Here is a 54,975-nt window from a genome sequence, read left to right on the forward strand (position 1 = left end):
CGAGAAGGGTGTCGGCTACGCGCTGCACACCCTCGGTGCCATTCCCAACGTCTACAACTACATCGACGCCGCCCACCACGGCTGGCTGGGCTGGGACACCAACATGGGTCCGGCCGCCACGGAGTTCAAGAAGGCCGCCACGTCCGAGGGCGCCACGGTCAACGACGTGTCCGGCTTCATCGTGAACACGGCCAACTACTCGGCCCTCAAGGAGCCGAACTTCAAGATCACCGACTCGGTGAACGGCACCACGGTCCGCCAGTCCAAGTGGATCGACTGGAACTACTACACCGATGAACTGTCGTTCGCCCAGGCGCTGCGCACGCTGCTGGTGAGCCAGGGCTTCAACTCCAACATCGGCATGCTGATCGACACCGCCCGCAACGGCTGGGGCGGCACCGCCCGGCCCACCGGTCCGGGCCCGCTGACGAGCGTCGACACCTACGTCAACGGCGGCCGCGTCGACCGGCGCATCCACGCCGGCAACTGGTGCAACCAGAGCGGCGCCGGCATCGGCGAGCGTCCCACCGCGGCCCCCGAGGCCGGCATCGACGCGTACGTGTGGGCCAAGCCCCCGGGCGAGTCGGACGGCAACAGCGCCCCCGTCGAGAACGACGAGGGCAAGGGTTTCGACCGGATGTGCGACCCGACCTACACCGGTAACGGCCGCAACGGCAACAGCCTGACGGGCGCCCTGCCGAACTCCCCGCTCGCGGGTCACTGGTTCTCCGCGCAGTTCCAGGAGCTCGTGCGCAACGCCTACCCGCCGATCACCGGCGGCGGTGGCGGCGACACCCAGGCGCCCACCGCGCCGACCGGTGTGACCGCGACCGCGAAGACCAGCAGCAGCGTCTCGCTGTCCTGGACGGCCTCCACCGACAACACCGCGGTGACCGGCTACAACGTGTTCCGCGGCGGCGTGCAGGTGGGTACCTCCACCAGCACCTCGTACACCGACTCGGGTCTGACCGCCTCGACCGCCTACAGCTACACGGTCAAGGCGAAGGACGCGGCCGGCAACATCTCGGCGGCCTCCACCGCGCTGTCCGTCACCACGTCCGCCGGCGGCGGTGGCGGCGACACCCAGGCGCCCACCGCGCCGACCGGTGTGACCGCGACGGCCAAGACCAGCAGCAGCGTCTCGCTGTCCTGGACCGCGTCGACCGACAACACCGCGGTGACCGGCTACAACGTGTTCCGCGGCGGCGTGCAGGTGGGTACCTCCACCAGCACCTCGTACACCGACTCGGGTCTGACCGCCTCGACCGCCTACAGCTACACGGTCAAGGCGAAGGACGCGGCCGGCAACATCTCGGCGGCCTCCAGCGCGCTGTCCGTCACCACGTCCGCCGGCGGCGGCACGGGAACGGGCGCGCTCAAGGCCCAGTACAAGAACACGGACTCGTCCGCGACCGACAACCAGATCCGCATGGGTCTGCAGCTGGTCAACACCGGCACCACCGCGGTGGACCTGTCCACGGTGAAGCTGCGCTACTGGTTCACCCCGGAGGCCGGTTCCTCCACCTTCGGCACCTCGTGCGACTGGGCGGTCGTCGGTTGCGGCACCCTGACGCACAGTGTGAAGACCGCCGGTTCGGCGGCCGGTGCCAGCCACTACCTGGAGGTCTCCTTCGGCAGCGGCACCCTGGCGGCGGGCGCGTCGACGGGTGAGATCCAGATGCGGGTGAACAAGAGCGACTGGTCCAACTTCAACGAGGCGGACGACTACAGCCGTTCGACCTCGACGAGCTACGCCGACGCGCCGAAGGTCGGCGTGTACGTGACCGGCACGCTCGCCTGGGGCACCGCGCCCTGACCCCGCCGTCCGGACCCCTTCCCCGTGCTGACACGGTGACGGGGTCCGGACCCCGGGTTTCCCCTACGGACCTGCCCCCTGCCGGAAAGCCGGCAGGGGGCGGTGTCATGTCGCCGTCTCGTACGACCTCAGGGGGCGGTGTCGAGTCACCGTCTCGTTCGGCCCCTCATCCCCCGCCCGGTCGCGGACGGTTACACAAGGCGCCGGACGGCTCTAGGCTGTCCTCATCGAGACATCCGCTGACCTGGGAAAACGCAGTCCCGGAGCCGATCCGGCAGAGCTTGGAGCCGCCCGTGTTCTATTACGTGCTCAAGTACGTCGTCCTGGGGCCGCTGCTGCGGCTGTTCTTCCGTCCCGTCATCAAGGGCATGGAGCACATCCCGGCGGACGGCGCGGCGATCATCGCCGGCAACCACCTGTCCTTCTCCGACCACTTCCTGATGCCCGCGATCATCAAGCGGCGGATCACCTTCCTCGCGAAGGCCGAGTACTTCACCGGCCCCGGTGTGAAAGGCCGTCTGACCGCGGCGTTCTTCCACAGCATCGGCCAGATCCCCGTCGACCGCTCGGGCAAGGAGGCCGGTCAGGCGGCGATCCGCGAGGGGCTCGGGGTGCTGAGCAAGGGCGAGCTGCTGGGCATCTACCCGGAGGGCACCCGTTCGCACGACGGCCGGCTCTACAAGGGCAAGGTCGGAGTGGCGGTGATGGCCATCCGGGGGCAGGTGCCGGTGGTGCCGTGCGCGATGGTCGGCACGTTCGAGATCCAGCCGCCCGGCAAGGTCGTCCCCCGCATCAAGCAGGTCACCATCCGCTTCGGCGAGCCGATGGACTTCTCCCGCTATGCCGGCCTGGAGAACGAGAAGGCGGCGGTCCGGGCGGTCACCGACGAGATCATGTACGCGATCCTCGGCCTTTCCGGTCAGGAGTACGTCGACGAGTACGCGGCCAAGGTGAAGGCGGCCGAACAAGCGGAGAGCCCGGGGAAGTTCCCGAAACGGCAACGCTGACGGCGGATCCGCGCTCGGTGAACCACCCTGGTCCCGGCGCCGTGCGGACCCTAGCCTGCGGTGCATGAGCAAGGGACACGCATGGGTGCTGGGAGCGACGGGACAGATCGGACGGGCCGCGGTGCGCTCGCTCGTGGAGGACGGCTGGGAGGTCACCGCGGCCTCGCGCGGCGGTGACCGCGACGGGAGCTGGGACGAGGGCGTGCGCACGGCGGCACTGGACCGCGACGAGGACGGTGCGCTCGCGGCGGCGCTCGGTGACGGCTGCGACGTGCTGGTGGACATGGTGGCGTACGGGGAGCCGCACGCCCGGCAGCTGACGGCGCTCGCGGACCGGATCGGCTCCGCGGTGGTCGTCTCCAGCGGGGCGGTGTACGAGGACGACCGCGGCCGCGGTTTCGACACGCAGGGCGACCCGGACGGTGCGCCTCGCTATCCGGTGCCGCTTGCGGAATCGCAGGCCACGGTCGCGCCGGGCGGGGCCACGTACGCCACGCGGAAGATCCGGCTGGAGCGCGACCTGCTGGCGGCGGGTGACGCGCTGCCGGTCACGCTGCTGCGGGCGGGCGCGGTCCACGGCCCGTACTGCCGCTCACCCCGCGAGCTCTACTTCGTGAAGCGGGCCCTGGACGGCCGGGCGCGGCGGGTGCTGGCCTACGGGGGGACCTCTCGCTTCCATCCGGTCCACGCGGCCAATGTCGCGGAACTGATCCGGCTCGCCGCTCGGAAGCCGGGCTCGCGGGTGCTCAACGCCGCCGATCCGCAGGCACCGACGGTCGCGGAGATCGGCGAGGCGGTGGACGCGGTCCTGGGTCACAGCGCGCGGACCGTGCTGATGCCGGGGGACGCCACGCCGGAGGGTGTGGGTGAGACGCCCTGGAGCAGCCCGCATCCCATCGTCTACGACATGAGCGCCGCGGAGCGGGAGCTCGGGTACCGGGCGGTGACGGGCTATACGCAGTCGCTGCCGGAGACGGTCGAGTGGATCGTCGGGCAGCTGGCGGGGCGGGAGTGGACGGACGCCTATCCGGCGATGCTGAGGTCCTACGGCACCCGGCTCTTCGACTACGCGGCGGAGGACGCCTGGCTGGAGCGGTACGACCGGGAGGCGTGAGCCGGCCGTGGTAACGGGGACGGGCCGCCGGTGACGTACCGGCGGCCCGTCCCGTCATTCGCCTGCTTCGGACACGGCCTACGGCTTCGGCGTGGCGTGCGGGGTGCACGTCACGTCGTGCCGGTCGGTCTTCCCGGTGAGCAGGTAGCTGTCCACCCGCTCGTTGACGCAGGGGTTGACCAGACCGGTGACGCCGTGCGAACCGGCGCCCTCCTCGGTGATGAGGCGTGAGCCGCTGAACCGCTTGTGCAGCTCGACGGCGCCGTCGTACGGAGTGGCGGCGTCACGCGTGGACTGCACGATCAGCACCGGGGGCAGGCCCTTGCCGGTGCGGACGTTCAGCGGGGTCTGCTGCTTGGCTCCCCAGGTCGCACAGGGCAGGTTCATCCAGGCGTTGGCCCAGGTCATGAACGGGTAGTCCTTGTGCAGCCGGGTGTTGTCCCGGTCCCACGTGCGCCAGTTGGTGGGCCACTTGGCGTCCGCGCACTCGACCGCGGTGTACACGGCGTTGCTGTTCTCGGACCGGATGTTGCCCGCCGTGTCGGACAGGTCGGGCGCGGCGGCGTCGATCAGTGCCTGGGTGTCACCGGCCCGGTAGGCGCTCCAGGTCCGGGCGGTGGACGCCCAGGCGGAGTCGTAGTACGGGGCGCTCTGGAAGAAGCCGATGAGTTCGGCGGGGCCGACGACGCCACCGATCGGGCTCTTCTTCGCGGCCGCGCGGAGCTTCAGCCACTCCTCCTCGACCTGCTGCGGCGTGTTGCCGATGTGGAAGACGGCGTCGTTGGCGGCGACCCAGGTCTTCCAGTCGTTCCAGCGCATCTGGAAGGCGATGTCCTGGTTGAGGTTGGCCTGGTACCAGATGTTGTCCTTGGCCGGGTTGACGACGCTGTCGACGACCATGCGGCGGACGTGGGACGGGAAGAGGGTGCCGTAGACCGCGCCCAGGTAGGTGCCGTAGGAGACGCCCAGGTAGTTGAGCTTCTTCTCACCGAGCGCGGCGCGGATGACGTCCAGGTCGCGTGCGGTGTTGGGGGTGGTCATGTGCGGCAGCATGTCGCCGCTGCGCTCGGCGCAGCCGTCCGCGTACTCGGCCGCGAGCTTGCGCTGGGCGAGCTTGTCGGCCTCGGAGTCGGGCACCGGGTCGGCCTTGGGCGCCTTGACGAACTCCTGCGGGTCGATGCAGGAGATCGGCGCCGAGTGGCCGACGCCGCGGGGGTCGAAGCCGACGAAGTCGTAGGCCTTCGCCGCGTTGACCCAGAGCGGGTTCTTGGTGACGATCCGCTTGGGGAACGCCATGCCCGAGCCGCCGGGGCCGCCCGGGTTGTAGATCAGGGCGCCCTGGCGCTCGCTGCTGGTGCCGGTGCTGACGTGGCGGTCGACGGCTATCTTGATCTGCTTGCCGTCGGGCCGTGCGTAGTCGAGCGGGACGGTGACCCATCCGCACTGGATCGGCGCGGATATGGCCCAGTCGGCCGGACAGTCCGCCCAGTCGATGCCGGCCCTGGCCGCGCGTGCCGCGGCGAGCTGGACGCCGCGTGCCTCGGAGCCGTTGTGGTGGCGGCCGTCGGCGGTGGCAGCCGGTGCGGCTATCGCGCCCGCTATGAGCGTGCCCGCGATCAGAGCGCCGGCCGAGCCGAACGCTGCTGTGCGTCTCAAGTGGAACCTCCCCCATGGTGAAGCGCCTTTGGGTGCGGCGCTGTTCAGTAGGAACCTCCCGCGGATCCTGTCGTCTGCGGGCGTCCTGGCAACAGGGCGTCCACGTACTTCTTTACCGAATCGATAACCGGACACCGGAGTCCTGCCAGCGGTGTTCAGCCGCTCGCGTGGTCCGCCAGTTCGTCCGCCGCCCGGTCCAGCACCGTGCGCAGCTGCCTCGCGTCGGGGGCGAGCGCGGTGACCAGGACGGCGGGGCCCACGAGCCGGGTGAGTACGGCGGTGGGGCCGAGTAGCCGGGTGCCCGGGCCCTTGTCGTCGAAGGCCGGATCCACGACGAGCAGTTGGCCGACGGCCCGGTGACCGCCGAGCACGGCCGGGCCGTCCCAGCCGCCGCCTGCGCCCGGCCCGTATGCCATCTGCTGATCGAGGAGCGGGCGTCCGGCGCGGTGGACGGTGAGCCGGCTCAGGAGGGTGCCGGTGCTCTCGCCGTGCCGGCCGAGGATCTGTTCCTCGCGCAGCATCAGCCGTGCGGTGGGGGCGAGTTCGGCCACGGTGGTCATGTGGAGTTCACTGCCGTGTGCCGAGACGAGCTGCTCGGGAAGCCAGTCGAGCCCGGCGCCCTCCTCCACCTTCAGCATGATGTCGTAGCGGGCCGGCACCGCCGCGGGACCGGTCCCGGGCAGGGCGATGGTCGCCGCCGCCGCGCCGACGCCGAGCCGGGTGCCCTGCCCGGCCCGCACCTCGATGGCGAGCCGGTCGCCGCCGAGCGGGGCGCTCATCGCGCCCACGACCGTGACGCGCGCGGCCCCGGGAAGGGTGGCTCGCGTCCGGCGCAGGGCGAGTGGTCCGTCGCTCTCCAGGACGGGGAGCGTGGTGGCGCCGCGCCTGTCGCGTACGGCGGTGATCCGGGCGGTGGCGCGGACGCTCACGCGTTCCAGGAGGCGAGTCGCCCCCGCACCCAGTCGGCGACCGGGCCGACGCCTTCGCCGGAGGTGAGCGAGGTGAAGGCGACGGGCAGTTCGCCGCGCTGCTGTGCGGCGTCGCGGGCCATCCGGCCGAGGTCTGAGCCGACGTACGGCGCCAGGTCGGTCTTGTTGATCACCAGCAGGTCCGACGTGGTGACGCCCGGGCCTCCCTTACGGGGGATGTCGTCGCCGCCCGCGACGTCGATGATGAAGATCTGGGCGTCCACGAGCCCCTTGGAGAAGGTGGCCGTGAGGTTGTCGCCGCCGGATTCCACGAGGATGAGGTCGAGCGGTCCCACACTGTCCTCCAGGTCCTCGACGGCTTCGAGGTTGGCGGAGATGTCGTCACGGATGGCGGTGTGCGGGCAGGCGCCCGTCTCGACGGCCTGGATCCGCTCGGGCGGCAGCACCGCGTTGCGCAGCAGGAACGCCGCGTCCTCGCGGGTGTAGATGTCGTTGGTGACGACGGCGAGGGACAGCTGGTCGCGCAGGGCCCGGCAGAGCGCGGCCACCGTCGCGGTCTTCCCGGATCCGACCGGTCCGCCGAGACCGATGCGCAGGGCCCGCCGGGTGCCGTCGGGGCGTGCGGCGTCGGCGCCGACGGCTGCCGGGCCGTCGTGAACGTGGTCGAGGTGCATGGTGCGGCTCCTGTGCTGTGCGGGCGGGGCGGTCCCCGGGGTCAAGGGGTGCGGCGGGTCATGAGGCGAAGAGCCGGACCGGTCGTCCGGCATGGGCCTCGGCGGCGATGTCGAGCAACGGGGACGATCCGGCGGGCAGTTCGCCGAGCGGACCGCGCGCGGCAGCGGCGGCCCGTTCGGCGACGCGGTCGAGTTCGGGGGCGAGCCGGGCGAGTACGGCGGTGGCGTCGAAGGGGTTGAGGGAGAGCAGCCTGACGACGGCGGTGGCCGGTCCGCCGACCGCCTCGTAGGCCGCGCAGTGTGCGGCGTCCTCGGGCCCGAGCCCCGCCGCGCGCGCGGTCAGGCCGAGGACGACCGGCTGGTGGGCGCCGCGCGGCCTGGCCAGCGCGAGGGCGTCGAGCTCCTCGCTCGGCCAGGTCGCGCGGGCCGCTCTCATCAGCTGCCGGCCCAGCTTGCGGGCGACCGCCCGCAGGGCCGGTGAGGGCGTACGGGCGTCGGCGGCCTCGTCCAGGGCCAGCGGGTCGTGCCCGTGGGCGGCCGCCGCGGCGAGCGCCGCGGCGGTGAGCCCGGCGGTGTGGAGGCGGCCCCGGCAGAACGCGGCGAGGTCGTCGGCGTTGCGGATACGCCCTGCCACGACGGCCGCCTCGGCGCCGCCGGAGTGGGCATGGCCCCCGGCGGGAAAGCGGCCGTCGGCCAGGACCAGCAGAGCGGCGCGGCTCATCGGCATCCGTTCTCAGAAGAGGAAATAGCGCTGGGCCATGGGGAGTTCGGTGGCGGGCGCCGGCTCCACCGGGTCGCCGTCGATCGTCACGGCGAAGCTGTCGGGGTCGACGTCGACCCGGGGCAGCGCGTCGTTCTCCCGCATGTCGGCCTTGGTCACGCCCCGGGTGCTGGTGATCGGCACGAACCGCTTCCCCAGTCCCAGCCGCTCGGGCAGCCCGTCCTCGATCGCCGCGGCCGACACGAAGTTGAACGAGTTGGCGGCCGGGGCCCTGCCGGTCGCCCCGAACATCGGGCGGGGCAGCACCGGCTGAGGGGTGGGGATGGAGGCGTTGGCGTCGCCCATCTGCGCGTACGCGATCTGGCCGCCCTTGACGACCAGGTGCGGCTTGACCCCGAAGAAGGCGGGCTCCCACAGCACCAGGTCGGCGAGTTTGCCGGTCTCCACGGAGCCGATCTCCCCGTCGAGGCCCTGGGCGACGGCCGGGTTGATGGTGTATTTGGCGACATAGCGACGGACCCGGTGGTTGTCGGCGCGCCCGTCGCCGGGCAGTGTGCCGCGCCGCTGCTTCATCACATGGGCGGTCTGCCAGGTGCGCAGGACGACCTCGCCGATGCGCCCCATGGCCTGCGAGTCGGAGGAGATGATCGAGATGGCGCCGAGGTCGTGCAGGATGTCCTCGGCCGCGATGGTCGAGGGCCGGATCCGTGACTCGGCGAAGGCCAGGTCCTCCGGCACGGCGGGGTTCAGGTGGTGGCACACCATCAGCATGTCGAGGTGTTCCTCGATGGTGTTGACGGTGTGCGGCCGGGTCGGATTGGTCGAGCTGGGCAGGACGTACGGCTGGGAGACGACGCTGATGATGTCGGGAGCGTGCCCGCCGCCCGCGCCCTCGGTGTGGTAGGCGTGAATGGTCCGCCCGGCGATGGCGGCCAGGGTGTCGGCGACGAATCCGGCCTCGTTGAGCGTGTCGGTGTGGATGGCGAGCTGGGCCCCGGTCTCCTCGCAGACGCCCAGGCAGGCGTCGATGACGGCGGGTGTCGCGCCCCAGTCCTCGTGGATCTTGAACCCGAGTGCTCCGCCGCGCAGTTGGGAGTGCATGGCGTCACGGGACATCGTGTTGCCCTTGCCGAGCAGGCCGATGTTGACGGGGTACGCCTCCAGCGCCTCGAACATCCGGGCCAGGTGCCAGGGGCCGGGGGTGATGGTGGTGGCCTTGGTGCCCTCGGCGGGACCGGTGCCGCCGCCGACCAGGGTGGTGATGCCGCTGGAGAGCGCCTGGTCGATGAGGGTCGGCGAGATGAAGTGCACATGTGCGTCGATGGCGCCCGCGGTCAGGAACTTCCCGTTCCCCGCGATGATCTCGGTCTCGGGGCCGATCACCAGGTCCGGATGGACGCCGTCCATCGTGTCCGGGTTGCCGGCCTTGCCGATTCCGGTGATCCGGCCGTCGCGGATGCCGATGTCCGCCTTGACGATGCCCCAGTGGTCGATGACGACGGCCCCCGTGATCACGGTGTCCGGAGCTCCTTCGGCGCGGGTGGTGCGCGCCTGGCCCATGGACTCACGGATCACCTTGCCGCCGCCGAACACCGCCTCGTCGCCCGCGCGTCCGGGGCCGCCGCAGCGGTCCTCCTCGATCTCGACGAGCAGCGCGGTGTCGGCGAGACGGATCCGGTCGCCGGTGGTGGGGCCGAACAGGTCGGCGTACACGGCGCGGTGGAGCTCAGCCATCGAGGGGACCTCCGGTCTCTGCGCGCAGGCCGGGGACGATCCGCCGGCCGGCCAGCGGGACGAGTTCGACGTCGACGGGGATGCCGGGCTCGAACCGGACGGCGGTCCCTGCGGCGATGTTCAGCCGCAGCCCGCGGGCGGCTCCGCGGTCGAACACGAGGCCGGGGTTGGCCTCGGCGAAGTGGTAGTGCGACCCGACCTGGACCGGCCGGTCGGCCGCGTTGAGGACGGTGAGGCCCGTGACGGGCCGGCCCGCGTTGAGCGACACGGGCCCGTCCGCGTACAGAATCTCTCCCGGGATCATCAGCGGCCCCCGTCAGACGATCGGTTCGTGGACGGTGACGAGCTTGGTGCCGTCGGGGAAGGTCGCCTCGACCTGCACGTCGTGGATCATCTCGGCGATGCCGTCCATGACGTCGTCGCGGGTGAGCACCGTGCGTCCGGACGCCATGAGCTCGGAGACCGTACGCCCGTCGCGCGCCCCCTCCAGCAGGTGGGAGGTGATGAGGGCGACGGCCTCGGGGTGGTTGAGCCGCAGGCCTCGCGCGCGGCGTTTCTCGGCCACGTCCGCGGCCACATGGATGAGCAGGCGTTCCTGCTCGTGCGGGGTCAGTTGCACGTGTCCACCTCATAGTCGTCCGCCCGGTACCGGCCCCGGGTGCAGCGAGACACTAGCCCCCTTCAACAGCTTGTTGAAGGATGAACCGGTGCCGCGCGGCGAGGTATTGCACGTTAGAGCCGAAGTTTTTCCGGCGCGTTAACTGACCTTTTGCGGATTCATGGTCATCAGCCCGCGCAGGCCGTTCTCGAGAAGGTCCGGCCCGCGCCTCCGAGATCCACCGTTACGCCTCCGAGGCCGCCGCCCGCACCGCGATCAAGGGCCGGTCCGTATACGGAGCGGTTCTCGCCTTCCGAAGAGCCCCGCACTGCTGACCGCGTCCGCCGAGGCGGGGGCGCACGGCCTTTGTGCGTGCGGTCAGTCGCCCGGGCCCTGCACGCCCCGGTGTTCGGCGGCGATCCCGAAGCGGCGCCGTTCGCCGGGAGCGGACGCCGAGGAGCCGATCGAGGAGACCGAGCTGATCACCTGCTCCCGCTCCGCCGCCTCCTCGCTCTCAAGTCGCTGCAGGTCAGCGGCCGATACGAGCGCCACGAGCGGCTTGCCGTGCCGCGTCACGACCACTCTCTCGCCGCCGTAGACGACTCGGTTGATCAGTTCGGCGAGCTCAGCCCGGGCTTGCGTCACCGGAATCTCGTAGGCCATGCTCCCATCATAACCTTCCGTACGTCCTGTACATTTTTTACAGAGCGTGCCGCGGGCGCCTTCGCGGCCCCGCCGCACCCCGGAGGAGAGGCCCGCCATGCACCGCCCCGCTGCCCGCTACGTACTGCCCGAGTTCACCGAGCGCACGTCCCAGGGGACCCGCACGCTCGACCCCTACTCCAAGCTCCTGGCCGAACGCGTCGTGTTCCTCGGCACGCCCGTGGACGACACGGCGGCCACCGACCTGGTGGCCCAGTTCATGTACCTGGAACACGACGCGCCCGACCGGCCGATCCAGCTCTACATCAACTCCCCGGGTGGGTCGTTCGGGGCCATGACGGCCATCTACGACACGATGGCGTACCTCACCTGCGAGGTGGAGACCTTCTGCCTCGGCCAGGCAGGCGCCGGCGCGGCCGTGCTCCTGGCAGCCGGCGCGCCCGGCCGACGGCACGCCCTGCCGGGCGCCCGCGTAGTCGTGCAGCAGCCCGAACTCGCCGAGCCCGTACAGGGGCAGCCGTCCGACCTGGAGATCGAGGCCCGGGAACTGGACCGGATGCGCGAGACGCTGACCGGCATGCTGGTCCGTCACACCGGCCGCACCGCCGCGCAGATCACCGCGGACACCGAGCGCGATCTCATCCTCGACGCCGAGGACGCCAAGGACTACGGGTTGATCGACCACATCGTGCAGAACCGCGGACTGTCCGTCCCGCCGCACCCGGCGCGGTGAATCCGCGATGGAGCCACCGGAGTTCGCGCCACTGCCCGCCCTGACCCGCGCGGAGGGCGAGTTCATCGACCGCTATCTGCAAGTCCTCGACCAGGTGGGCCGGATCAATCCGGCCCACGGATGCGACACGTACAGCGCCCTGCGCGCCGCCCAGGCGCTGGCCTCGCACGCGGCCGCCCTGCGGGACGCGCTCGCACTGATGCACGAGCGGGGCGAATCCCGGATCCACGCGGCCACATTGACCAGGGCGCTGCGTGTTCTCGACGGCGAGCGGCGCTCGCGGCGGGTCGCCCTGCCGCCCGACCCGCCGAGTTGACCGGTCTGTCGGCGGCACGCCCGACGTTGATCAGCCCGTCGGCCGACACGCCCGACGCGGCGACCGAATTCTCTCCCTCGTTCGGCGTAGGCGCTACTTCGCACGAGGGACAGCTCGATTTGCGCTTTCGAGCCGGACCGTGGGTGAGATCTGCCGTTACGTCGCTGGTACGGCATCGGTCGACGCATGGCGACAGCGCCCCGGAGGGCATCTCGCCACCCGAACAGGTCATTCGTGACGAGGGTCACATATCGCCGTTTCACCTCGGAAATCCGGCACGCGGTGAGTCAAGATCCCTGGGACGACAAGCCCCCGCCACCGCGGCGGGGCGGTCCGGGCGGACGCCGAGTCCTGCCGCCGTCCGGATGCCTGGTCGACAGGAGTGGATCGGCAGGAGTGGAGGACCCAGCACAACGGGCCGACCGGATTTCCGGCCGACCCTCGGGGTGAAGCCGCGTATGCGGCCGGGCCACTTCGCCGGCCCGAACCCGACAGGTCATCCTTCACAGGCGGCTGACGAAGGGTTGCGCATGACTGCGCAGGTTCATGTCCCGTCTCTGCTTGCCCGGGCCACTACGGCCTCGGCCATGACTCTCGCCGCCGTCGGCGGCACGCTGTTCGTTCCCGGCGCCGCGACCGACGCCCAGGCCGCGACGCATTCGATGAAGGCGCTCAACATCGCCGCGTCGAAGAAGGGGGCGCCCTACCGGTGGGGCGCCACCGGACCGAGCCGCTTCGACTGTTCCGGGCTGACGCTGTACTCGTTCAAGAAGGCGGGCAAGAAACTCCCGCGCACGGCCCAGCAGCAGTACAACAAGACCCGCCACATCTCGCCCTCCCAACGACAGCGCGGCGATCTGGTCTTCTTCCGTTCCGGCCGCAGCATCTACCACGTGGGCATCTACGCGGGCAGCGGCAAGATCTGGCACTCGCCCAAGACCGGGGCCGTGGTCCGCCTGGAGAAGATCTGGACGAGGAGCGTCTCCTACGGACGGGTCCGTTGAAGCCACTCCCCCGTACCCGAGCGCGCGCCCGCGTCAGTGCAGCAGCGGGCCCGTCACCAGGACGAGTCCCAGTGCGGTGAGTGCCGCGCCGCTGCCGCCCTCGATCGCCCGGGCGGTACGCGGCCGGCGCAGCCACCGGCCGAGGCGGTCCACCAGGAGCGCCACGGCCGGGAACCAGATCAGCGCCATCAGCACGACGATCGCGGCGAGGAGCAGCGTCCTGGGCAGGGGGGCGGCCCCGGCCGGGACGAACTGCGGCAGCAGGCTGAGGAAGAGTACGGGCGCCTTGGGGTTCAGCGCGTTGGTCAGGAACCCCTGGCGCAGTGCGCGCCCGGTTCCCCTCGCGGCCCGCTCATCGTGCCCGTTGTCCTGCCCGGCCTCCGCCCCCTGCGCGCCGCGCCGCCGGGCCGCGTACAGGGCGCTGAGGCCCAGGTAGAGCACGTACGCACCGCCCAGGACCTGGACGGTGCGGAACAGCGCGGGCACCGCCACGAGCACGGCGGCCAGGCCCGCCACGGCGAGCGCGGTGTGGACGAGAAGACCCCCGGCGACCCCGAGGGCCGTCGCCACCCCCGCCGCGCGCGAGGCGAGGGCGTTGCGTACGACGACGGTGAAGTCCGCGCCCGGCAGGGCGACCATGGCAGCGGCGACTCCGACGAAGGCGGTCAGTTGGGTGTCCATGGGCTCCACTCTGGACCTGGAGAGCCTTTAGCATGTACTTGCAATCTCTAGGGCCTGCCAAAAGGAACGCTTAATGTACGACCCCACACGGCTGGCGGCGCTGGTGGCGGTCGCCGAGGCCGGTTCGATCACCAGGGCCGCCGTCCGCCTGGGCTACACCGCCCCGGCGCTCTCCCAGCAGCTCGCCAAACTGGAGCGGGAGGCGGGGGCGCCGCTGCTGGTACGGCATCACCGGGGCGCCCGGTTGACAGCGGCGGGCGAACTTCTCGCGGGGCGCGCACGGCGGGTCCTCGACGAGATGGAGCAGGCCCGCCACGAACTGGCGGGCCTGGCCGGACTCTCCGGCGGACGCCTGAGGGTCGGCACCTTCACCACCGCAGGCATCCATCTGCTGCCCCCGGTGTTGAGCGCGTTCCGCCGGGCGCACCCGGACGTCGAACTGGTCGTCACCGACTACGAGCCGCCGGGCGGGGTGGCCGCGGTCGCGGCCGGCGAGGTGGATCTGGCCCTGAGCCACGCCTATGAGCCCGCCCCCGCGTCGCCGCCGCCCCCGGGTGTCGTCTCCGAGCCGCTTTTGGTCGAGGAACTCGTGCTGATCACGGCCGCCGGGCAGGTTCTGGCCGACGGCAGCGGGCGGCTCCCGGTGACGGAGCTCGCGGGCCGGCCCCTGATCAGCAGCGCGCCCACGCATCCGCCGCGTCGCGGGGTGGAGAGCGCACTCGCCGAGGCGGGGGCGCTGCCCGCGGTGGTCTGCGAGTCCCCCGGCTATGCGCTGGTGTGCGCTCTGGTGAGTGCGGGCATCGGAATGGCGGTGGTTCCCGAGATGGTGGCCGCGATGTCGCCGACGCCGCTGTCCGTCCGCCGGCTGGATCCGGCCTCGTTCCGCCGGACGATCTCGGTGGTGCACCGCGGAGACCGTACGAGCGCCGCGGCGGCGACCTTGCGGGCTCTGCTGCGCAGCGGATTCGGGCGGGCCGCGGCGTCACAGTGACGGCGAGTGCGGCGCTCGCCGGGCAGGGGCGGAGGCGCGTCAGTGCTCGACGGGTACGGATACGGGCACGTGCCAGGGCAGCGCGATCCAGACGGTCTTTCCGCCGTCCGGGGTGGGGGTGACGGTCAGCCGGCCCCCGTACTCCTTGGCCAGCGAGCGGATGATCACCATGCCGCGGCCGTTGTCCTGCTGCACGGCCGCCGGGAGCCGCTGGGGCCGACGGGGGTGACTGTCCGTCACTCCGAGGCGCAGTTGCTCCTCACGCTCCAGGCGGAGATCCACGGTGAAGGTGGGCGACTGTCCGAAGGTGTGCTGGACCGCGTTGGTCGCGAGCTCCGAGACGATGAGCCGGACGGTCTCGCCCGTGTCCGTACCCGCGGGCAGTCCCCATTCGGCCAGTACCTGTGCCACATACCTCCGGGCCGCGGAGACCGAGACCGGCTCGCTCGGCAGAGTGACGCTTGCTTCTTGATGGTCTGCCATGGCGAGCCGTCCCTTTCCCACCCGGAAGCGACCCCGCGATCGATGGTCCGGGTTGTGCTTCGCGCCAGATTGCCACTGATGCTGCCTTCTGTAACGACGATCCACCAAGATATGCATATATCTGTCGCTCAAAGCGGTGAACTCTGCCCCGGATGCCCCGTAAGGGCGGCACACTGTCCGCTCGGCGGGAGTGGGAGGGAGGCGCCCCATGCGGCACGGCCCCGCGGTGCGACGCCGCAAGCTCGGGGAGGAGCTGCGGAGTCTGCGTCACGCGTCGGGACTCACGAGCCGGGACGCGGCTCGTCTGCTCGGCTGGCACCAGTCGAAGGTCAGCCGGATCGAGACCGGCGTGAGCGGAGTCCGGCCCCGCGATGTGGCCCGGCTGCTCGACGTGTACGGCACGGACGACCCGACGCTGCGCGAGGTCCTGGAGGCGCTCGCGGGTTCGGCGGGCGGTGGGGGCGCGGGGTGGTGGCACGCGTACCGCGGTCTCATCCCGCCGCAGTACCGCGACTTCATCAGCCTGGAGTCACAGGCGCGCACCGCCCGCACCCTGGAGACGTCGGTGGTGCCGGGTCTCCTGCAGACCGCCGACTACGCCCGCGCGGTGACCCGGGCCTCACTCGACGGACTGCCCGTCGGACAGCTGGACTCGCTGGTGGAAGTGCGGCTGGCGCGGCAGGGAGTCCTGCGGAGCGACCCTCCGCTGAGGCTGAGCGCGGTGGTGGACGAGGCGGTACTGCGACGCGGGGTCGGCGGCCGCCGGGTGATGCGGGAGCAGTTGCGGCACCTCAGCCGGGTGGCCCAACTCCCGCACGTGTGCTTCCAATTGCTGCCCTTCTCGGTGGGCGGCTATGTGGGCCTCACCGGACCTTTCGTTATCTTTTCCTTTCCGAACACCTCTGATCTGGATGTGGTCGTTCTCGACCATTTGACGAGTAGCCTCTACCTGGAGCGGAAAGAAGACCTTGAGGCGTACAGCTCGGCCTTCCGCACCTTGCAGGCACACGCGCTGTCGCCGGAGCACTCGTTGGACCTGATCGCCGCAATGAGCGACGGTCGGTGACCCTGACTGCCCGAGGGGGGCGTCATGCCGGATGGCCTCGCACAGCACGCGTTACGTTGGCGGCGCAGCAGCCGCAGCACGGGAATGAACAACTGCGTGGAGACCGCGCGCTTCGGCGGCCGGAGACTGGCCGTGCGTGACTCCAAGGACGTATCCAGGCCGCCTCTGCAGTTCTCCGGCGCGGCCTGGACGTCCTTCGTCACCGCCCTGAACGGCGGTTCGGTCCGCTGAGCCGACGGCCCGGCGTTCCGGCGTTCCGGCATGGCGGTTCCCCGGCGGGTCAGCCGGCCGGCGCGGTCCGCCGTACGATCCCCACCGCGTGCGCGATCTGCTCGTCCGTCAGGTCGGCGCGCGCCGTCAGCCGCAACCGGGAGATGCCGTCCGGTACGGACGGTGGCCGGAAACATCCGACCGCCATGCCGGCCGCACGGCAGTCGGCCGCCCAGCGCACGGCGGCCTCGGCCGAGGGCGCGCGCACCGAGACCACCGCCGCGTCGGGACGGACCGCGGTCAAACCGGCCGCGGTCAGCTGCCCGTACAGCGCGGTCGCGACCGTACGGGCCCTGGCGGCGCGTGCCGGTTCACGCCGCAGGAGCCGCAGGCTGCCCAGGGCGGCGCCCACGGCGGCCGGGGCGAGCCCGGTGTCGAAGATGAACGTCCGGGCGGTGTTGACCAGGTGGTCGATGACCCTGGCCGGACCGAGGACCGCCCCGCCCTGGCTGCCCAGGGACTTGGAAAGGGTGAGTGTGGCGACGACGCCTTCGGCGCCGGCCAGGCCGGCCGCGGCGAGCGCGCCCCGGCCGCCGTCCCCGAGCACTCCGAGGCCGTGCGCGTCGTCGACGAGCAGGGCGGCGTCCTCCGCGCGGCAGGCGTCGGCCAGTTCGGCCAGAGGCGCGGCGTCGCCGTCGACCGAGAAGACCGAATCGGTGACCGCCAGCGACCGGCCCCGGTGCGCGCTCAGGGTCTTGCGCACCGCCTCCGGATCGGCGTGCGGCACGACCGCGGTCTCGGCCCGCGACAGCCGGCAGCCGTCGACGATCGAGGCGTGATTGCCCGCGTCCGACACGATCAGCGCGCCCCGGCCGGTCAGGGCGGTGAGCGCCGCGAGATTGGCGGCGTAGCCGGAGGAAAGCACCAGGGCCGCCTCGAAACCGCAGAAATCGGCCAGTTCTCGTTCGAGCTCGGCGTGCAGCGCGGTGGACCCCGTGACCAGCCGGGAGCCGGTGGCGCCGCCGCCCCAGCGGCGCGCCGCTTCGGCCGCCGCGGCGGTCACCTCCGGGTGCCGGGTCAGGCCGAGGTAGTCGTTGCTCGCGAGGTCCAGCAGTTCCGGTTCGGCGGGCCGCGGCCGGAGCGTCCGGACGAGTCCGGCGTCCGCGCGGCGGCGCGCCTCCTCGTCGATCCAATCGAACGGGGCGAAGGACATGGGCGGGTCCCTTTTGTAGGCAGCTCACAGACCCTAACCGGGGGCGCGGCCGGGCAGGGTGTGGCCATGCACACACCCTCTGCGGGCTCTGTTGTCCGGTTCCTCCTTGGCTCGGAGCGGTGCCGTGCGTCAGGATCATCGCCATGGACCTCCTGAACACGCTGGTGGACAAGGGGCTGCGGCGCGAGCTGCCGACCCGTGAAGAAGCGCTCGCCGTACTGGCGACCCCCGACGACGAACTGCTCGACGTGGTGGCCGCGGCCGGAAAGGTGCGCCGTCAGTGGTTCGGACGGCGGGTGAAACTGAACTATCTGGTCAACCTGAAGTCCGGGCTCTGCCCCGAGGACTGCTCGTACTGCTCCCAGCGGCTGGGATCCAAGGCCGAGATCCTGAAGTACACGTGGCTGAAGCCCGACGAGGCGTCGAAGGCGGCGGCCGCCGGAGTGGCCGGGGGCGCCAAGCGCGTCTGTCTGGTCGCCAGCGGCCGGGGCCCGACCGACCGGGACGTCGACCGGGTGTCGCAGACCATCGAGGCGATCAAGGAACAGAACGAGGGCGTCGAGGTGTGCGCCTGCCTCGGTCTGCTCTCCGAAGGCCAGGCCGACCGGCTGCGGTCGGCGGGCGCCGACGCGTACAACCACAACCTCAACACGTCCGAGGGGACGTACGGGGACATCACGACCACCCACACCTACGCCGACCGGGTGGAGACGGTGCACCAGGCGCAGGCTGCCGGGCTCTCCGCCTGTTCGGGGCTGATCGCCGGGATGGGCGAGAGCGACTCGGACCTGGTCGACGTGGTCTTCGCCCTGCGCGAGCTCGACCCGGACTCGGTGCCCGTCAACTTCCTGATTCCCTTCGAGGGCACGCCGCTGGCCAAGGAGTGGAATCTGACGCCGCAGCGCTGTCTGCGCATTCTGGCGATGGTCCGGTTCGTCTGCCCGGACGTGGAGGTACGGCTGGCGGGCGGGCGCGAGGTGCATCTGCGTACGATGCAGCCGCTGGCCCTGCATCTCGTCAACTCGATCTTCCTGGGCGACTATCTGACCAGTGAGGGCCAGGCGGGACAGGCCGACCTCGACATGATCGCGGACGCCGGCTTCGAGGTGGAGGGCGCGGGCACGACGACGCTGCCCGGCCACCGGGTGGACGCGGGCGCCGGCTGCGGATCGCATGCGGGCGGGTGCGCGCCCTGCGGCGACGGCCCGGAAGCGGAGACCGCTCCGGCGGAGGCCGCTTCGACGAAGGCCGCCTCCACGGAAACGGCTGCAGCCCAGGCCGCGCGTACGGACCTGGTGACGGTCCGGCGTCGCGGCGCGGGTACGGATCTCGCCCCCAATGCCTGAGCCGCTCACCCCCGCCGGGCTGCGGGCCCTGGACCGGGCCCATGTCTGGCATCCGTACGGTCCCATGCCGGGCCGGCAGGAGCCGCTGGTCGTGGAGTCCGCGTCCGGCGTACGGCTCCGGCTGGCCGAACCCGCACAGGGGCAGCACGAGTTGGTCGACGGGATGTCGTCCTGGTGGTCGGCCGTGCACGGCTACAACCACCCGGTACTGAACGAGGCGGCACACGACCAGCTGGGCCGGATGAGTCATGTGATGTTCGGCGGGCTCACGCACGAGCCCGCCGTGCGGCTGGCGGCCAGGCTGGTCGAGATCACCCCGGAGCCGTTGCAGCACGTCTTCCTCGCCGACTCGGGCTCCGTGTCGGTCGAGGTCGCCGTGAAGATGTGCCTCCAGTACTGGCGCTCGGCCGGACGGCCCGCCAAACAGCGCCTGCTGACCTGGCGCGGCGGGTACCACGGGGACACCTGGCAGCCGATGTCGGTGTGCGACCCCGAGGGCGGCATGCACGAGCTGTGGTCGGGGGCGCTGCCCCGCCAGGTCTTCGCGGACGAACCACCGGCCGGCTTCGACGCGGAGCCGGACGACGCGTACGCGACGCATCTGCGGGAACTCATCGCCCGGCACGCCGACGAGCTCGCCGCGGTGATCGTGGAGCCCGTGGTGCAGGGAGCGGGCGGCATGCGTTTCCACTCCCCCGCGTATCTGCGGGTGCTGCGGGAGGCCTGCGACGAGCACGGCGTGCTATTGGTGTTCGACGAGATCGCTACGGGCTTCGGCCGTACGGGCAAGCTGTTCGCGGCCGAGCACGCCGGCGTCTCACCCGATGTGATGTGCGTGGGCAAGGCACTGACCGGCGGCTATCTGACGATGGCGGCGACCTTGTGCACGACCGCGGTGGCCGACGGCATCTCGCGCGGCGAGGTGCCGGTGCTCGCCCACGGGCCGACGTTCATGGGCAATCCGCTGGCTTCCGCGGTGGCCTGCGCCTCGATCGATCTGCTGCTCGGCCAGGACTGGGCGCAGGAGGTCAAGCGGATCGGGGCCGGTCTGCGGGACGGCCTCGCTCCGGCCGCCGAGCTGCCCGGGGTCCGTGACGTGCGGGTTCTGGGCGCGATCGGTGTCGTCCAGCTCGATCACGAGGTCGACATGGAGTCCGCGACGCGGGCGGCTGTACGCGAGGGTGTGTGGCTGCGGCCGTTCCGCGACCTCGTCTACACCATGCCGCCGTACGTCACCGGGGACCAGGACGTGGCGCGGATCTGCCGCGCCGTGTGCGCTGCGGCGCGGGAGGGCTGAGATGAGCATTCTGGTCGTGACCGGGACGGGCACGGAGATCGGCAAGACGATCGTGACCGCGGCCGTCGCGGCGGCCGCCGCGGGCCGTCGGGTGGCGGTGCTCAAGCCGGCCCAGACGGGGTTGGAGCCGGGTGAGCCGGGCGACGCCGTCGAGGTGGTGCGGCTGGCGGGCCGCCATGTGACGGCGGTGGAACTGGCCCGGTTCCCCGAACCGTTGGCGCCCGCGACCGCCGCCCGGCGGGCCGGAATGACACCTGTCCGCCCCTACGAGATCGCCGAGGCCGCCGAGAAGCTGGCGACCGAGCATGATCTGGTCCTCGTCGAGGGCGCGGGCGGCCTGCTCGTACGGTTCGACGACGACGGCGCGACCCTGGCGGACGCGGCCCGGCTGCTGGCCGCGCCGGTCCTGGTGGTGGCGCCTGCGGGGCTCGGCACGCTCAACTCCACGGCGCTGACCTCGGAGGCGCTCGGTGCCCGCGGGCTGGACTGCCTCGGGGTGGTGGTCGGGAGCATGCCCGCCGAGCCGGACCTGGCGGAGCGCTGCAATCTGGCGGACCTTCCGGTGGCGGCGGGCGCCCCGCTGCTGGGTGTGGTCCCGGCGGGCGCGGGTGCTCTCGATCCTGCGGACTTCCGCGCCCGGGCCGGGGGTTGGCTGGCCGAGCGGCTGGGCGGGAGCCGGCCGGCGGGCTGAACGGTGCAGGACACAGGACGGGGTGCGGCGGAGGGGGCAGAATCGAGATAGCCGAACCTTTCAGCCCTTCCGGCCGAGCGGGTCCGCGAGGCGTACGCCCTCGCCCCCGCCCGGCGGGCGGGCGCCCGTCGAGGAGGTCCGTCATGTGGTTGCGAAGCACGAAGATCCAGCAGGACGCGGTGCATCATCCCGTCTTCGCCCGTTTCTACGCCCGCATGAGCGTGGCGGCGGAGTCCGCGGCGGGCATGGCCGGGGTGCGGGCCGAGCTGCTGTCGGGACTGTCGGGCCGGGTCATCGAGATCGGGGCGGGCAACGGGCTGAACTTCGCTCATTACCCGCCCGCGGTGTCCGAGGTGGTGGCGATCGAACCCGAGCGCGCGTTGCGGCAGTTGGCGGTGCGCTCCGGGCTGCGCGCCGGTATCCCGGTGGACGTCGTGCCGGGTACGGCGGAGGCGCTGCCGGTGAAGAGCGAGGCGTTCGACGGAGCCGTCGTCTCGCTCGTGCTGTGCACCGTACGTGATGTCCAGCAGTCGCTCGCGGAGATCCGGCGCGTCCTGCGGCCGGGTGGCGAGCTGCGCTTCTTCGAACATGTGCGGGCCGACGGCCGGGCCATGGCAGCGACCCAGCGCGCCATGGACCGGACCTTCTGGCCGCTGGTGGCCGGCGGCTGCCGCACCTCGCGCGATGCGCTCGCCGCCATCGAGGCGGCCGGGTTCGTGGTGGAGGCGTACCGGAAGGTCAGGATGCCGGAGGGCGGGATCACCCTCCCCACGTCCTCGTGCGTCCTTGGTACGGCTCGACGGCCGGCCTTGGTGGACCGGGGGCCGCGGGGGCTGCGGTGACCGGCCCGCGGGGCTCGGGCGCGGACCCGCGATCACCGGTACCGGTGCACCCGCACCGGGTCATCGCGCGGGCCCGGCCCTGCCGGTGTCACAGGCTCCACTGGCGCAGTTCGTCGGCGATGGCGCGGACGTCCGCCTTGCCCTCCTTGACCAGCAGGGCCAGGTCGCGGACCTGTTCGGGAGAGGTGATCACCTTCAGCCCCGAGGCGACGAGGTAGCTGTAGGCGACGGCCGAGGCGAACATCGCGTTGGAGCGTTCCAGCGCCGGCACGTGCAGCAGCAGTTGCAGCAGAGCCGCCGCTCTGGAGTGCGGGTCGCTGTAGACCGGGCTGCCGAAGATCTCGGCCTCGTGCCGTGCGACCGCGGCGACCAGCGCGCCCCAGTCGGTGACCTGAGGGTCACCGGGTGTCTTGTGCTCGGCGACCATGAGCAGCCAGGAAAGGTGGATCCGGAGGTTCAACGGGTGCCTTCGCGCTCCGGGCCGAACTCCTCGGCGAACACCGTCTCGTACTGCTTCATGAAGTCGGCGGCGGCCTCGACGAAGGTGTGGCCGACCTCGCCCGCGTCCTGTTTGACGAGTTCCTCTATGTAGCGGTTCACGCTCATCCCCCTCTGGAGCGCGCGCTGCCGCGCGGCCTCGGCGGTTGACTCGTCCACTCGAACGTTCAGCTGCGTCTTGGGCACCCCCTCACGCTAGCGCGGGATCGCTAGCACCGGCAAGGGGAACAGGACCGGCCGCACCAGGGCGACCTGCCGGAACCGGTCCGCCTGGTCGCCGCCGGCCCCGGTGCACCCCCGCGCACCGCTGCCACCTGGCATATCACCGCCGTCTGCCGGCCCGGGCACGCCACCGCCGGCACCCGTACCGTCGAAGGATGAGCGACAGATACCGCACCCGGCCGCCCCCTTCTCCGAACAAGTGGTCATAATTCCTGGTCAGGCAGCCGAAGTCAGCGCAGTCGGCCACGTCCTGGCGGCGAATGCCTGCCAACCGACCAGATCTCGCGACGACTCATGGAGTGCACATTGAGTACGACGTTCCGTTCCCGTATCACCGCCCGGCTCGGGCGCACCTACCTGGCCAGGATCCAACGGCACGGAATCGGCTCCTCCACGATCAAACTGCTGCCGGAGGAACTGCTCATGCTCCTGCGCCGCGACGGTCTCGATCCCGTGAGCCGCGTGGCCACGACCCGGGCGAGCGCCCCGGTGTCCAGGGTGTCGCTGCCGTTCGGCATGGACGCCTGGGTGGTCACCGGGTACGAGGAGTCGAAGGCCGTGCTCGGTTCCGCCGAGGGGTTCAGTACGGACTTCGCCCACCTCGCCGGCAACGCCGGGATCGCGGCCGAGCAGAGCCCCGGCGGGCTCGGGTTCAGCGATCCGCCGGTGCACACGCGGCTGCGGCGCATCCTGACGCCGGAATTCACCATGCGCCGCCTGCGACGTCTGGCCCCCCGCATCGAGTCCATCGTCGAGGAACGCCTGGACGCGATGGGCGGCGCCCGCGGGCCGGTCGACCTGGTGCACGAGTTCGCGCTGCCCGTCCCCTCGCTCACCATCTGCGAACTGCTGGGCGTGCCGTACGAGGACCGGCACGACTTCCAGCAACTGGCCATGGACCGCTTCGACCTCTTCGGCGGGACGACCGCGCCCTTCGGCGCCATGTCCGCGTCGCTGGACTACTTCCGGGACGTGGTCAGGGCACAGCGCCAAAAGCCCGGGGACGGGCTGCTCGGCATGATCGTGCGGGAGCACGGAGACAGCGTCGACGACGAGGAGCTCGCGGGGCTCGCCGACGGAGTACTCACCGGCGGATTCGAAACGACGGCCAGCACGATCGCGCTGGGCTCGCTGGTCCTGTTGCAGAACGAGGACGTCCTCGACCGGCTGCGTGCGGACGACTCGATGACCGCGCCGTTCGTCGAGGAGGTGCTGAGGTACCTCTCGGCGGTCCAGATGGCCTTCCCCAGGTTCGCCCGTGAGGACATCGAGATAGCCGGGGTGGTCATTCCGCGCGGTGACATGGTCCTCTGCTCCCTGAGCGGCGCCAACCGCGATCCGTCGTACGTCACGGACGACGGCGGCTTCGATCCGCACCGCGCGACCGCCTCGGGTCATCTGGCCTTCGGCCACGGCATCCACCGCTGCATCGGGGCCGAGCTCGCACGCATGGAGCTGCGCGTGGCCTACCCGGCGCTGGCCAGGCGGTTTCCCGGCATGCGGCTCGCCGTCCCGCGTCAGGAGCTCAGCTTCCGGAAGCTGTCGATCGTCTACGGCATCGAGTCCCTGCCGGTGCACCTGCGCTGAGGGGTGCGGCGGGGGTGCACGGCTTCACGGCTGGGGGCGTGCGGCTGGGGTCGAGGCGGGCGACTGGGGGCGCGTCCGCGCACCTCCGTGTGGATCCGAAATCTGTTCGCCCGTCGGATCGGTGTTCTGCTTGGGTTGCCCCATGAGTGACCTTCACATTCGCTGCGCCGGCCCCGGCGACATCGACGACATCCTGCGGTTCTGGCCCGAGGCCGCAGAGGGCACGAGCATCAGCGACGACCGCGACGGAGTGTCGCGGCTGATCGTCCGGGATCCGGAAGCCCTGCTCCTCGCGGAGCGGGATGGCCTGCTCGTGGGAACGGTCATCGCCGGCTTCGACGGATGGCGCTGCCATGTCTACCGCCTGGCCGTGCATCCCGGATTCCGCCGGCAGGGCATCGCCACGGCGTTGCTGGAAGCGGTGGACGCCCGGTTCACCGCGCTCGGCGGCCGCCGGGCCGACGCCATGGTGCTGGAGGCCAACGCACGCGCACACCAGGCATGGGCCGCGGCCGGCTACCACCGGGAGGACCACTGGCGGCGGTGGGTGAAGCCGCTCTGAGGGCCGGGCGGGGTGGGAGCGGCCGGATTCGGAAACACTGTCCGGGAGCCCGGCACCCCTGTCCCGGCGCCCGGGACCGCCATGCGCGGTCCCGGCCCCACCACTCCACTTTGCCGGTCCTTTACTATGGGTGCTCCTCTGTCGATCCTTCCGAAAGGTGTGAGCGTCCGCCCATGGGCGAGCCTCCCAGTAGCCGATATCGCCGAGATCGCGCGATCCTCCCGCCCCTGCCCGATCATGGGACGGAGGTGAACCGATGACCGAAGTGCTTCTGCTGCTCGTGGCCGTACTGCTCTCCGTCGCCTGCGGCGCCTTCGTCGCGGCGGAGTTCTCCCTGACCACGGTCGAGCGCGGCCAGCTCGAACGGGCTGTGGAACGGGAGGAGCGCGGCGCCGCGAGCGCCATGAAGGCGGTACGCAGCCTCACCTTCCAGCTCTCCGGGGCCCAACTGGGCATCACCGTCACCAACCTGGTCGTCGGCATGCTCTCCGAACCGTCCATCGCGAAACTGATCCGTGGCCCGGTCGAGGCCGTCGGCCTGTCGCCCGGCGTCTCGTCGTCCGTGGCGCTCGTCATCGGCACCGCCCTGTCCACCGTGTTCCTCATGGTGGTCGGCGAGCTCGTCCCGAAGAACTGGGCCATCTCCTCGCCGCTCGCCATGGCGAAGGCGGTGGCCACCCCGCAGCGGGCCTTCACCGCTGTCTTCCGGCCCTTCATCAGCCATCTCAACAACACGGCCAACCGCATGGTGCGCCGCTTCGGGCTCGAACCGGCCGAAGAACTGGCCTCCGCCCGCAGCCCGCAGGAGCTGGTGGCGCTGGCCCGGCATTCCGCCAAGGCGGGCGCTCTCGAGGCCGACACGGCCGAGCTGTTCGTGCGCACCCTCAAACTGGCGGAGCTGACCGCTGAGAACGTGATGACGCCGCGGGTGCAGGTCACCGCGCTGGAGGCACAGGCGACAGCGGAGGATGTCGCCAACGCCACGAGGGCCACCGGACTGTCCCGGTTCCCCGTGTACCGGGGCAGCCTCGACACCGTTGTCGGTGTCGTCCACATCAAGGACGTACTGGCCATCCCTGCCGAGCGGCGGCCCCGCAAGCGGGTCTCGGACATGCTGCGCGAGCCGCTGCTCGTGCCGGAGACGCTGACCGTGGACCGGCTCCTGGACCGCCTCTCCGGCAAGCTCGCCATGGCGGTCGTCATCGACGAGTACGGCGGCACGGCGGGCGTCGTGACGCTGGAGGACATCGTCGAGGAGGTGGTCGGCGAGGTGCGGGACGAGCACGACCCCCACGAGACGCCTGATCTCGCCCCGGCCGGTGAGGACGCGGACGGACGCCGGCTGTGGTCGGCCGACGGCGCGGCCCGCACCGACCAGCTGGAGAGGATCGGACTGAGAGTGCCGGACGGACCGTACGAGACCCTCGCCGGTCTGATCGCCACGGAGGTGGGCCGGATCCCGGCCGTGGGTGACTCGATCGAGTTGGCCGGCTGGCGCCTGGACGTGGTGGACGCCGCCGGCCGGCGCGCCGCACGGGCTCTGCTGCACGCGCCGCTGCCCGGTTCCGACGAGCCGTCGGAGGACGAGCGATGACCGCCGTACAGCTCTTCATCGGCCTGCTGACCCTGGTCGTGAACGCCTTTTTCGTCGGTGCGGAGTTCGCTCTCATCTCGGTACGGCGCAGCCAGATCGAACCGCAGGCGGAGGACGGGAACCGGCGGGCGCGCAGCGTCATCTGGGGCCTCGAACACGTCTCGGCGCTGCTCGCGGCGGCACAGCTGGGCATCACCCTGTGCACGCTGGTCCTGGGCATCGTCGCCGAACCCGCCATCGCGCACCTGCTGGAGCCCGTCTTCGACGCTGTCGGGGTGCCGCACGGACTGGTCCATCCGATCTCGTTCGTGATCGCACTGTCGGTCGCGACCTACCTCCACATGCTGCTCGGCGAAATGGTGCCGAAGAACATCGCGCTGGCCGAGCCCGTGAAGACCGCGCTCCTGCTCGGGCCGCCGCTGGTGACCCTGGCCCGGGCGCTGCGTCCGGTGATCTTCGCGATCAACGCCTTCGCCAACGCGCTGCTGAAGCTGCTCAGGGTGGAGACGAAGGACGAGGTGTCGGCCACCTTCTCGGACGACGAGCTGGCCCGGCTCGTCAAGGACGCGGGCGACGCCGGGCTGGTCGACGACCGAGCGGCCGAGCGGCTGCACCACGCACTGGAACTGGGGCGCAGGCCGGTCCGCGATGTGGTGCTTCCGGTGGACCGGGTGATGTACGCGAGGGTCGGGACGACACCTGAGGAACTGGAACGGCTCTCGTCCGAGACGGGATTCTCGCGGTTCCCGGTCATGGACAGCGAACAGCGGATCCTGGGGTACCTCCATGTCAAGGACGCCCTGGACGTGGCGCCCCGCGACATGCCCTTCCCGGTGACAGCGATGCGCCCCATCGCGCGGGTACGGGCGGCGACACCGCTCGACGACGTGCTGACCGCGCTCCGGCGCAGCCGCACGCATCTGGCCGCCGTGCTGGACGAGGACAACCGGCTGGCCGGCATGGTGACGATGGAGGACGTGCTCCGCGAGTTGGTGGGCCGGCCCCGGTCGCGCTGACCTTGCACCACGGTTCCGCACCCTTCCTGAGGGTGCGGGACCGTCCCCGGCCCGGGCTGTCCGGGGCCTGCCGCCGCATCCGGGGAGGGTCTGCCCGCGCCGCGATACGATCGCAGAGCCATGGAAATAAATGCCGAATACACCAGTCTCGTCGCGGTAGGCGATTCGTTCACCGAGGGCATGTCGGACCTGCTGCCCGACGGTTCCTACCGGGGCTGGGCCGATGTCCTCGCCACCCGGCTGGCCACCCGCGCCCCCGGGTTCCGGTACGCCAATCTCGCCGTACGCGGCAAGCTCATCGGCCAGATCGTGGACGAACAGGTGGACGTGGCCGCCGCCCTGCAGGCGGACGTGGTGACGCTGGTGGGCGGGCTCAACGACACTCTGCGGCCCAAGTGCGACATGGGCATGGTCCGCGGCCGCCTGGAGGAGGCCGTGGAGCGTCTCGCCCCCTCGTGCAAGAAGCTGGTCCTGATGCGCAGTCCCGGTCGCAACGGACCGGTGATGGAGCGCTTCCGACCACGGATGGAGGAGCTCTTCTCCCTCATCGACGACCTCGCCGCACGGCACGGTGCGGAGGTCGCCGACCTCTACGGTGCGCCGGCGCTCGGCGACCCCAGGATGTGGGACGTCGACCGGCTGCATCTGACCGCCGAGGGCCATCGCAGGGTTGCGGAGGCCCTCTGGCAGACGCTGGGTCTGCCGCCGGAGAACGACTGGCAGACACCCCTGCCCAGCGAAGCCCCGCCGCGCTGGGCAGCGCGGCGCGTCGACGACGTGCTCTTCGCCCGCCGTCACCTGCTCCCCTGGATAGGACGGCGTCTGACCGGGCGCTCCTCGGGTGACGGCCGTTCCGGGGCGCACTTCAGCTCCGAGCTGGGGCGGGCCTACTGGGTCACCCCAGCGGACACCGATGCCCCGGGCCCCGTCGCCACGTGGCAACGCGTGGACGCGGGGGAGTAGCCGGCCGCGGTCTCCTGCGTCCGAGCCTGCGCGCTCGCTCGGGCTCGTAGCAACGCACAAACCGGGGGCGGCGTCGACCTGCATAAACCGCCAGTAGAATCTGCACACGTGACTGCTGTGTCTGCGAAGCCTCGCATCCCCAATGTCCTGGCCGGCCGCTACGCCTCTACGGAGCTGGCTGTCCTCTGGTCCCCCGAGCAGAAGGTGAAGCTGGAACGTCAGCTGTGGCTGGCGGTGCTGCGCGCCCAGAAGGACCTCGGGATCGAGGTACCCGACGCGGCCCTCGCCGATTACGAGCGTGTCCTCGACCAGGTCGACCTGGCATCGATCGCCGAGCGCGAGAAGGTGACCCGGCACGACGTCAAGGCCCGCATCGAGGAGTTCAACGCCCTCGCCGGCCATGAGCAGGTCCACAAGGGAATGACTTCCCGCGACCTGACGGAGAATGTCGAGCAGCTCCAGATCCGGCTGTCGCTGGAGCTGATGCGCGACCGCACGGTTGCGGTCCTGGCCCGGCTCGGAAGGCTCGCCGGTGAGTACCGCGAACTGGTCGTCGCCGGCCGTTCCCACAATGTCGCCGCGCAGGCCACGACGCTCGGCAAGCGCTTCGCAACGGCGGCGGACGAGCTGCTGGTGGCCTACGGACGGCTGGAGGACCTGCTGGGCCGCTACCCGCTCCGCGGGATCAAGGGCCCCGTCGGCACGGCACAGGACATGCTGGACCTGCTGGGCGGAGACGCCGCGAAGCTCGCCGAACTGGAACAGCGCATCGCCGGTCACCTCGGCTTCGCGCAGGCCTTCACCTCGGTCGGCCAGGTCTACCCGCGCTCGCTCGACTACGACGTGGTGACCGCCCTCGTACAGCTCGCCGCGGCGCCTTCCTCGGTCGCGAAGACGATCCGGCTGATGGCCGGCCACGAGCTGGTGACCGAGGGCTTCAAGCCGGGCCAGGTCGGCTCGTCGGCCATGCCGCACAAGATGAACACCCGCTCCTGCGAGCGCGTCAACGGCCTGATGGTCATCCTCCGGGGTTACGCGTCGATGACCGGTGAGCTGGCGGGCGACCAGTGGAACGAGGGCGATGTGTCCTGCTCCGTGGTCCGTCGGGTGGCGCTGCCGGACGCGTTCTTCGCGTTCGACGGTCTGGTGGAGACCTTCCTGACGGTGCTCGACGAATTCGGGGCGTTCCCTGCGGTCGTCGCCCGGGAGCTGGACCGCTACCTGCCCTTCCTCGCCACGACCAAGGTGCTGATGGGCGCGGTGCGCGCCGGTGTCGGCCGCGAGGTCGCCCACGAGGCCATCAAGGAGAACGCGGTCGCGTCCGCTCTCGCCATGCGGGAGCAGGGCACGGAGCGCAATGAGCTGCTGGACAAGCTGGCGGCGGACGAACGTATCCCGCTCGACCGTGCGCAGCTGGATGAGCTCATGGCCGACAAGCTCTCCTTCACAGGCGCGGCGGGCGACCAGGTCACCGCGCTCGTCAACCGGATCGAGGAGATCACCAAGCAGCACCCGGAAGCTGCGGGATACACGCCGGGCTCGATCCTCTGACGCACCGGGGCACCCGCCGATGACACCCGAAGAGCTCCTGGCCGCCCGTGACCGCATTGTTCCCGATGTGGCCGCGGGCGGCCTGCGCGTACTGTTCTGCGGAATCAACCCGAGCTTGATGACAGGTGCCACGGGCCACCACTTCGCCTTTCCCGGTAATCGTTTCTGGCCGGTGCTCCACCGGTCTGGGTTCACTCCGCGCCTCCTCAAGCCGAGTGAGCAGTCCGAACTGCTCGGCTATGGACTGGGCATCACCAATGTGGTCGCCAGAGCCACGGCCCGCGCCGACGAACTGTCCGCGGAGGAGTTCCGCGCCGGGGGACGGCTCCTCACCTCGAAGGTCGAGCAGTTGCGGCCGCGATGGCTGGCCGTCGTCGGGATCACGGCCTACCGGACGGCATTCGGAGAGCGGCAGGCCCGCATCGGGCCGCAGGACCGGCAGATCGGCGGGGCCCGTGTCTGGGCGCTGCCCAACCCCAGTGGTCTGAACGCCCACTGGACCGTGAGCTCCATGGCCGACGAGTACGGACGCCTCCGGTCAGCCGTCGACTCGGACGCCGCAATCCCGTGACGCTGCCGCTGCCGCTGCCCGGTGCCCCCGTCGCCCCACGACCGAGGTCACGGTCGCCCCGCCACACAGGTCACGGAGGATCGATCTCGGTCACCACCACGCTGAGCTCGCACCCGGGTCCCTCCTCCTCCAGATACAGGGCCAGGGCAATCCACCGGGTCTCCATGTGCCAGAGCCGGAGATATTCGCACCCCGCAACGGCCTCCGCCCACGGGTCGGGTATCTCCTCGCCGGACATCATTCGCTCCTGAGCACTCCACAGGCTGATCAGCTGTGGATCGCCCCAGCGTGCACCCAATACGGTGACCAGTGCCTCGTGCTCCGCGAGACACTGCGCACGGTGCTCCAGCCGCCCCGCCTCGTCGTCGTCCCAATGATCGTCGTCGGCGTGCAAGGACACCGTGTGGTAGCCGGGCCCGCTGACTCCCGAACCCGATCGGACACGATCCGCGGGAAACTCTCGCGTGCGCATCCCGTCGATGAGGCGGAGGTGATGTGCGGTGGTCATGCCGTCAGTAAACCGTCCGGCACTGACAACGGCAGGGTCGGCCTGCATTTTGAGATGCTTTCAGCCACCTTCGATCACCGCTGTCCTCAGCCCATGCGCTCTCCAGCCGCAGGACCTTCGGACGGCACCGGCCCGAAAGGCCCTAGGCATCCCGGCGTCGCAGTGCCCACCATCCGGCCAGCAACGCCGCCCCGGCCCACGCGGCGGTGACGGCCAGACCCGTCCACGGCCCGACGCTGCTCTCCGGATGCTGGTGCAGTACCAACTGCCCTGCGCGGTCCGGAAGGTAGTCAGCCGCACCGCCGGCGACGTCACCCACGACGAACGAGACGATCAGGATGAAGGGGATGAGCAGGCTGAGGACTGCAATCGCACTGCGCAACAGGACAGTCAGACCGGCGGCGAGGAGAGTCATCAGGGCGAGATATATGCCGCCGCCGACAGCGGCCCTCAGCGCGCCGGGTTCTCCCAGCCCGATGGCGTACTCCCCCATGAACCGCTGGCCGACCAGAAACGAGCTGAAGCTGGTGACCAGTCCTACGGCCAGGGCAGTCCCCCCGAGGAGCGACATCTTGACTGCGTAGAAGAGAGTGCGGCGCGGAACCGCAGCCAGCGACATACGCAGCGCACCGTTGACGTACTCGGACGAGATCGCTGTGGCTCCGAAACTTATGGCCGCGATCTGCCCGAAGTTCAGTGCGTAGAAGGCTCCGAAGACGAGATCCGCATCCGCGTTCTCCGCCTCGGCCCGGCCTACGGTGGCAAAGCTGAGGACGGTGACGCCCATGGTGGCGAGGAAGACCGCTGTCAGAGAGCCGGCGACGGAACGCACCGATCTGATCTTGATCCACTCGGAGTGCAGGACTGCAGTGGGTGACATGGTCAGGCCTCCTGTCGGGTGGTGGGGGCAAGAACGGCGGACTCGAACTCCGCAGCCCCCGCGGTGAGATCCAGGTACGCCTGTTCCAGCGTGGTCTGCTCGTCCATGAGCTGAAGAACCGGGATGCCCGCCGTCGCGGCGAGCGCGCCGATCTCGTGAGCTCTCGCCCCTTCGACGGTCCAGCCCCCGTCCTGGCTCTGATCGGGCCGGTATCCGTTGCGGCTCAGGGCCGCTTCGAGCCGAGCCGCATCTGACGCGTGTACCCGCACGCGCACCCGGAGCCGGCTCCGGGAATCGAGGAACTCCTGCATCGGGACGTCGGCCAGCAGACGGCCCCGCCCGAGGACGATCAAGTGGTCGGCGAAGGACGACGTCTCGTTCATCAGATGGCTGGAAACCAGGACCGTGCGGCCCTGCCGTGCCAGCCGCTTCATCAACTCCCGGATCCAGATGATGCCTTCCGGATCCAGCCCGTTCGACGGCTCGTCGAGCATGACCACCTCCGGGTCACCGAGCAGCGCCGCCGCTATGCCGAGGCGCTGGCGCATTCCGAGGGAGAATGACTTGATCCGCCGGCCCCCGACGTGAGCGAGTCCGGCCTCATCGAGGACTTCCTCAACTCGTGTCCCGCTCATACCGTTGCTCGTGGCCAGCGCGAGCAGGTGATCGCGCGCCGTGCGTGAGCCGTGGGCGGCCTGCGCATCGAGCAGCACCCCGACACGGCGAAGCGGATCATCCAGCGCCGCGTAGGCGCGCCCACCGATCGTGGCGGTGCCGCCGGTGGGCCGGTCCAGACCGAGGACCAGCCGCATGGTGGTGGACTTTCCCGCCCCGTTCGGCCCGAGGAAGCCGGTGACCCGGCCGGGCCGCACGCTGAACGTGAGACGGTCCACGGCGCGAGTCGCGCCGTAGTCCTTGGTGAGCTCGTTGACGTCGATGCTGGTCATGTCCTCAGCCTGGCCGCCGTACCGGGCGGTGGTCCTCCCCCGCTGGTGGGGATCATCTCCCTCGCTCGGGGGAGCCGCCGCACCGAGTTCGCTGGCACGATGGCAGCATGTTCAGCTTCCTCCGCCGCCCATTGACCTCACCGGTCACCTACACCCGGTGGCTGCATCTCCTTCTGCCCGGCGCCGCGGTGAGTGTCTGGCTGTTCATCTCGACGGACACACCGTGGGTGCCGGTCGTCCTCGCGGCTCTGATCGGGCTGATTCCCGGCATGCGCCTTGCCGAGGGGGTCCAGGCACAGCTGCTGCTCACGCCCGAGCAGCGCGGCGACCCGGAGGCGACCATCTCGGCCGCTCCCTCCACTTCGTGGTCCGAGCGGTGGCGGACCTCGCTCTGGCTGGAGATACGGCTGGTATGCGCCGCGCTGGCGGGGATGGCGACGGTGTGGCTTTCGGCCACGGCGGTCGACCTCATCCGCTCAGCGGTTGGTTCCGAACCGAGCGCCGAATGGTTCGCCGCCGGGCTGGGCACGCACTGGTGGGCTGCGCTCCTCGCGCCGGTTCCCTTGGTGATGCTGCTCGCCGTCGTCGTGAGCTGCGGAGAGCTGATCACCGCTGCCGCCCGATGGCTGCTCGGACCGACCCCGAAACAGCGGATGACCGCGCTGGAGGAGCGCACGGAGCAGTTGCTCGAGCGTAATCGGATCGCGCGCGAGCTGCACGATTCGATCGGGCATGCCCTCACGGTTGCCGTCGTTCAGGCGGGAGCGGCCCGGGCGGCGCACGACCCGGAGTTCACCGAGCGGGCGCTGGTGGCGATCGAGGAGACGGGCCGCGATGCGCTGGACGACCTGGAACGGGTACTGAGGGTGCTGCGTGAGTCGGGCACTCCGTCCGGGCAGCGGCCGTCGTTGAGCGAGGCGGATCGCCTGCTGGACTCCGCGCGCGGTTCCGGGGCGAAGGTCGATGCTGATGTGTCCGGTCCGTTGGAGCAGGTGCCGGCGCCGGTGTCCCGCGAGGGCTACCGCATCCTGCAGGAGGCGCTCACGAATGTCCTGCGTCATTCCGAATCGGTTGCGGTCCGTGTCCGCATCACCGTCGCCGGCGGCCGGCTTGAACTCCAAGTGACGAATCCGCTCGCGACTTCGACCGACACCACCGGGGGCGGAAACGGGCTGAGGGGAATCAGGGAGAGAGCCGCCCTGCTGGGCGGCAGCGCCAAGACGGGACCGTACAAGGGGGAATGGATGGTGCACGCGAGTCTTCCTCTGCACCACATACCTTGACCGGCGGCCCTCTACCTGGTGGAGGCCGCATACCTGACCGGAAGCCGCATACCCTGCCTCGGGTGCCGCATACCCTGGCCGGATGCCGGTTACCGTTCTTCTCGTCGGCGACGAACCTCTGGTCCGCGCAGGACTGCGCGCGGTCCTGGAAGCCCAGCCCGACATCGAGGTCGTGGGTGAAGCCGGTGACGGCGCCGCAGTGATCCCGTTGGTGCGTCAGCTGCGTCCCGACGTGGTGGCGATGGATGTCCGTATGCCGCTGATGGACGGCATCGAGGCGACTCGGGTGGTGCTGCGAACGGTCCCTGATCCGCCGAAGATCCTGGTCGTGACGACGTTCGAGAACGACGAGTACGTCTACGAGGCGTTGAGAGCCGGCGCTGACGGCTTTCTCCTCAAGCGGGCCCGGCCGGCCGAGATCGTGCACGCGGTACGGCTGGTGGCGGAGGGCGAGTCCCTTTTGTTCCCGGCCGCCGTCCGGCAGCTGGCCGCGGAGTACGGTACGAGCAAGGCGCGGGAGGCCATGGAGCGGGCTTCCCTCACCGAACGCGAAGCGGCCGTGCTGCGGCTGATGGCAAGGGGCCTGTCCAATGCCGAGATCGCCACCCGTCTCGTCGTGGGCGTCGAGACGGTGAAGTCCCATGTCAGCGCCCTTTTGGCGAAGTTGGGCGCTCGCGACCGCACCCAGGCGGTCATCGCCGCCTACGAATCCGGATTCGTCGCTCCCAGCTGACACCGGGTCTTGCCCGGCGGCCTTGCCGCCCACGGTCGCCCCGCCCTTGGGCAACGAGTACCATCCGCCTGACATGCGCACGAGCTGGGAGGACACACCGTGGGCCGGCTGACCGGTGGGGACCCGTCGTTGCTGCGTCGGATCAATTCCGCTGTGGTCCTGCATGCCCTGCGAGGTGCAGAATTCCCGACCCTTACCGACCTGACCCGGATCACGGGCCTTTCCCGGCCCACGGTCGAGGGCGTCATGGAAGGACTGTTCGAAGCCGGACTGGTCGTCGAATCAGCTCCGGACGGCGCCGAGGCGCGACGCCAGGGGCGTCCGGCCCGCAGATTCCGCTTCCGGGCGGAGGCGGGGCACCTCCTGGGCATCGAGATCGGCCCGCACCGGGTCTCGGCGTTGCTGTCGGGGCTGGACGGCCGGATCATCGGCGCCGGTTCGCGCGAGGTGTCGGAGACCGCCTGCGCCGACGACCGTCTCGAAAAGGTGCGGACCGTGGTCGCGGACGTCCTGCGGCGGACGGGCGTGGCCCGCAGCAGTCTGCGGGCGGTCGGCGTGGGCAGCCCCGGCATCGTGGAGGCCGACGGCACCGTCCGGCTGGGAACCGCCCTTCCGGACTGGACGGGGCTGGCACTCGGCGAGCGCCTGAGACGCTCGTTCCGCTGCCCGGTGCTCGTGGAGAACGATGCGAACGCCGCGGCGGTCGCGGAGCACTGGAAGGGTGCGGCCACGGAGTCCGACGACATCGTGTTCGTACTGGCGGGCCTGAGCCCGGGGGCGGGTTCCCTGATCGGCGGGCGGCTGCACCGCGGGTTCGGCGGGGCGGCAGGTGAGATCGGCGCCCTGCACCTCCTCGGTCGTGGTGCCACGCCGGAGAGACTCCTGTCGACGACGGACACCCCCCTCGACCCGCTCGACGAACATGCGGTCGCCGCGGTATTCGCCAAGGCACGGCGCGGCGACAAGCAGGCACAGGCGGCTGTCGAGCGGTTCATCCAGCGTCTGGTGCACGACGTGGCGGCGCTGGTCCTCGCGCTCGATCCGGAGCTGGTGGTCATCGGCGGCTGGGCCGCCGGACTGGACGGAGTCCTGGATCCACTCCGCGATGAGCTGGCCCGCTACTGTCTGCGGCCCCCGAGGGTGACCCTGTCGCTGCTCGGCGAGGCCGCCGTGGCCACAGGTGCACTGCGGCTGGCCCTCGACCACGTCGAGGAACAGCTCTTCGCCGTGGAGGGAACGGTGACGGCCCGACGCTGAAGGCGACGGCCATACGGTGCCCGCCCCGGCGCCCGGTCATCCGGGAATCCGGACAACCACGGATCCGGACAACCGGAGGATCCGGCACCCGGCACCCGGCACCCGGCACCCGGCACCCGGTCAGGATGCCTGGCGGGGCCTGTCCTGGGGGCTGATCTCCACGTCGCCCGAGTCGCCGAAGGTGAGGCGGCAGGTGTCCGCCCGGTACGTGGCGACGGAGACGGCCGCTGTGCCGCCGGCCGCAAGGTAGCGGGTCGTCACGACGAGGACAGGGGCGCCGGGGAGCCGGTCGAGCTCCTTGGCGTCGTCCGCGCGCGCCGAACCGAGCTCGACGGAACGGTCCTGTCCGTCGAGGCCGAGCCGGTGCAGTTCACGTACGACGCTGCGCGCCCTGGCGGGGCCGGACGGGGTCTCTATGGCCGAGAGGTCCGGAACGGAGGTCTCCGGTACGTACAGCAGTTCCGCCGCGACCGCCTGGCCGTGCGTGAGGCGGATTCTGCGCACGATGTGGACGGGCTCGTCACCCGCCACGTCCAGCATGTCGGCCACGACGGCCGGCGCGGCTGCCGTCCGGCAGTCCACCGACTGCCACGCCTCGCCCGCGCCGCCCCCGGTCCAGTCGTGCTGAGCCGTGGAGACGGCGACGCCCACGCGCGGCGGGGCGACCGTGGTGCCCACTCCACGGCGGCGTTGCAGCCTGCCTTCGAGTTCGAGCTGCTCCAGCGCCTGCCGGAGCGTGGCCCGGGCGACGCCGAACCGGGCGGCGAGCTCGCGCTCGTTGGGGAGGATCTCCCCCACCGCGAAGTCCGAGTCGAGTGCCTCACTGAGCACGGTCTTGAGGTGCCAGTACTTCGGCTCCTGCACCGTTTCCAGCTGCGTGGTCCCCACCCTGTCCTCCGCAATCGCCCAGCGGCTTTTCCGCCACGTTATTTATTAAAGGTTCCTGTCTTAACGTGGAGACCATAGGACGGCGCACCCCCTTGGTCAAGACCAATCCTCGGGCCGCGGGTGCACGGACCGGCTATTTGCCGCGAAACGTTCACAGGACGTTCGTGGAAGACGTGCGCGACGGCGGGCTGAGGGCAGGGCGATCCGGCACGGTGAGCCGACTGGCTGGAAGTGGTCTGCGACAACAGCGACTCCTTGCTCCGCCCGTTCGCCAGCCCGTTCGGCCGCCCGTTCGCCAACGTTCGTTCGTCCGTCGGGCGACTACTCGCCAGCCGGCGTGGGGAGTTTGTCGGGGTTGCGAACGATGTGGACGCATTGGGTGACTTCGTCCCGGACATCCACCTGGACCATGGAGTCCGGTTTTCCGCCGGAGAGCATGAGGCTCTCCGGGATCCGCAGCGGCGTCTCGACCTGCCGCCGCTGTCCCCGACGAGCCGCACGTCCGGGGCAAGCAGCGCGGCAACGCGTCGATGTCGCCGCCCGCGACGCGCCGCAGCGCGTCCGGTTCCTCTGCCCCGCACCCTTGAACTGCAAGCTACCTGGCGGTAATTGTTGCTGACGGAATGTCTAAGCCGCTCGCAGGCGCGGAATCCTCGTGTCTCATCACCCGGGAGCACCTCCATGGCCACCACGGTCTCGTTCACCGTCGAGTCACCCCGAGGACCGCGGTCCGTGTCCGTCGCGTACGAGCGGTCGGGTTCCGGTGAGCCCCTGCTGCTGCTCCACGGGATCGGCCACCATCGTCAGGCCTGGGACCCGGTGATCCCGGTTCTGGCGCTGGAACGGGACGTCATCGCGGTGGACCTCCCCGGTTTCGGCGTCTCCCCCGGACTGCCCGAGGCTCTGGCATACGACCTGCCGACCGTGGCGCCGCTGCTCGGGACCTTCTGCGAGGCGATCGGGGTGGAACGCCCCCACGTGGCGGGGAACTCGCTCGGCGGGCTGCTGGCGCTGGAGCTGGGCCGCCGGAAGCTCGCAGGCTCGGTGACCGCGCTCTCGCCCGCGGGCTTCTGGACGGATCCCGAGCGCCGGTACGCCTTCGGTACGCTCCGCGCCATGCGGCTCGCGGCGGAATCGATGCCGCTGCCCCTCATCGAGCGGCTATCGCGCACCGCCACCGGTCGCACCGTCCTGACCAGCACCATCTACGCCCGGCCCGGGCGGCGCTCCCCGGACGCCGCCATGGCCGAAACCGTGGCGCTGCGGCACGCGGCCGGGTTCCACCGGACGCTGGCCGCCGGACGGGACGTCCGGTTCACCGACGACCTGCCGGGGCTACCGGTGACCATCGCCTGGGGCGGCCGCGACCGGCTGCTCCTGCGACGCCAGGGAATCCGGGCCAAGCAGACCCTCCCCGGCGCCCGGCTGGTCCGGCTTCACGCCTGCGGCCATGTCCCGATGAGCGACGACCCCGCTCTGGTGGCGCGGGTGATTCTCGATACCAGCCGCTGAATCCACCACCCGATCACGGCTCCGGCGGTTCAGGACGCCCGAGCCGATCGCCACCCCGGCCCCCACCAGGCAGCTGCCCGCCGCCTGCGCGAGGCCGTACGAGCCGGAGCCGACGAGCGGTGCGGTGAGCGCGGCGGCGACGGGGATCAGCCCGAGGAACAGCGTGGCGCGCTCCGCGCCGATGCGCTGCAGCCCTCGGTACCAGCAGACGAACCCGACCACGGTGACCACACCGGCCTGCCAGACCAGCGCGGCCGCCTCGCCGGGCGTGGGCACACGCACGAATGCCGCGCCGTCGACCAGCAGGCCGAGAACCGTCGACTCCACCGCGGCGATCGCGCAGACCGTGGCGGACAGCAGCTTGGGTCCCAGCGGACGCAGCACCGGCACGGCGATCAAGGCGAAGCCCACCTCACCGGCGAGCGCCCCGACGGAGAAGACGATGCCCGCCGTGTCGGTCTGCCCCCAGCCCTGCACGGTGAACGCGCCGATGGCGACAAGCCCCGCGGCACAGAGAATCGCACGCGTGGGCCTGCGCCGGGACACCAGCGGCACGAGGACTGCCACCAGGATCGGTGCGCATCCGACGAACACGCCCGGCACGGCCGGCTCCGCCGACCGTTCGGCGGCCAGGACTGCCAGGTTGAACCCGACCATGCCCACGGCGGCCAGCAGCGCGAGCCTCCCCCACTGCCTGCCGTTGAGGCGCCGGAGCGCGTCGGCCGGCGAGGGCTCGCCGGCCCTGTTCAGGAGCGGCAGGAGCAGCAGGGCGGCGAGGCCGTAACGCAGCGCCTGACCACCGGCATAGGGATAGTCGCCGAGGACACTGCTCGCGGTGAAGGAGGCGCCGACGAGGACGGCGGCGAAGGCGGCGAGGGACGCGCCCCGCAGATAGGTCACATTCATGGCATTGACGCTAGGCAGCCGGGCGGCCCGGTTTAAGGTCCACATTCATGACGCCTTCGGGGACCACTTCGACATCGGGCACAGCCGGAAGCGCCGAGGAGTCGTCCTCGCCGGACACAGCCGGAAGCGCCGAGGAGTCGTCCCCGCCGGACACAGCCGGAAGCGCCGAGGAGTCCGCGCCGGACACCATCGGCAGCGCCCAGGCATCCGTCTCGGCAGCATGGGAGCTGCTGCTCCCGGCCGCGTCGGCCCCCGCGCGCGGGCGTGGCCGGGCCCTGCAGTCCGCGCTGCGCGAAGCGGTCCGCTCCGGCCGGCTGGTGCCGGGCACGCGTCTGCCGTCAAGCCGTGCGCTCGCCGCCGACCTGGGCGTCTCCCGCGGTCTGGTCACGGAAGCCTACGAGCAGCTGACCGCGGAGAGCTATCTGCGCAGCGGACACGGGTCGGGGACGTGGGTCAGCGGGTCGGTGCGGGCCGCGAAGGGCAGGGCGCGCGATCTCGCCCCGCGCGCCCCCGGCACTCGCATCGACTTCAGGCCGGGCACGCCGGACCTCTCTCTCTTCCCTCGCAGTGCCTGGCTCGCCACCCACCGTTCGGTCCTCGGACGGCTGCCGCACAGCGCGCTGGGCTATCCGGATCCGCGCGGACTGCCGGAGCTGCGTGACGCCCTGGCCGCGCTGCTGACCAGGCGCCGCGGTGTCGTGGCCGATCCGGAGCGGCTGCTGGTGTGTTCGGGCGTCGCCCAGGCCACCACCCTGCTCGGCTTCGTCCTGCGCGGACGCGGTCTCGACACCGTCGGTGTCGAGGATCCCGGGAGCCCCGAGCACGCCGCCCTCTTCGCGTCGGCCGGACTGGCCACGGCACGGCTGCCGCTCGACGACGAAGGGCTGGTGATCGGGCCGCTCGAACGCTCCGGCGTACGCGCCGTCGTGACCACGCAGGCTCATCAGTTCCCCACCGGAATCGCGTACTCCGCCGCCCGCCGCAGCCGGCTTCTGGACTGGGCCCGGGAGACCAACGGCGTGATCATGGAGGACGATTACGACGGCGACTTCCGCTACGACCGTACCCCCGTCGGCGCTCTCCAGGGCCTCGACCCCGAGCATGTCGCGTACACCGGCTCGGTGAGCAAGTCCCTGGCGCCCGGCCTGCGGCTGGGCTGGCTGCTGGCGCCGGCCTCGATGACGGACGAGATCGTCGACCGCAAGCGGACCATGGACCTGGGCAATCCGGCTGTCGACCAGGCGGTGCTGGCCGAATTCGTCGTCCGGGGAGGCTACGACCGGCAGTTGCGCCGCTGCCAGCGCGCCTACCGGGAGCGCCGTGACGTCCTCACCACGGCGCTCGCCGAGCACTTGCCGGGCACCGAGGTCAGCGGCATCGCGGCGGGACTCCATGTCATCGCCCGGCTGCCCGCACGGTACGGGCCCGAGGCGGAGTTCGTGAGCCGCGCGGCGGAGAACGGAATCGCCCTGCGGCTGCTGAGCGACTGCGGCGACGCACGGTCCACCGACGGATACGTGGGCCTGGTGATCGGATACGCACACCTGCCGCCGGCGGACATCGAGCGTGGCGTGAAACTGCTGGCCGCCTGCTCGGACAGCGGCCGCTGAACGAACCTCAGTGCGTGCATGGGCCCGGTATTCATCTGGCGTTGGTGTACCCGCCTCCGTCGGACGCGAGGGTGGGGCGGTCGCTCAGCAGTCCGTACGCCCGACCCGCCGGAGGCCCTCCGATGCCGTACCGTCCCCGCGTCCCGTCCACGAACCGCCGCGCCTTGCTGCGCGGCTCGCTGGTCGCCACGGCCGCCCTCACGCTCCCCGTGGCGGGTGCGACGGCCCCGGCCTTCGCACGTTCCGGCCGTCCGGACGCGGCCTGGGGTGTGCAGGTGGGGGACGTCACGTCGTCCTCCGCCCTGGTGTGGGTGCGCTCCGACCGGCCGGCCCGGATGGTGGTGGAGACATCGGCGACGGAGTCCTTCCGGCGTGCCCGCGTCCGGCACGGTCCGCTGCTGGGTCCGGATACCGACTTCACCGGGACGACGCCGCTGTACGGGCTGCCGCCCGGCGAGCAGGTGCACTACCGGGTGACGCTCGCGGCCCCGGACGACCCCCGCCGCACCGGTCAACCGGTGTACGGCACCTTCCGGACCGCTCCCGCGCGCCGACGGGACGGGGTGCGCTTCCTGTGGTCCGGCGACATCGCGGGCCAGGGGTGGGGCATCAACCCCGACATCGGGGGCTACCGGGTCTACGACGAGATGCGCCGCCTCGACCCCGACTTCTTCCTGTGCAGCGGGGACAACATCTACGCGGACGGGGTCATCGAGCCGCGTGTGGCTCTGCCGGACGGGCGTGTCTGGCGCAACGTCACCACCGAGGAGAAGGCGAAGGTCGCCGAGACGCTCGCCGAGTACCGGGGCAACTTCCGCTACAACCTGCTGGACGACAACCTCAGGAAGTTCAACGCGCAGGTGCCCTCGGTGATCCAGTGGGACGACCACGAGGTGCGCAACAACTGGTACCCGGGGCAGATCCTCGACGACGTCCGGTACACCGAGAAGAACGTGGATGTGCTGGCGGCACGCTCGACGCAGGCCTTCCGTGAGTACTTCCCGGTGTCGACCCTGCACGGCTCCCCCGGCGGGGACCGGGTCCACCGGGTGGTGCGGCACGGTCCGCTGCTCGACCTGTTCGTCCTGGACATGAGGACCTTCCGCAACGCCAACTCCCCCGGCCGTCAGGCCGACGACACCACCGGAATCCTGGGCGCCGCGCAACTGGAGTGGCTCAAGCGCGAACTGTCGAAGTCCCGGGCGGTGTGGAAGGTGATCGCCGCCGATATGCCGCTCGGTCTGGTCGTCGCCGACGGCGCCACGGACTTCGAGGCCGTCGCGCAGGGCGATCCCGGAGCTCCGCTCGGCCGCGAACTGCAGATCGCGGAACTGCTCCGGTTCATCAAGCACCGCAGGATCACCGGCACGGTGTGGCTGACGGCGGACGTGCACTACACCTCGGCCCAGCACTACGCTCCCGAGCAGGCGGCGTTCAAGGATTTCGCGCCGTTCTGGGAGTTCGTCACGGGCCCCCTGGCGGCCGGCCAGTTCCCTGCCAACGCACTCGACGGCACGTTCGGACCCGACCGGGTGTTCGTCCAGGCCCCCGGCCGGGCGAACGTGTCGCCGATGGAGACTCCGGCCCTGTTCGGTGAGGTCGACATCGACGGTGACAGCGGCGAGTTGACGGTGCGCCTGCGCGAGCAGGGCGGATCCGTCCTGTTCAGCAAGGTTCTCCAGCCCGGGCGAGTGGGGCAGTGAGCCTGCGGCACCTACCTCCGGTGAACGCGCCAGGGGCTCGGCCCCACGCCGCCCCCACGCCGCCCCCGGGCCGCCTGATTTCACTGGAAAGCAATGCGCCAACCGGCCAAAAACCGACTAGATCCACACTTAACCCATCGGTCACAAGGCGTTCGTGATCAGGCAACACCGCTCGGTCACAGTGGGGTCATGACTGATGTGACCTCCGCGAAGAGTGCCCGCCGTCCCCACCACTGGCGGCGGGACCTCATTGAACTCGCCGCCCTGTTCACGGCCGTCGCCGTCGCCGACGCGATCGCCAACCTGATCGGACACCAGCCGGGCGGCCCGTCCCTGCTCATCGCCTCGGCGGTGGCGCTGAGCGCCACCGCCGCGTTCCACACCTGGTGGGCACGGCGTCACAGCCACGCACCGCCGCCGCCGGATGCCGACGACCCGGCCGCGCAGCCGGTCACGGCGGCCGGCGCCCCGTCGCCCGACTCCGCGGCCGACGCCGAGACGGTCCTGTGGCGGATGCGCACCACGGTCCGGGACGCTCCCGGCAGCCTGGCGGCGCTCTGCACCGTGCTGGCCCGCCACCGGATCGACATCCTGACCCTGCAGACCCACCCGCTGGCGGACGGCACAGTCGACGAGTTCCTGCTGCGTGCCCCCGCCTCGTTGCCCGCCGCTCAGCTGACCCGGGCGATCTCCGAGGCCGGTGGCCGCTCCACGTGGATCGAGCGCGCGGACACCCATGACCTGGTGGACGCTCCGACCCGGGTGCTCGGCCTTGCCACCCGCACCGCCCTGGACGCCGCCGAACTTCCGCTGGCCCTGCGCCAGCTGCTCGGCCGGTGCACCATCCACTCGCTGCCCGCCGTGTCGGTCACCGGACGCGCCACCGGCGAGAGCGCACCCGTGGAGGGCGTACTGGAGGAGACGGTGATGCGGCTGCGCGATCCGTCGGGCGGTGTCATCACCGTCGAGCGCCCCTATCTGCCCTTCACGCCGACGGAGTTCGCCAGGGCGCGCGCCCTGGTCGAGCTCGACGCCCGGCTCGGCCCCCGCGTCCCGCGCAGCGAACAGGTATTGACCCTGCCCGAGGGCAACGCGATCACCGTGCGCCGGGCGGACGGCGGCGACCTCGAAGCGGCCAGGGCCATGCACGACCGGTGCTCGGAACGGACCCTGCGGCTGCGCTACCACGGACCGGTCCGTGACGCCGACCGCTATCTCGAGCACCTGCTGAGTCCCCGCTTCGGGCGGACCCTCGCCATGCAGACGGCCTCCGGCCGGACGGTGGCCCTCGGCCATCTCCTCTGGGACGGCGACGAGACGGAGGTCGCGCTGCTCGTCGAGGACGACTGGCAGCGCCGCGGCATCGGCTCCGAGCTCCTCGGCCGGCTGGTGGCGCTCGCCGTCGAGGCGGGCTGCGAGAGCGTCTACGCCGTCACCCAGGCATCGAACACCGGGATGGTCGCCGCGATGCGCGCGCTCTCGCTGCCGCTCGACTACCAGATCGAGGAGGGCACGCTCGTGATCACCGCCCGACTGGGCGCGACTGCGGTACGTTCCCTGCCGCCGTACGAGCAGGCCGAGCGCTGACCACCTGCCGCACGGGCTCCTCGCCGCTCAGGGCCTGACACAGATCGGCCCACAGGTCCTCGACGTCCTCAAGACCGACCGACATGCGCAGCAGCCGGTCGCCGACCCCCGAGGCCTGCCGGTCTCCCTCATCCACGATGCGGTGGCTGATGGAGGCCGGGTGCTGGATCAGGGTGTCCACACTGCCGAGACTGACCGCGGGCGTGATCAGGCGCACCGCGGCGATCACCCGGTGCGGGTCTCCGTACACCTCGAAGGAGACCATCGCGCCGCCCAGTTCCGGGTAGTGCACGCGGGCGATCCGCGGGTCGGCGGAGAGGCGGCGGGAGAGCTCCGCGGCGTTGGCGGACGCGGCCCGGACGCGTACCGGAAGCGTCGCGAGACCGCGCAACAGCAGGTACCCCGCCATCGGGTGGAGGACCCCGCCGGTCGCGAACCGCACCTGGCGCAGCCGTGCCGCGAACTCCTCGTCGCAGGCGACGACCCCGCCCATCACGTCCCCGTGGCCGCCCAGGTACTTCGTCGCGCTGTGCAGCACGATGCGGGCTCCGTGCTCGACGGGCCGCTGGAGGATCGGGGTGGCGAAGGTGTTGTCGACCAGCAGCGGCACCGAGCCGCAGGAGTGGGCGACCGCCCGGATGTCCACCTCGGCAAGGGTCGGGTTGGCGGGAGTCTCGACGATCACCAGGCCGGTGTCGGGGCGGATGGCCTCGGCGATGCCCGCGGGATCCGTCCAGGTCACCTCCGTACCGAGGAGCCCGGCACCGAGGAGGTGGTCACTGCAGCCGTAGAGGGGGCGGACGGCCACCACATGGCGCAGTCCCATGCTCGCGCGGGCCAGCAGGACGGCGGTGAGCGCGGCCATCCCGCTGGCGAACGCCACGGCGCTCCCGGTCCCTTCGAGCCGGGCCAGGGCCGTCTCGAAACGGGCGGTGGTCGGGTTGTCGAGCCGTGCGTAGACGGGCGGGCCGTCCAGCCGGGCACCCGTGGAGGCGAAGGAGTCGATCCGTTCCGCCTCACCCCTGGAGTCGTACGAGGGGTAGGTGGTGGACAGGTCGATCGGCGGGGCGTGCAGGCCGAGAGCCGCGAGGTCGTCGCGTCCGGCGTGCACGGCTTCGGTGGCCTGCGCCCGGTACGGGGGTGTCGCCGAGGGCACCATGGAGGATTCGTTGTCCATGCACCCCACCCTGAACAACGACCGGCACAAACGGATCGAAGCCCGTGCTACGTTCGGCGAATGACCGATTCCGTCGCTCTTGACACGGTGGATCTGCATATTCTGCGGCTGTTGCAGAACGATTCCCGGACCACGTACCGCGAGCTCGCCGCCGAGGTCGGGGTCGCCCCCTCGACCTGTCTGGACCGGGTCACCCGGCTGCGCCGCACGGGCGTCATCCTCGGCCACCAGTTGCGGCTGGATCCGGCCAGACTGGGCCGCGGTCTGGAGGCGTTCCTCTCCGTGCAGGTCCGGCCGCACCGCCGGGAGCTCATCGGCCCGTTCGTCGACCGGATCAGGACGCTGCCCGAGTCCCGCGCCCTCTTTCATCTGACCGGCCCCGACGACTACCTGGTCCACGTGGCGGTGACCGACACCGCGGATCTTCAGCGTCTGGTCCTCGACGAGTTCACCTCGCGGCGCGAAGTGGCCCGCGTGGAGACGCGGCTGATATTCCAGCAGTGGGAGTGCGGTCCGCTGCTGCCGCCGGCCCGGACGGCCGAGGCCGTTCCGGGTCAGGTCCATGGTGCCGATCGGTAGTGACGCGGAGGCCCTTCCCGTACGAGGATGTCCACATGTCAGACACTTCCAGCAGCGCGCTGCCCCGCCAGGTCGCCGACACCTATGTCGACGCGTTCATCGAACTCGACCCGATCTCCGGCACCTATCTGGGTGTCGCGGAGAGCTCGCGCCGCCTTCCCGACTTCTCCCCCGCCGGCCAGGAAGCCCTGGCCGAGCTCGCCCGCACCACGCTCGCGCGGCTGGACCGCGCGGAGCAGCTTCCCGGCGCGGCCGATGACGCGGAGCGTCGTTGCGGCCGTCTTCTGCGCGAGCGCCTGACGGCGGAACTCGCCGTCCACGAGGCCGACGAGGCACTGCGGGCCGTTTCCAATCTGCATTCGCCGGCCCACTCGATCCGTGAGGTGTTCACGGTGACGCCCACCGAGACGGACGAGGACTGGGCGGCCGTCGTCGAGCGGCTCGGGGCGGTTCCGGCGGCGCTGTCCGGCTATCGCGAGTCCCTCGCGCTCGGCCTGGAGCGGAAGCTGTACGGCGGTCCGCGCGCCACCGCCACCTTCATCGGTCAGCTCGACGAGTGGGTCGGGGACGGCACGACGGGGTTCTTCCGGGACTTCGCCGCCGCCGGCCCGGACTCGCTGCGCGCCGTTCTGGACGCCGCCGCCGCGGAGGCCACCCGGTCGCTGGACGAGCTGCGGCAGTGGATGCGCGAGGTGTACGCGCCCGCGATCGAGGGTGAGCCGGACACGGTGGGCCGCGAGCGGTACGCCCGCTGGTCGCGCTACTTCAACGGCACCGACCTGGATCTCGACGAGGCGTACGCGTACGGCTGGTCCGAGTACCACCGGCTGCTCGCCGAGATGCGTGACGAGGCCGGAAAGGTGCTGCCGGGCGCGGGCCCCTGGGAGGCGCTGGCCCACCTCGATGTGCACGGCAAGCACATAGAGGGGGTCGACGAGGTCCAGGCGTGGCTGCAGGGTCTGATGGACGAGGCGATCGAGGCCCTGGACGGTACGCACTTCGAGCTCGCCGAGCGGGTCCGCAAGGTGGAGTCCCGGATCGCTCCGCCCGGCGGCGCCGCGGCGCCGTACTACACGGGTCCCTCCGAGGACTTCTCGCGGCCGGGACGCACCTGGCTGCCGACGATGGGCGAGACCCGGTTCCCGGTGTACGACCTGGTCTCCACCTGGTACCACGAGGGCGTGCCCGGCCATCACCTCCAGCTCGCCCAGTGGGCCCATGTCGCCGAGAGCCTCTCGCGCTACCAGGCCTCCATCGGCATCGTCAGCGCGAACGCCGAGGGCTGGGCGCTGTATGCGGAGCGTCTGATGGACGAGCTGGGCTTCCTGCCCGACGCCGAGCGCCGGCTGGGGTACCTGGACGCCCAGATGATGCGGGCGTGCCGGGTGATCGTGGACATCGGCATGCACGCGGAGCTGGAGATCCCGGCCGATTCGCCGTTCCACCCGGGCGAGCGGTGGACGCCGGAGCTGGCCCAGGAGTTCTTCGGCAACCACAGTGGCCGGCCCGCCGACTTCGTGGAGAGTGAGCTGACCCGCTACCTCTCGATGCCGGGTCAGGCCATCGGCTACAAGCTGGGCGAGCGTGCGTGGCTGCTCGGCCGGGAGAACGCCCGCGCGGCGCACGGGGACGCCTTCGACCTCAAGGCGTGGCACATGGCCGCCCTGTCCCAGGGGCCGCTGGGCCTGGACGACCTGGTCGACGAGCTGTCGAAGCTCTGACCGGAGTGTCGGCCGGTCCGGGGCGCAGTGCCCCGGACCGGCCGGACGGTGCCGGCGCCGTGTCGGCGACGGACGGTGTCAGCACCCGCAGTCGCCGGACGCGTCCGGTGCGGTGAGCGGGTCGGCGGTGCGCCGCTCGCGCCCCTGCCAGGTCTCGAACTCGAAGCCCTCGCGCGCCCAGTACTCGAAGCCGCCGAGCATCTCCTTGACCTGATAACCGAGTTCGGCGAGGGCGAGGGCGGCACGGGTGGCACCGTTGCAGCCGGGGCCCCAGCAGTAGGTGACCACGGGCACGGCGGGGTCGAGCAGTTGAGGGGCCTGCTCGGCGATGAGGGCCGTCGGCAGGTGTACGGCGCCGGGAACGTGCCCCTGGTCCCAGGACGCCGTGGAACGGGAGTCGAGGAGTACGAAACCGGGGTCGCCGGCGGCGGCCAGGGCCGCGGCGACGTCCGAGACGTCGGCGTGGAAGGCGAGCGAGGCCCTGAAGTAGGCGGCGGCCGCGGCCGGAGCGGCGGGCGGAACGCGCAGTACGGGGTTGGGGGCGAGGGCAAGGACGGTGGGCTGCGTAGTCATGGTGGGAAATTTACGGTCGGCGGCTGCCCACCGGAAGGAGAGATCCCCGGTACATCTCTTGATCTGCCGGGCAATCCCCTGTTTCCTCTTACCATGACCGACTATTCCCCGGACGACACCGACTGGCGCATTCTGGACGTCCTGCAGGGCGAAGGGCGCTCGACGTTCGCCGAGCTCGCGCGGGCCGTCGCGATGTCGTCGAGCGCCGTGACCGAGCGCGTACGCCGGCTGGAGGAGGCCGGGATCATCAGGGGGTACGCCGCGGTGGTCGATCCGGAACGCCTCGGTCTGCCGGTTCTCGCCTTCGTACGGCTGCGGTATCCGAACGGCAACTACAAGCCGTTCCACGATCTCCTCGACACGACGCCGGAGATCGTGGAGGCCCATCATGTGACGGGCGACGACTGCTTCGTACTGAAGGTGACCGCCCGTTCCATGAAGCATCTGGAGACGGTGTCCGGGAAGATCGGCGCCCTCGGATCCGTCACCACCAGCGTCGTCTACTCCTCGCCACTGCCGAGGCGGGCCATCAGCCGCTGACCCCGCCCCCGGCCCGAGGCCCGTACGCGGGCCGTCATTCGCCGGCCCCGTCGGCCACCCGGTGCCGGACGGCCGATCCGTGCCGCTCCTTCACCACCTCGAGCTGGGCGGGGATGCGGCGGCGCAGATCGCCGACGTGACTGACGATTCCGACGCTGCGGTCCCGCTCGCGCAGCGAGTCCAGCACGTCCAGGACCTCGTCGAGGGTCTGCTCGTCCAGGCTCCCGAAGCCCTCGTCGATGAACAGGGTGTCCAGCCGCACGCCCCCCGCTTCGTCGGTGACCACGTCGGCGAGACCGAGGGCCAGGGCGAGCGAGGCGAAGAACGTCTCGCCGCCGGAGAGCGTGGCCGTGTCGCGTTCGCGCCCAGTCCAGGCGTCGATGACGTGCAGCCCCAGTCCGGCCCGGCGGCCTCCCGCCCGGGCGTCCGAGTGGACGAGCTGGTAGCGGCCGGCGGACATCCGCCCGAGCCGGGCGGTGGCGGCCGCCGCCACCTGTTCGAGACGGGCCGCGAGCACGTACGACTCCAGTCGCATCTTGCGCTCGTTGTCCGCGGACGTGCCCGCGGTGAGTCCGGCGAGCCGGGCGACCCGTTCGTACTCCAGGCGCACCGGTCCCAGAGCCCGCACCTCGTCGGCAGCGCGACGGGAGAGCCTGCCGAGCTCGGCGCAGCGTTCCCGGGCCGCCGCGCGCGCCGCCGAGGCGTCCCGCAGCAGGCGCTCCGCCGCGTCGTACACCCGCTGCGCGTCGTCCGGCGCGGCCGGTGCGCGGCGGGCGGCGGCCCGGGCCTCGGTTTCGGCGAGCCGGTCGGCCACCGCGGCCGCCTCGGCCTGCCAGGCGTCGATACGGTGCTGGAGCGCGCGCTGCGCGGAGTCGGCGAGCAGGGTGTCCGCCGCGGACTGCGGTGTGTCGAAGCCGGCCCGGAACGCGGCATCCGCGAGCCGGTCGTCGGCTTCCTTGAGCCGCGCCGCCGCGCTCTCCTCCTCGCGCACCGTCGTGGCCGCCTCGACGAGCAGAGCGACCCGGTTCTGCAGCACGGTGGCGTGTTCCGCGACGCTGTCCGACTCTCCGCGCGCTTGCGTCAACACCTCCTGGAGGGTGGCCTGTTCGGCGTCGAGGCCCTCGCGACGGGAAGTGCGGGCCGAGGCCCGGCGCTCGGCCTGCTGCCGGTCCTCGGCCCGCTGCGTGTGCTCGCGTTCGGCCGCCGCCAGTGCCTCACGTGCGGCGTGCGTGCCGGCTGCGGTCCGGTACGCACGCGCGTGCTCCCGGGTCAGCGTGTCCACGAGGGCGGAAAGCGCCTCCGCCGTCGGGTCGGCCGCGGCGCCCGTGTCCGGGTCCGCCGCGCTGTCGGCGCCTGCCGCCTCCACGGCCTCCGCCCGGGCTGCCGCATACCGTTCGCGTACGGCTCCGAGCGCGTGCTCCGCCTCGGCGCGGGCCTGCTCGGCACGCCGGTGGGCGGCCTGCGCGGCGTCCTCCGTCGCCTGGTCGACATGACCGTCTCCCGCGCGGGCCGGCTGCGGGTGGTCGGCGGAGCCGCAGACCGCGCAGGCCCGGCCGTCGACGAGTTCCCGCGCGAGTTCGGCCGCGATGTCGCGCAGCCGTCGCTCGCGCACGTCGAGCCAGTGCTCATGGGTGTCCAGGGCCTGTTCCCGGGCCTCACCCAGCCGGCGCTCGGCGCGGGCGGCCTCGTCCGCCAGCGCGTCGCGTCGGCGGGCGGCGTCCAGGCGTCGCCTGGCCGGGTCCAGCCGGCCGGCCAGCAGCTCGGCGCGGGTGGCGGCCTCCTGCGCCGCTTCGATCCGGGCGAGCAGCTCGCCTCGCCTGTCTTCCCAGCCGGCCAGCCAGCCCTCGGCGTCGCGGATCAGTTCGTCGTCCGCCCGGGCCTGGCGTTCCAGCGTCGCGCGCTCGCCGTCGATCTCCGTGCTGCGCCGCTCGGCGCGGCGGGCGGCGTCCAGTCCGCCGAGTTCCTCGCGCAGTCTGCGTTCCAGAGCGTCCAGTTGCTCGGCACCGGCGTCGGCCACGCTGTCCGGCAGCCGGGTCCGGGAGCGGTCGCGGGCCTCGCTCGCGCGTCGGTACACCCGTTCCGCCTCGTCGCGAAGCTCCAGCGCCGGGGCGACGCGGTCCGCCCTGCGGGCGCGCGCCAGCTGTTCCTGGGCTTCCTCGTGTCCGGGCCGGCCCGCCTCGGACGCGGCGGCGCGGCGCGTGGTCTCGGCGTAGCGCTGCTGGAGTGCGGCCAGTTCCCGTTCCGTGTCCAGGGTGAGCCGGGCGGTCGCATGGCGGCTCTCGGCCGCGGCCAGCACCGCGTCGGCGATGTCGAGCCGTTCGCGCGCGCCGCTGCGGGCCGTCGCGGCCCACTCCAGGACGGCGTCCGCGAGGCCGGGCTCCCCCGGCTGCGTCGTCGGCATGGGGGCTTCCCGCCCGGCCGGGCCGGCGGCCTGGGCGATCCGCTGGGCGAGGGCGAGGATCTGTTCGTCCCCGGCCCTGACCTGGTTCTCGGCGATCCGGCGGAGGTCGGCGAGCCGCTCCTCGACGGCGGCGAAACGGCGGGTGTCGAAGAGCCTGCCGAGCAGCCTGCCGCGGGCCTCGGCGTCGGCCCGCAGGAAACGGGCGAAGTCGCCCTGCGGCAGGAGGACCACCTGGCAGAACTGCTCCCTGCTCATTCCGATGAGCTGGGTGATCTCCTCGCCGATCTCCTGGTGCGAGCGGCTCAGCGCCTGCCAGCCCTCCTCGGGGTCGTAGGCGCGCAGCCGGCTCTGTGCCTTCTCGGTGGTGTGGCCGCCGCCTCGTTTCTTGGGGCGGGGCTGGGCGGGGCGCCGGGTGATCTCCAGGCGGCGGCCGCCCACGCTGAGTTCGAGCCGGACCTCGGTGGGCAGGTCCGCGGGGGCGTGGTCGCTGCGCAGCGAGGTGCCGGGGCTCTGCCGGGCTCCTGGCACGGCCCCGTACAGGGCGTAGCAGACGGCGTCGAGGACCGAGGTCTTGCCGGCGCCGGTCGGGCCGTGCAGCAGGAAGAGCCCCGCCGCGGAGAGTGCGTCGAAGTCGATCTCCTGGGGGGCGCCGAACGGGCCGAAGGCCGTGATGCCGAGCCGGTGGAGCCTCATCGGTGCACCTCGCGCACGGTGTCGTCGACGCGCACGTGGTCGAAGGCGCTGCGCAGCACCGAGCGCTCCTGTTCGTCGGTGCCGTACCCGCCGCGGACATGGGCCACGAAGTCCTCCGCGATGCTCTGGTCGTCGCGTCCCCGCAGCCGCTGGGCGTAGGAGGTGTGCGGGTCGTCGGGCGCCCGGTTCGGTTCGAGGACGAGGCTGAGCGTGTGCGGGAAACGCTCGGTGAGACGGGCCATCGGCTCGGCCGGGCGGACGGGGTCGGTGAGCGTGGCCTCGACCCAGGAGTGCTCGTGCCGGTCGAGGGCGGGGTCCTCGAGGAGGGCGTCGAGCCTGCCGCGGAGCCGGGCGAGGGGCCGGGGCACGGGGCAGTCGATCCGCTCGGCGGCGATCGCGCCGGTGGCGTCGAGGTCGATCAGCCACATCGTCTTGCGGTGGGCGGCTTCCGAGAAGGAGTACGCGAGCGGGGAGCCGGAGTAGCGGACGCGCTCGGTGACGCTCTGGCAGCCGTGGAGGTGGCCCAGCGCGACGTAGTCGACACCGTCGAAGACCCCGGCGGGGACGGCCGCCACTCCGCCGACGGTGATGTCGCGTTCGCTGTCGCTCGGCTCGCCGCCCGCGACGAAGGCATGGGCGAGGACCACGGACCGGGTGGTGTCCGGCCGCTCGGCGAGATCGGCGCGGACCCGGTCCATGGCGGCGGTCAGCACGGCTTCGTGCCCGGCCCGTTCCGCCTTGAAGAGGTCCTTCACGAGGGCGGGTTCGAGGTACGGGAGTCCGTAGAACGCCACGTCGCCGTGCGCGTCCGGGAGGACGACGGGGGTGGCGCACCGGGCCGGGTCGGTCCGCAGGTGGATACCGGCCCGCCCGATGAGTCCCGCGCCGACCCCCAGCCGCCGGGCCGAGTCGTGGTTGCCGGAGATCATCACGGTGGGCACGCCCTCGGCGGCGAGCCGGTGCAGCGCGTCGTCGAAGAGCTCCACGGCGGACAGGGGCGGCACCGCCCTGTCGTACACGTCACCCGCCACGACGACGACGTCGGCCTCCCGCTCGCGCACGGTGGCCACCAGGTGGTCGAGGTAGGCGGCCTGCGCCTCGTGCAGCGAGACCCGGTGGAACGACCGGCCCAGGTGCCAGTCCGATGTGTGCAAAATCCTCAAGAGCCGGCTCCGACCTGCATGTTTCGCTTCCTCGTCCCCCGGGTCCCGGGCGGCCGCGCACCACGCCGGCCCGGGCGACCGGCGACGGCACCCGCCACGCCCGCGCTCCCGCGCCCCTGTTCCCTCACGCGCCACAGTCTCCCATCACCGGGGACGCCGCCGGGGCCACAGCCGGGAAGACGGCTCTCGCGGCTGGCGCGCGTGCTCAGGAGTCCCCGTACGCCTCGTCACCCAGTTCCAGCTCCGCCTCGCCCGCGGTGGCGTCGGCCAGCCATCGCCGGAACTCCTCGACCTCGGCGTCCGGCAGCCCGATCTCGATGGTCACCGCCTCCGCGTACCTGACCTCGCGCACCGCGTGTCCGGTGGCCCGCAGTTCGTTCTCCAGCCGGCCCGCGCGCTGATGTGCGACGGTGACCGTCGCGATCCGGAACCGCCGGCGGGTCAGCGTGCCCAGGGCGTCGAGTGCCTCGCCGACCACACCTCCGTAGGCCCGGATCAGTCCACCGGCGCCGAGTTTCACCCCGCCGTAGTAGCGGGTGACGACGGCGACGACGTACCGCATCTCGCGACGGGTGAGCATCTGCAGCATCGGCACTCCGGCCGTACCGCCGGGTTCGCCGTCGTCACTGGCCTTCTGTACGGAGGCGTCGGCGCCGATCACGTACGCGAAGCAGTTGTGCGAGGCGGTCGGATGCTCCCTGCGGACACGGGTGACGAAGTCCTGGGCGTCCTGCTCGGTGGCGGCGGGGGCCAGCGCGCAGATGAATCGCGACCGGTTGATCTCGGTCTCGTGCACGCCCGCGCGGGCGACGGTGCGGTACTGCTCCTGCATCCGGTCACCCTATGCGCAGCCGCGGGAATGGCCGGGAGCGGGCGCCGGTTGTGCGGATCATGTACGCAGACACGGAGACGATCCGCAGGATTCTCAAGGACACGGGCGACACCTGGGCGGTGGTGGGGCTGTCCGGCAACCGCTCGCGCGCGGCCTACGGGGTGGCGGAGGTGCTCCAGCGCTTCGGCAAGCGGGTGGTGCCCGTCCATCCCAAGGCGGAGCGGGTGCACGGCGAGGAGGGCTATGCCTCCCTGGCCGACATCCCCTTTCCCGTCGACGTGGTGGATGTCTTCGTGAACAGCGAGCTGGCCGGCGCGGTGGCGGACGAGGCGGTCGCGATCGGCGCCTCGGCGGTCTGGTTCCAGCTCGGTGTGATCGACGAGGAGGCGTACGCGCGCACCAGGGCGGCCGGGCTGGACATGGTCATGGACCGCTGCCCCGCCATCGAGATCCCAAAGCTGCGCGGCTGACCTCCGGGGCTCGCAGGACCCGCTCGCATGTGCGGGGTATCACACCCCGCTCCGGACTGGGAGAATGACCGGCTGTGAGTGCTGCCCACGCCGCGGGCGTGTCGACCGTTGAGCACGGCCGGGCCCGTCTGGCCGGGCAGCTGACCGCGCTCGGCGTCAGGCGCGGTGGCGTGCTGATGGTGCACGCGTCGCTGCGCGCGGTCGGGGCGGTGGACGGCGGCGCGGATACGGTCGCCGCCGCCCTGCGGGATGCGCTGGGCCCCGCGGGCACGCTGGTGGTCCCGGCCTTCACTCCGGAGAACTCGGACACGTCCGCGCACTACCACGCCCGGGTACGCGGACTCGACGATGAGCAGCGGGCGGCCGTCCGGGCGGCGATGCCCCCCTTCGACCCGGCCACCACCCCGGCCCCGTCGATGGGCCGGCTCTCCGAGACGGTGCGCCGCACCGCCGGCGCCGTTCGCAGCACGCACCCGCAGACCTCCTTCGCCGCGCTGGGCCCGCTGGCCGACCATGTGGCGACGGGCCATCACCCGGACTGCCACCTGGGCGAGGACTCACCACTGGCCCGCCTGCACGGACTGGGGGCCCAGATCCTGCTGCTGGGCACCGGTTTCGCCTCGTGCACCGCCTTCCACCTCGCCGAGTACCGCGTCCCGTCCC

The 54,975-nt window shown here is 71.5% G+C and carries 54 protein-coding genes, 1 pseudogene and 1 riboswitch (1 of these 56 cut by a window edge); of the genes and pseudogenes, 32 read left to right on the forward strand and 23 right to left on the reverse strand.

The genetic code is table 11. From position 1 onward, the window contains the following. The 3 genes from ABTX18_RS30965 to ABTX18_RS30975 all read left to right on the forward strand — a co-directional run. Window positions 1-1,816 (forward strand): glycoside hydrolase family 6 protein (locus tag ABTX18_RS30965; RefSeq protein WP_352126106.1); only part of this gene is annotated, 1,816 nt, incomplete at its 5' end. 293 nt (window positions 1,817-2,109) lie between these two features. Continuing rightward, window positions 2,110-2,823 (forward strand): lysophospholipid acyltransferase family protein, encoded by a 714-nt coding sequence (locus ABTX18_RS30970; protein ID WP_352126107.1) that lies wholly within the window; start codon window positions 2,110-2,112, stop codon window positions 2,821-2,823. A gap of 64 nt (window positions 2,824-2,887) precedes the next feature. Continuing rightward, a complete protein-coding gene (locus tag ABTX18_RS30975) occupies window positions 2,888-3,937 on the forward strand; it encodes an NAD-dependent epimerase/dehydratase family protein (RefSeq protein WP_352126108.1) in 1,050 nt (349 codons plus the stop codon). Between the two features lie 78 nt (window positions 3,938-4,015). Here ABTX18_RS30975 and ABTX18_RS30980 read toward each other — a convergent pair whose 3' ends face one another. The 8 genes from ABTX18_RS30980 to ABTX18_RS31015 form a co-directional block, all read right to left on the reverse strand. After that, window positions 4,016-5,593 (reverse strand): alpha/beta hydrolase, encoded by a 1,578-nt coding sequence (locus ABTX18_RS30980; RefSeq protein ID WP_352126109.1) that lies wholly within the window; start codon window positions 5,591-5,593, stop codon window positions 4,016-4,018. A gap of 155 nt (window positions 5,594-5,748) precedes the next feature. Next, window positions 5,749-6,522: an urease accessory protein UreD gene (locus ABTX18_RS30985; protein WP_352126110.1), complete on the reverse strand. Its 774-nt coding sequence runs from the start codon at window positions 6,520-6,522 to the stop codon at window positions 5,749-5,751. After that, a complete protein-coding gene (gene ureG, locus ABTX18_RS30990) occupies window positions 6,519-7,196 on the reverse strand; it encodes an urease accessory protein UreG (RefSeq protein ID WP_352126111.1) in 678 nt (225 codons plus the stop codon). Before ureG ends, ABTX18_RS30985 begins: the two co-directional genes overlap by 4 nt. A 58-nt stretch (window positions 7,197-7,254) precedes the next feature. After that, complete coding sequence (locus ABTX18_RS30995; RefSeq protein WP_352126112.1) at window positions 7,255-7,917, reverse strand: urease accessory protein UreF; 663 nt, start codon at window positions 7,915-7,917, stop codon at window positions 7,255-7,257. A gap of 12 nt (window positions 7,918-7,929) precedes the next feature. Next, the gene (locus ABTX18_RS31000; RefSeq protein ID WP_352126113.1) at window positions 7,930-9,651 is read right to left on the reverse strand and encodes an urease subunit alpha; all 1,722 of its coding nucleotides are present in this window, start codon (window positions 9,649-9,651) and stop codon (window positions 7,930-7,932) included. Beyond that, a complete protein-coding gene (locus ABTX18_RS31005) occupies window positions 9,644-9,955 on the reverse strand; it encodes an urease subunit beta (protein ID WP_352126114.1) in 312 nt (103 codons plus the stop codon). The genes ABTX18_RS31000 and ABTX18_RS31005 overlap by 8 nt, the downstream gene beginning before the upstream one ends. A 12-nt stretch (window positions 9,956-9,967) precedes the next feature. Next, entirely contained in the window at window positions 9,968-10,270 is a 303-nt protein-coding gene (locus ABTX18_RS31010) for an urease subunit gamma (protein WP_352126115.1), read from the reverse strand. Between the two features lie 357 nt (window positions 10,271-10,627). Continuing rightward, window positions 10,628-10,912 (reverse strand): type II toxin-antitoxin system Phd/YefM family antitoxin, encoded by a 285-nt coding sequence (locus tag ABTX18_RS31015; protein WP_352126116.1) that lies wholly within the window; start codon window positions 10,910-10,912, stop codon window positions 10,628-10,630. A gap of 97 nt (window positions 10,913-11,009) precedes the next feature. On the opposite strand from ABTX18_RS31015, the gene ABTX18_RS31020 reads away from it, so the two are divergent. From ABTX18_RS31020 to ABTX18_RS31030, 3 genes are all read left to right on the forward strand, one after another. Beyond that, window positions 11,010-11,645: an ATP-dependent Clp protease proteolytic subunit gene (locus ABTX18_RS31020; protein ID WP_352126117.1), complete on the forward strand. Its 636-nt coding sequence runs from the start codon at window positions 11,010-11,012 to the stop codon at window positions 11,643-11,645. 7 nt (window positions 11,646-11,652) lie between these two features. Then, window positions 11,653-11,961 carry a hypothetical protein gene (locus ABTX18_RS31025; protein WP_352126118.1) on the forward strand — a complete coding sequence of 103 codons (309 nt, stop codon included), beginning with the start codon at window positions 11,653-11,655 and terminating at the stop codon, window positions 11,959-11,961. A gap of 356 nt (window positions 11,962-12,317) precedes the next feature. Further along, a riboswitch (cyclic di-AMP (ydaO/yuaA leader) is annotated at window positions 12,318-12,488 on the forward strand. Window positions 12,489-12,491: 3 nt separating this feature from the next. After that, window positions 12,492-12,965, forward strand: coding sequence for a C40 family peptidase (locus ABTX18_RS31030; RefSeq protein ID WP_352126119.1), 474 nt, complete (start codon window positions 12,492-12,494; stop codon window positions 12,963-12,965). Window positions 12,966-12,998: 33 nt separating this feature from the next. On the opposite strand, the gene ABTX18_RS31035 is transcribed toward ABTX18_RS31030, so the two are convergent. Next, window positions 12,999-13,646, reverse strand: coding sequence for a LysE family translocator (locus ABTX18_RS31035; protein ID WP_352126120.1), 648 nt, complete (start codon window positions 13,644-13,646; stop codon window positions 12,999-13,001). 73 nt (window positions 13,647-13,719) lie between these two features. On the opposite strand from ABTX18_RS31035, the gene ABTX18_RS31040 reads away from it, so the two are divergent. Then, window positions 13,720-14,637, forward strand: coding sequence for a LysR family transcriptional regulator (locus tag ABTX18_RS31040; protein WP_352126121.1), 918 nt, complete (start codon window positions 13,720-13,722; stop codon window positions 14,635-14,637). 39 nt (window positions 14,638-14,676) lie between these two features. Here ABTX18_RS31040 and ABTX18_RS31045 read toward each other — a convergent pair whose 3' ends face one another. Further along, window positions 14,677-15,120 (reverse strand): ATP-binding protein, encoded by a 444-nt coding sequence (locus tag ABTX18_RS31045; RefSeq protein ID WP_352126122.1) that lies wholly within the window; start codon window positions 15,118-15,120, stop codon window positions 14,677-14,679. A 208-nt stretch (window positions 15,121-15,328) separates the two neighbouring features. Here ABTX18_RS31045 and ABTX18_RS31050 point away from each other — a divergent pair, with 208 nt between their 5' ends. Together ABTX18_RS31050 and ABTX18_RS31055 are read left to right on the forward strand one after the other, a co-directional pair. Beyond that, window positions 15,329-16,186, forward strand: a complete 858-nt coding sequence (locus tag ABTX18_RS31050) for a helix-turn-helix domain-containing protein (protein ID WP_352126123.1) — start codon at window positions 15,329-15,331, stop codon at window positions 16,184-16,186. Between the two features lie 24 nt (window positions 16,187-16,210). Further along, window positions 16,211-16,417, forward strand: coding sequence for a DUF397 domain-containing protein (locus ABTX18_RS31055; RefSeq protein ID WP_352126124.1), 207 nt, complete (start codon window positions 16,211-16,213; stop codon window positions 16,415-16,417). 49 nt (window positions 16,418-16,466) lie between these two features. Here the strand turns inward: ABTX18_RS31055 and ABTX18_RS31060 are convergent, their stop codons facing one another. Continuing rightward, window positions 16,467-17,609 carry an 8-amino-7-oxononanoate synthase gene (locus tag ABTX18_RS31060; RefSeq protein WP_352126125.1) on the reverse strand — a complete coding sequence of 381 codons (1,143 nt, stop codon included), beginning with the start codon at window positions 17,607-17,609 and terminating at the stop codon, window positions 16,467-16,469. A gap of 143 nt (window positions 17,610-17,752) precedes the next feature. Between ABTX18_RS31060 and bioB the strand changes: the two genes are divergently transcribed. From bioB to ABTX18_RS31080, 4 genes are all read left to right on the forward strand, one after another. Beyond that, a complete protein-coding gene (gene bioB, locus ABTX18_RS31065) occupies window positions 17,753-18,955 on the forward strand; it encodes a biotin synthase BioB (protein WP_352126126.1) in 1,203 nt (400 codons plus the stop codon). Continuing rightward, window positions 18,948-20,252 (forward strand): adenosylmethionine--8-amino-7-oxononanoate transaminase, encoded by a 1,305-nt coding sequence (locus ABTX18_RS31070; protein ID WP_352126127.1) that lies wholly within the window; start codon window positions 18,948-18,950, stop codon window positions 20,250-20,252. Before bioB ends, ABTX18_RS31070 begins: the two co-directional genes overlap by 8 nt. A 1-nt stretch (window position 20,253) precedes the next feature. Beyond that, entirely contained in the window at window positions 20,254-20,943 is a 690-nt protein-coding gene (bioD, locus tag ABTX18_RS31075) for a dethiobiotin synthase (protein WP_352126128.1), read from the forward strand. Between the two features lie 143 nt (window positions 20,944-21,086). After that, a complete protein-coding gene (locus tag ABTX18_RS31080) occupies window positions 21,087-21,785 on the forward strand; it encodes a class I SAM-dependent methyltransferase (RefSeq protein ID WP_352126129.1) in 699 nt (232 codons plus the stop codon). Window positions 21,786-21,873: 88 nt separating this feature from the next. Here the strand turns inward: ABTX18_RS31080 and ABTX18_RS31085 are convergent, their stop codons facing one another. Together ABTX18_RS31085 and ABTX18_RS31090 are read right to left on the reverse strand one after the other, a co-directional pair. Then, complete coding sequence (locus ABTX18_RS31085; RefSeq protein WP_352126130.1) at window positions 21,874-22,245, reverse strand: fic family toxin-antitoxin system, toxin component; 372 nt, start codon at window positions 22,243-22,245, stop codon at window positions 21,874-21,876. Then, a complete protein-coding gene (locus ABTX18_RS31090) occupies window positions 22,242-22,469 on the reverse strand; it encodes an antitoxin (protein WP_352126131.1) in 228 nt (75 codons plus the stop codon). The genes ABTX18_RS31085 and ABTX18_RS31090 overlap by 4 nt, the downstream gene beginning before the upstream one ends. Before the next feature lie 342 nt (window positions 22,470-22,811). Between ABTX18_RS31090 and ABTX18_RS31095 the strand changes: the two genes are divergently transcribed. From ABTX18_RS31095 to mug, 7 genes are all read left to right on the forward strand, one after another. Then, window positions 22,812-24,092 (forward strand): cytochrome P450, encoded by a 1,281-nt coding sequence (locus ABTX18_RS31095; protein WP_352126132.1) that lies wholly within the window; start codon window positions 22,812-22,814, stop codon window positions 24,090-24,092. 142 nt (window positions 24,093-24,234) lie between these two features. Then, window positions 24,235-24,654: a GNAT family N-acetyltransferase gene (locus ABTX18_RS31100; RefSeq protein ID WP_352126133.1), complete on the forward strand. Its 420-nt coding sequence runs from the start codon at window positions 24,235-24,237 to the stop codon at window positions 24,652-24,654. Between the two features lie 256 nt (window positions 24,655-24,910). Next, entirely contained in the window at window positions 24,911-26,248 is a 1,338-nt protein-coding gene (locus ABTX18_RS31105; protein ID WP_352126134.1) for a hemolysin family protein, read from the forward strand. After that, a complete protein-coding gene (locus ABTX18_RS31110) occupies window positions 26,245-27,264 on the forward strand; it encodes a hemolysin family protein (RefSeq protein ID WP_352126135.1) in 1,020 nt (339 codons plus the stop codon). The genes ABTX18_RS31105 and ABTX18_RS31110 overlap by 4 nt, the downstream gene beginning before the upstream one ends. A gap of 120 nt (window positions 27,265-27,384) precedes the next feature. After that, complete coding sequence (locus ABTX18_RS31115) at window positions 27,385-28,227, forward strand: SGNH/GDSL hydrolase family protein (RefSeq protein WP_352126136.1); 843 nt, start codon at window positions 27,385-27,387, stop codon at window positions 28,225-28,227. 108 nt (window positions 28,228-28,335) lie between these two features. Next, the gene (purB, locus tag ABTX18_RS31120; RefSeq protein ID WP_352126137.1) at window positions 28,336-29,778 is read left to right on the forward strand and encodes an adenylosuccinate lyase; all 1,443 of its coding nucleotides are present in this window, start codon (window positions 28,336-28,338) and stop codon (window positions 29,776-29,778) included. Window positions 29,779-29,797: 19 nt separating this feature from the next. Next, window positions 29,798-30,349 carry a G/U mismatch-specific DNA glycosylase gene (mug, locus tag ABTX18_RS31125; RefSeq protein WP_352126138.1) on the forward strand — a complete coding sequence of 184 codons (552 nt, stop codon included), beginning with the start codon at window positions 29,798-29,800 and terminating at the stop codon, window positions 30,347-30,349. A gap of 70 nt (window positions 30,350-30,419) precedes the next feature. On the opposite strand, the gene ABTX18_RS31130 is transcribed toward mug, so the two are convergent. The 3 genes from ABTX18_RS31130 to ABTX18_RS31140 all read right to left on the reverse strand — a co-directional run bounded on the left by ABTX18_RS31130 (window position 30,420) and on the right by ABTX18_RS31140 (window position 32,684). Continuing rightward, window positions 30,420-30,857, reverse strand: a complete 438-nt coding sequence (locus tag ABTX18_RS31130; protein WP_352126249.1) for a hypothetical protein — start codon at window positions 30,855-30,857, stop codon at window positions 30,420-30,422. A 142-nt stretch (window positions 30,858-30,999) separates the two neighbouring features. Then, window positions 31,000-31,737 carry an ABC transporter permease gene (locus ABTX18_RS31135; RefSeq protein WP_352126139.1) on the reverse strand — a complete coding sequence of 246 codons (738 nt, stop codon included), beginning with the start codon at window positions 31,735-31,737 and terminating at the stop codon, window positions 31,000-31,002. A 2-nt stretch (window positions 31,738-31,739) separates the two neighbouring features. Next, the gene (locus tag ABTX18_RS31140) at window positions 31,740-32,684 is read right to left on the reverse strand and encodes an ABC transporter ATP-binding protein (protein ID WP_352126140.1); all 945 of its coding nucleotides are present in this window, start codon (window positions 32,682-32,684) and stop codon (window positions 31,740-31,742) included. Window positions 32,685-32,791: 107 nt separating this feature from the next. Here ABTX18_RS31140 and ABTX18_RS31145 point away from each other — a divergent pair, with 107 nt between their 5' ends. The 3 genes from ABTX18_RS31145 (at window position 32,792) to ABTX18_RS31155 (ending at window position 35,957) form a co-directional block, all read left to right on the forward strand. Then, window positions 32,792-33,967, forward strand: a complete 1,176-nt coding sequence (locus tag ABTX18_RS31145) for a sensor histidine kinase (RefSeq protein ID WP_352126141.1) — start codon at window positions 32,792-32,794, stop codon at window positions 33,965-33,967. Window positions 33,968-34,049: 82 nt separating this feature from the next. Next, window positions 34,050-34,700, forward strand: coding sequence for a response regulator transcription factor (locus ABTX18_RS31150; RefSeq protein WP_352126142.1), 651 nt, complete (start codon window positions 34,050-34,052; stop codon window positions 34,698-34,700). Between the two features lie 99 nt (window positions 34,701-34,799). Further along, a complete protein-coding gene (locus ABTX18_RS31155; RefSeq protein ID WP_352126143.1) occupies window positions 34,800-35,957 on the forward strand; it encodes an ROK family protein in 1,158 nt (385 codons plus the stop codon). Between the two features lie 120 nt (window positions 35,958-36,077). On the opposite strand, the gene ABTX18_RS31160 is transcribed toward ABTX18_RS31155, so the two are convergent. After that, window positions 36,078-36,845: a GntR family transcriptional regulator gene (locus tag ABTX18_RS31160; protein ID WP_352126144.1), complete on the reverse strand. Its 768-nt coding sequence runs from the start codon at window positions 36,843-36,845 to the stop codon at window positions 36,078-36,080. A 681-nt stretch (window positions 36,846-37,526) separates the two neighbouring features. On the opposite strand from ABTX18_RS31160, the gene ABTX18_RS31170 reads away from it, so the two are divergent. Further along, on the forward strand, window positions 37,527-38,357 hold the full coding sequence (locus ABTX18_RS31170) for an alpha/beta fold hydrolase (RefSeq protein WP_352126145.1): 831 nt from the start codon (window positions 37,527-37,529) through the stop codon (window positions 38,355-38,357). Between the two features lie 489 nt (window positions 38,358-38,846). Here ABTX18_RS31170 and ABTX18_RS35910 read toward each other — a convergent pair. After that, window positions 38,847-39,308 (reverse strand): annotated as a pseudogene (locus ABTX18_RS35910) (EamA family transporter); the annotation flags it as partial. A gap of 182 nt (window positions 39,309-39,490) precedes the next feature. Between ABTX18_RS35910 and pdxR the strand changes: the two are divergent. The 3 genes from pdxR (at window position 39,491) to ABTX18_RS31190 (ending at window position 44,163) form a co-directional block, all read left to right on the forward strand. Continuing rightward, window positions 39,491-40,873 (forward strand): MocR-like pyridoxine biosynthesis transcription factor PdxR, encoded by a 1,383-nt coding sequence (gene pdxR, locus ABTX18_RS31180; RefSeq protein WP_352126250.1) that lies wholly within the window; start codon window positions 39,491-39,493, stop codon window positions 40,871-40,873. A gap of 122 nt (window positions 40,874-40,995) precedes the next feature. After that, window positions 40,996-42,576: an alkaline phosphatase D family protein gene (locus ABTX18_RS31185; RefSeq protein ID WP_352126146.1), complete on the forward strand. Its 1,581-nt coding sequence runs from the start codon at window positions 40,996-40,998 to the stop codon at window positions 42,574-42,576. A gap of 189 nt (window positions 42,577-42,765) precedes the next feature. Next, entirely contained in the window at window positions 42,766-44,163 is a 1,398-nt protein-coding gene (locus tag ABTX18_RS31190) for a GNAT family N-acetyltransferase (protein WP_352126147.1), read from the forward strand. Here the strand turns inward: ABTX18_RS31190 and ABTX18_RS31195 are convergent. Beyond that, window positions 44,099-45,340, reverse strand: coding sequence for a trans-sulfuration enzyme family protein (locus tag ABTX18_RS31195; protein WP_352126148.1), 1,242 nt, complete (start codon window positions 45,338-45,340; stop codon window positions 44,099-44,101). The two genes, ABTX18_RS31190 and ABTX18_RS31195, sit on opposite strands and share 65 nt — an antisense overlap. Window positions 45,341-45,400: 60 nt before the next feature. Between ABTX18_RS31195 and ABTX18_RS31200 the strand changes: the two genes are divergently transcribed. Both ABTX18_RS31200 and ABTX18_RS31205 read left to right on the forward strand, forming a co-directional pair. Next, a complete protein-coding gene (locus ABTX18_RS31200) occupies window positions 45,401-45,919 on the forward strand; it encodes an Lrp/AsnC family transcriptional regulator (RefSeq protein WP_352126149.1) in 519 nt (172 codons plus the stop codon). Between the two features lie 35 nt (window positions 45,920-45,954). Then, window positions 45,955-47,640, forward strand: coding sequence for a DUF885 domain-containing protein (locus tag ABTX18_RS31205; RefSeq protein ID WP_352126150.1), 1,686 nt, complete (start codon window positions 45,955-45,957; stop codon window positions 47,638-47,640). Between the two features lie 78 nt (window positions 47,641-47,718). Here ABTX18_RS31205 and ABTX18_RS31210 read toward each other — a convergent pair whose 3' ends face one another. Continuing rightward, window positions 47,719-48,213, reverse strand: a complete 495-nt coding sequence (locus ABTX18_RS31210) for a rhodanese-like domain-containing protein (RefSeq protein WP_352126151.1) — start codon at window positions 48,211-48,213, stop codon at window positions 47,719-47,721. Between the two features lie 93 nt (window positions 48,214-48,306). On the opposite strand from ABTX18_RS31210, the gene ABTX18_RS31215 reads away from it, so the two are divergent. Further along, window positions 48,307-48,753 carry an Lrp/AsnC family transcriptional regulator gene (locus ABTX18_RS31215; protein WP_352126152.1) on the forward strand — a complete coding sequence of 149 codons (447 nt, stop codon included), beginning with the start codon at window positions 48,307-48,309 and terminating at the stop codon, window positions 48,751-48,753. A gap of 34 nt (window positions 48,754-48,787) precedes the next feature. On the opposite strand, the gene ABTX18_RS31220 is transcribed toward ABTX18_RS31215, so the two are convergent. The 3 genes from ABTX18_RS31220 to ABTX18_RS31230 all read right to left on the reverse strand — a co-directional run bounded on the left by ABTX18_RS31220 (window position 48,788) and on the right by ABTX18_RS31230 (window position 53,842). Then, window positions 48,788-51,847 (reverse strand): AAA family ATPase, encoded by a 3,060-nt coding sequence (locus ABTX18_RS31220; RefSeq protein ID WP_352126153.1) that lies wholly within the window; start codon window positions 51,845-51,847, stop codon window positions 48,788-48,790. Further along, on the reverse strand, window positions 51,844-53,010 hold the full coding sequence (locus ABTX18_RS31225; protein ID WP_352126154.1) for an exonuclease SbcCD subunit D: 1,167 nt from the start codon (window positions 53,008-53,010) through the stop codon (window positions 51,844-51,846). The genes ABTX18_RS31220 and ABTX18_RS31225 overlap by 4 nt, the downstream gene beginning before the upstream one ends. 205 nt (window positions 53,011-53,215) lie before the next feature. Next, on the reverse strand, window positions 53,216-53,842 hold the full coding sequence (locus tag ABTX18_RS31230; protein WP_352126155.1) for a YigZ family protein: 627 nt from the start codon (window positions 53,840-53,842) through the stop codon (window positions 53,216-53,218). Window positions 53,843-53,901: 59 nt separating this feature from the next. Here ABTX18_RS31230 and ABTX18_RS31235 point away from each other — a divergent pair, with 59 nt between their 5' ends. Both ABTX18_RS31235 and ABTX18_RS31240 read left to right on the forward strand, forming a co-directional pair. Beyond that, entirely contained in the window at window positions 53,902-54,312 is a 411-nt protein-coding gene (locus ABTX18_RS31235) for a CoA-binding protein (RefSeq protein WP_352126156.1), read from the forward strand. A 74-nt stretch (window positions 54,313-54,386) separates the two neighbouring features. Further along, window positions 54,387-54,975, forward strand: the 5' portion of a protein-coding gene (locus ABTX18_RS31240; protein ID WP_503061239.1) for an AAC(3) family N-acetyltransferase. The gene runs 248 nt beyond the window's last position; only the first 589 of its 837 coding nucleotides appear in the window; it begins with the start codon at window positions 54,387-54,389; its stop codon lies off the right edge, out of view.

Origin of the sequence: Streptomyces sp. NPDC096323, assembly GCF_040302845.1 — a bacterium.
Taxonomy (GTDB): Bacteria; Actinomycetota; Actinomycetes; order Streptomycetales; family Streptomycetaceae; genus Streptomyces.

Excerpts from the sequence above, each read along its gene's own strand:
- ABTX18_RS31150 (WP_352126142.1), top strand. The coding sequence starts at position 34,050 with ATGCCGGTTACCGTTCTTCTCGTCGGCGACGAACCTCTGGTCCGCGCA.
- ABTX18_RS31115 (WP_352126136.1), top strand. The coding sequence starts at position 27,385 with ATGGAAATAAATGCCGAATACACCAGTCTCGTCGCGGTAGGCGATTCG.
- ABTX18_RS31170 (WP_352126145.1), top strand. The coding sequence starts at position 37,527 with ATGGCCACCACGGTCTCGTTCACCGTCGAGTCACCCCGAGGACCGCGG.
- mug (WP_352126138.1), top strand. The coding sequence starts at position 29,798 with ATGACACCCGAAGAGCTCCTGGCCGCCCGTGACCGCATTGTTCCCGAT.
- ABTX18_RS31020 (WP_352126117.1), top strand. The coding sequence starts at position 11,010 with ATGCACCGCCCCGCTGCCCGCTACGTACTGCCCGAGTTCACCGAGCGC.
- ABTX18_RS31185 (WP_352126146.1), top strand. The coding sequence starts at position 40,996 with ATGCCGTACCGTCCCCGCGTCCCGTCCACGAACCGCCGCGCCTTGCTG.
- bioD (WP_352126128.1), top strand. The coding sequence starts at position 20,254 with ATGAGCATTCTGGTCGTGACCGGGACGGGCACGGAGATCGGCAAGACG.
- ABTX18_RS31210 (WP_352126151.1), bottom strand. The coding sequence starts at position 48,213 with ATGACTACGCAGCCCACCGTCCTTGCCCTCGCCCCCAACCCCGTACTG.
- ABTX18_RS31060 (WP_352126125.1), bottom strand. The coding sequence starts at position 17,609 with ATGTCCTTCGCCCCGTTCGATTGGATCGACGAGGAGGCGCGCCGCCGC.
- ABTX18_RS31105 (WP_352126134.1), top strand. The coding sequence starts at position 24,911 with ATGACCGAAGTGCTTCTGCTGCTCGTGGCCGTACTGCTCTCCGTCGCC.
- ABTX18_RS31220 (WP_352126153.1), bottom strand. The coding sequence starts at position 51,847 with ATGAGGCTCCACCGGCTCGGCATCACGGCCTTCGGCCCGTTCGGCGCC.
- ABTX18_RS31070 (WP_352126127.1), top strand. The coding sequence starts at position 18,948 with ATGCCTGAGCCGCTCACCCCCGCCGGGCTGCGGGCCCTGGACCGGGCC.
- ABTX18_RS31205 (WP_352126150.1), top strand. The coding sequence starts at position 45,955 with ATGTCAGACACTTCCAGCAGCGCGCTGCCCCGCCAGGTCGCCGACACC.
- ureG (WP_352126111.1), bottom strand. The coding sequence starts at position 7,196 with ATGCACCTCGACCACGTTCACGACGGCCCGGCAGCCGTCGGCGCCGAC.
- ABTX18_RS31080 (WP_352126129.1), top strand. The coding sequence starts at position 21,087 with ATGTGGTTGCGAAGCACGAAGATCCAGCAGGACGCGGTGCATCATCCC.
- ABTX18_RS31025 (WP_352126118.1), top strand. The coding sequence starts at position 11,653 with ATGGAGCCACCGGAGTTCGCGCCACTGCCCGCCCTGACCCGCGCGGAG.
- ABTX18_RS31035 (WP_352126120.1), bottom strand. The coding sequence starts at position 13,646 with ATGGACACCCAACTGACCGCCTTCGTCGGAGTCGCCGCTGCCATGGTC.
- ABTX18_RS31230 (WP_352126155.1), bottom strand. The coding sequence starts at position 53,842 with ATGCAGGAGCAGTACCGCACCGTCGCCCGCGCGGGCGTGCACGAGACC.
- bioB (WP_352126126.1), top strand. The coding sequence starts at position 17,753 with ATGGACCTCCTGAACACGCTGGTGGACAAGGGGCTGCGGCGCGAGCTG.
- ABTX18_RS31130 (WP_352126249.1), bottom strand. The coding sequence starts at position 30,857 with ATGACCACCGCACATCACCTCCGCCTCATCGACGGGATGCGCACGCGA.
- ABTX18_RS31055 (WP_352126124.1), top strand. The coding sequence starts at position 16,211 with ATGCCGGATGGCCTCGCACAGCACGCGTTACGTTGGCGGCGCAGCAGC.
- ABTX18_RS31190 (WP_352126147.1), top strand. The coding sequence starts at position 42,766 with ATGACTGATGTGACCTCCGCGAAGAGTGCCCGCCGTCCCCACCACTGG.
- ABTX18_RS31030 (WP_352126119.1), top strand. The coding sequence starts at position 12,492 with ATGACTGCGCAGGTTCATGTCCCGTCTCTGCTTGCCCGGGCCACTACG.
- ABTX18_RS31000 (WP_352126113.1), bottom strand. The coding sequence starts at position 9,651 with ATGGCTGAGCTCCACCGCGCCGTGTACGCCGACCTGTTCGGCCCCACC.
- ABTX18_RS31135 (WP_352126139.1), bottom strand. The coding sequence starts at position 31,737 with ATGTCACCCACTGCAGTCCTGCACTCCGAGTGGATCAAGATCAGATCG.
- ABTX18_RS31015 (WP_352126116.1), bottom strand. The coding sequence starts at position 10,912 with ATGGCCTACGAGATTCCGGTGACGCAAGCCCGGGCTGAGCTCGCCGAA.
- ABTX18_RS30975 (WP_352126108.1), top strand. The coding sequence starts at position 2,888 with ATGAGCAAGGGACACGCATGGGTGCTGGGAGCGACGGGACAGATCGGA.
- ABTX18_RS31040 (WP_352126121.1), top strand. The coding sequence starts at position 13,720 with ATGTACGACCCCACACGGCTGGCGGCGCTGGTGGCGGTCGCCGAGGCC.
- ABTX18_RS31215 (WP_352126152.1), top strand. The coding sequence starts at position 48,307 with ATGACCGACTATTCCCCGGACGACACCGACTGGCGCATTCTGGACGTC.
- ABTX18_RS31200 (WP_352126149.1), top strand. The coding sequence starts at position 45,401 with ATGACCGATTCCGTCGCTCTTGACACGGTGGATCTGCATATTCTGCGG.
- ABTX18_RS31100 (WP_352126133.1), top strand. The coding sequence starts at position 24,235 with ATGAGTGACCTTCACATTCGCTGCGCCGGCCCCGGCGACATCGACGAC.
- ABTX18_RS31145 (WP_352126141.1), top strand. The coding sequence starts at position 32,792 with ATGTTCAGCTTCCTCCGCCGCCCATTGACCTCACCGGTCACCTACACC.
- ABTX18_RS31195 (WP_352126148.1), bottom strand. The coding sequence starts at position 45,340 with ATGGACAACGAATCCTCCATGGTGCCCTCGGCGACACCCCCGTACCGG.
- ABTX18_RS31005 (WP_352126114.1), bottom strand. The coding sequence starts at position 9,955 with ATGATCCCGGGAGAGATTCTGTACGCGGACGGGCCCGTGTCGCTCAAC.
- ABTX18_RS31235 (WP_352126156.1), top strand. The coding sequence starts at position 53,902 with ATGTACGCAGACACGGAGACGATCCGCAGGATTCTCAAGGACACGGGC.
- ABTX18_RS31050 (WP_352126123.1), top strand. The coding sequence starts at position 15,329 with ATGCGGCACGGCCCCGCGGTGCGACGCCGCAAGCTCGGGGAGGAGCTG.
- ABTX18_RS31140 (WP_352126140.1), bottom strand. The coding sequence starts at position 32,684 with ATGACCAGCATCGACGTCAACGAGCTCACCAAGGACTACGGCGCGACT.
- ABTX18_RS31045 (WP_352126122.1), bottom strand. The coding sequence starts at position 15,120 with ATGGCAGACCATCAAGAAGCAAGCGTCACTCTGCCGAGCGAGCCGGTC.
- ABTX18_RS30995 (WP_352126112.1), bottom strand. The coding sequence starts at position 7,917 with ATGAGCCGCGCCGCTCTGCTGGTCCTGGCCGACGGCCGCTTTCCCGCC.
- ABTX18_RS31110 (WP_352126135.1), top strand. The coding sequence starts at position 26,245 with ATGACCGCCGTACAGCTCTTCATCGGCCTGCTGACCCTGGTCGTGAAC.